Genomic DNA, 57,671 nt, shown 5'->3' with positions numbered 1-57,671 from the left:
CATCCGGTCCTGGCCGGGCTGCTGCTCACCATCCTTGTCGCGCTGGCCTGCCTCCTCCCGGTGACCGTGAGCCTGTTCGCGATCGTGGCCGCGCTCTGCCTCCGGGTGGGGCACTACCTGCTCGGCGACCTGGCCGAGCGCCGGTCGGTACGCGGCAGCAGCGGGGCCGACCCGATCCTCGCCGTGCTGGGCACGCCGTGGGCCCTGATCAAGTCGGTGTTCGCCACGCTGGTCCAGGTGCCGCTCGCGGCGATGTTCGGCATGTGCGTGTGGGGCGCGCTCGTCTACATCGGAAAAATGGGCACCGATCCGGCCGCCGCCTACGCGGCGGGCGCGTTCGTGGCGGGGCTGTTCGTCCTGCCTGGCGGCGGAGCGCCGCGCAAGGCGGTCGCCCGCACGCTCACGGGCGCGATCCGCAGTCCGGGCGCGGGCATGGTCGTCGCGCTCGTCGTCGGCACGGTGGCGTTCTTCGCGGTGATGACGGCGCTCTCCGCGGACCCGTCCTGGGCTCCGTGGCGGCCGCCGTCCGTGGCCATCGACGACATCGTGGGGAGCCTGAAGGCGAAGGGCGAGGACACCGTCGTCAACCTGATCGGCGGTCTGATCGGAGACATCACGAAGAGGATCGGTCAGGCAGTTCTCCCTTTCTAGTCCTAACCAGTCCTTAGAGAGTCCTTTGGTACTGGCGGGGCACCATGGAGTGGGGGGCGAAGGGAGCGGGATGGGGTCGCCGAACGGTGGACAGCTCGGGCCGTATCGCCTGCTATCGCAGCTCGGGGCGGGCGGCTTCGGCGAGGTTCACCTGGCGCTCGACACCGAGGGAAGGACCGTCGCCGTCAAGGTCCTCCACCCGCACGTCGCGGCGGACTCGCTCGCGCTCACCCGCCTGGCCCGCGAGGTCGAGACCATGCGCCGGGTGCGCGGCCCGCACATCGCCGAGGTCCTCGACGCCTCGCTCAACGGGCAGCACCCGTACATCGTCACCCGGTACGTCCAGGGCCGCCCGCTGAGCTCGGTGCTGGTCACCGAGGGGCCGGTCGGGGGTGAGGACCTGCTGCGGCTCGCGCGCGGCCTCGCCGAGGCGCTGGAGTCGATCCATCGGGCGGGCGTCGTCCATCGCGATCTCAAGCCGGCCAACGTGATCCTCGCCGACCACGAACCCTTCGTGATCGACTTCGGCATCGCCTGCGCCCAGGACGTGGCCTCGGTGACCGCGTCGGGTGCGGTGGTCGGCACTCCCGGCTACCTGTCGCCCGAGGTCCTGGAAGGCGCGGAGGCGGGGCCGGAGGCGGATGTGTTCGCCTGGGCCGCGACACTCGCCTTCGCCGCCTCGGGGCGGCAGCCGTACGGGAGCGGACCGCCCGCGGCCGTCGCCTACCGGGTGGTGCACCACGAGCCGGACCTGTCCGGGGTGCCCGCCTGGCTCAGCCCGCTGCTGCGGGAGTGCCTGCAGGACGATCCCGGAATCCGGCCGGTCGCCGCCGAGCTCGTGGCGCGGCTCGACTCGGTCGCGCCCTCGATCGCGGACGACGCCCCGGCGGGACCGTCCCCCCTGCTGGCCGCACCCGTACGGCGCGGCAGGGACGTGGTGCCGACCGCGATGACGGAGCTCTCGGGCGAGGCCACCAGGGAGTGGAAGCCCCGGCGGGTGAACAGGCAGCGGTCGGTGGAGGAGGCGCGAGCACGGCACCGGGAGCGGATCCGCAGGCGCTGGGTGATCGGGACGGGCGTCTTCGCCGGCCTGGTGGCCGCCGCCGCCAGCCAGTACCTTCCGGAGGTCTCCCTCCTGATCCTCGTCCTGTACGGCGTCGGCGTGCTGATCGACGCGGGGTTCGGGCTCCTGGCGAAGTCGCGGACGAGGGTGCTCGTCGATCTCGCGGGCGGGGCCGGGGTCATCGCCCTCTGGGCGGTGCTGAGCAGTGTCTTCAGCACGCTCACCCTGCTGCTGGCGGTGGGTGGTGTCCTCTTCCTCCTGACGATCATCGCCCTCGCCAGCTGAGCGACTCCGAGCGAGGAGGGCACGAGTCGTCTCAAGGGCGCCCTGAGCCCGCCGTGCCGGAGGCGCGGCAATCAGGCACTGAGGGGCGCGGCGAAAGGCGCGGTGTGAGGCTAGCCGTACCCCGCCAGAGGGCGTGGAACAAAGTTCGGTAAGGTGGAAGAGCGGGCCTCCGGTAAGCGAAAGTACACCGGACGGAGCGCGCATCCTTAGGGTTTGCAGCGAAACTACCCGTGGGTAACATGTGGAAGCACCGGGCAATCCGCTCTGGCCCGAGGCACCCGCTGTCATCACGCCCATGGGTACCTGGCAGTCTGAGCGGGGCATGCGCATACCCCATGCGCGGCCAGCGAGAGCCGTACGGAAACGGGAGGTCGGCCACCGGCCATGAACATCGTCGTCTGCGTGAAGCAGGTCCCCGACACTGCGACCGAGCGCAAGTTGCGGTCCGATGACAAGACGCTCGACCGGGACGCCGTCGACGGCGTCGTGAACGAGCTCGACGAGTACGCGGTCGAGGAGGCGCTGCGGCTCAAGGAGGCTCACGGTGGTGAGGTCACCGTTCTCACCATGGGCCCCGCCAAGGCGACCGAGACCATCCGCAAGGCGCTCGCCATGGGCGCCGACAAGGCCGTCCACCTGAGCGATGACGCGCTGCACGGATCGGACGCCCTGTCCACGTCGTACGCCATGGCGCAGGCGCTGAAGAAGATCGGGTTCGACCTGGTCATCCTCGGCTCGGAGTCCACCGACGCCCGCACTGGAGTGCTCGCGGCGATGCTCGCCGAGCGGCTGGGCACCCCGCAGCTCACCCTGGCGCGCAAGGTCGAGGTGAACGGGTCGGCCATCGCGATCGAGCGGATCACCGACTACGGCTTCGACAAGGTCGAGGCCACGCTCCCCGCCGTCGTCTCGGTGGTCGAGAAGATCAACGAGCCGCGGTACCCGTCGTTCAAGGGCATCATGGCCGCCAAGAAGAAGCCGGTCGAGACGCTCGGCATCGCGGACGCCTCCGTCGACGGCTCCGCCGTCGGCCTGGCCGCGGCCTACAGCGAGGTGGCGGAGTTCGCCGCGGCCCCGCCGCGCGCCGCGGGCACGGTTGTCAAGGACGAGGGCGACGGTGGTGTGAAGGCCGCCGACTTCCTCGCGTCGAAGAAGTTCATCTGAGGGGCCCCGAGATGAGTGAGATCCTGGTTCTCGTCGAGCACGTCGACGGAGAGGTCAAGAAGGTCACCCTCGAACTGCTGACGCTGGCCCGCACGCTGGGCGAGGCGTCGGCGGTGTGGGCGGGCCCCGGCTACTCGGAGGCCGCCAAGGCCAAGCTGGCGGAATACGGCGCCGACAAGGTCTATGTCGCCGACAGCGACGAGATCGTGAACTACGTGGTGGCGCCGAAGGCGGAGCTGCTCGCCAAGCTGGTGGGGGACAAGTCGCCCGCCGCCGTCCTCGTCGCCGCGACCACTGAGGGCAAGGAGGTCGCCGGACGGCTCGCCGTCAAGACGGACTCCGGTGTGATCACCGACGCGGTCGGGCTCGGCGAGGGCTTCGTCGCCGACCAGTCGATCTTCGGCGGTGGCGTCAACGTCCGGAGCCGGGTGACCAAGGGCACCCCGATCGTGGCCGTGCGTCCCAACTCCACCGCTCCCGTGGCCGCCGCCGGCGCGGGTGCCGAGGAGAAGGTCGAGGTGACCCCGTCCGACGCCGCCCGCGCCGCGAAGATCGTGGAGCGGGTCAAGGAGGAGAAGGGCGCGCGTCCGGAGCTCACCGAGGCCGCGATCGTGGTCTCCGGTGGCCGTGGCGTCGGCTCCGCCGAGAACTTCGCCATCATCGAGAAGCTCGCCGATTCCATCGGTGCGGCGGTCGGCGCCTCGCGTGCCGCCACCGACGCCAAGTGGTACCCGCACCAGTTCCAGGTCGGCCAGACCGGCAAGACCGTGTCGCCGCAGCTCTACATCGCGGCCGGCATCTCCGGTGCCATCCAGCACCGGGCCGGTATGCAGACCTCGAAGACGATCATCGTGATCAACAAGGACCCCGAGGCTCCGATTTTCGAGATCGCCGACTTCGGTGTCGTGGGCGACCTGTTCCAGGTCGTCCCGCAGCTCACCGAAGAGATCGAGAAGCGCAAGTAGCAGGCTCGAAGGAACGGCGCCGCACGCATCGTGCGGCGCCGTTTCCGTGTTTCCGGGTAGTGCGGCGCCGTTTCCGTGTTCCCGTGTTCCCGTGTTCCCGTGTTCCCGGGTTCGCGCGTTCGCGTGTCCCTGGGTTCCCGTGTTCCCGGCCGAGCCCCGGCCCGGTACGGTGCCCGCCCCTGACGGAGGTCAGCGGGCGGAACGCGGGGCCGGGCGCGTGGTGGCCGCGAGAGCCGCTGCCACGACCAGGCCGCCGAGAAGCGCCGGGCCGTGCAGATCGGACAGCGCCGACAGGACGCCGCCCAGGACCAGGACGATCGCGGGGAACGCCCAGCGCGGCAGCCGGGCGCGATGAACGACCAGCTGCGCCCCGGCCGCGCCGAGGAGCATCGTGGCGACGATCACGGCCGTCGTCCCCCCGAAGAGGCCACCGGCCAGGAACACGGCGTAGCAGGCCGCCGCGGCCCCGGCGAGCCGGTCGGCCCGCCCGAGTACGAAGGCCACGGTCAGCCCGCCGGCGAGGCCGCACACGCCGATCGAGTTGCCCGCGTCCACCAGGTCGAGCGACATTCCCGCCGCCTGTCCCGCGGCCGCGCCTCCCAGATAGCAGGCCGCCCACCGGGCGGGCCCCAGAGCGCGTTCGGCGAGGGCGCCGAGCACCAGGAGCGACCCGAGGTTGAAGGCCGTGCCGACCAGCCCACCACCCTGGACCACGAGCGAGGTCCCGAGCCGCCACCATTCGCCGTCCGCGACCCGGGCGGGATCACGCCGCAACGCGATCTCCAGCGCGGGGAAGACGAACTGCAGCAGGCTCGGGATCGCGGTGAGGGCGAACACGGTCACGGTGATGACGGGGGGCCTCTTCACAGGAGAAAGCCTGTCAGATCCCCTGTGAGATCAGCAGGGGGAGATGTCGTGCCTTCCCCGGGACAATTGTCACTCAGGGCCTGCCGCTCAGGCCGTGCTCAGGCCGTGCTCTGGCCATGCTCAGGCCGTGACCGTCACTCAGGCCGTGACCGTCACCCAGGCCGTGACCGTCACCCAGGCCGTGACCGTCACTCAGGCCGCGACGGGCAGCCTCTCGGGCTCCACGGTGATCTCGGCGTGAGCCGTACGGGCCCTGGACAGGAAGCGGGTCGCGACGGCGATGAGCACGCCAAGGACGACCGCGGTCACCATCGCCACGCGCAGGGAGGTCGCGCCGGACAGGAAGCCGACCACCACGGGGCCGAGCAGCAGCCCGGCGTATCCCATGGCCCCCGCCTGCGCGATCGCCGGACCGGGGGTGTCCGTGGCGGTCCCGGCCAGCGACAGCGCCAGCGGGGAGATCGTCGCCACCGCGATCCCGACGAAGAGCATCGCGGACAGCGCGACGATCGCCGACGGCGCCACGACGACGACGGCGAACGTGGCGGCCGTGGCCAGGCCGGAGAATCCCATCAGGCCGGGTGCGCCGAACCGCGTCCTGAGCCGGTCGCCGGAAAGCCGGCCGAGCAGCATGCCCGCCTCGAAGATCGGGTAACCGAGCGCGGCCAGGGACTCGGGCGCCATGAGCGTGTCGCGGAGGAACAGGCCGTTCCAGTCGGCGACGACGCCCTCGACCATGAACGCGCCGAACGTGATCGCGCCGAGCAGGTAGACCACTCCGGGCAGCCTGCGGCGCGGCCCCTTCGCCTCTCCCGTGACCCGGTCGGCCAGGTACGTACGGCTCAGCACCACGGACGCGGGCAGCGACAGCACGGCGACGATCGCCATGTGCGCGGTCAGGGACAGGCCCGCGGCGATGGCCGCCGTGCCGATCAGCCCGGCCGAGATCGCACCCACGCACCAGCCCGCGTGCATGCCGCTCATCAGCGGCCTGCCGTACGCGCGCTCGACGGTCGAGCCCTGGGCGTTCATGGCGACGTCGACGGCGCCGAAGGTCATCCCGAACACCAGTGCGGCCCCGACCAGCAGGGGGAAGGACGGCGCGAGCCCGACGAGCAGCAGCGTCGCCGCGCAGAGGGGGGCGGCGACGCGCAGCACGCCCTTGCTGCCCGCTCTGGCCATGATCCCGCGCATGGACTGCATGGACAGCAGCGCACCGAGCCCCCACGCGAGCAGCGCGAGGCCGACCGATGACTCGGGGATGCCGAGCTTGTCGGTCAGGGCGGGAATACGCACGGTGAACGTTCCGCACAGCAGGCCGCCGAGCACGAAGGTGAGGATCGCCCCCCAGCGGGCCGTCCTCAAGGCGCGGGTCATCACGGGCTCCTTTTCAAGGGTGTTGAAATCGGTTCAGAAGTTTCGGCGCGAGGCCGGATGGGCAATCAGAAGCAGGTCGCCCTGTCAGCGTTCGAGCGCCGGGGCGACCACCACCCGCCCCGGATCGAGGCGGGCGGGTTCGGGGTGATGTCTAGAGAAGGTCGAGCAGGCGGCGGCGCAGCTCGGCGTAGTCGAGCAGCTCGGGCACGTGCGTGGCGACGTCCCAGACGCCCTCGCACGCGAGCCGTACGATCCTGGACGTCATCGGGTCGGGCTCGCGATCGAGATCCTGGCTGTGCCAGCGGGCCATCGCCTCGCGAAGCGGCACGAGCAGCGTGGGGTCGCCGGCCGCGCCGGTCACCACGGCCCAGCGTCTCAGTCGGCCGCTTTCGACGGCTTGGAAGGTCGCCTTCAGGTAAGCCCGGGTGTAGTCGCTTTCGCCCTGTGCCTCGACGAGCGCGTCGAACTCGGCGATCAGCCGCTCGATCAGGCCCTTGATCAGCGCTTCCTTGGTGCCGAAGTGATAGAGGAGGCCGCCTTTGCTGACGCCGGCGCGCTCTGCGACCGCGGCCAGGGTCAGGCCCTGGGCCCCCTGGTCGCAGAGCAGGCTCTCCGCCGCGTCAAGCAAGTCGTCTCTTCTCACTCTGGTTACTGTACCGTCTGGACGGTTTAGTTGCCAAGCCGGGGGTTGGCCCACCTTTAGGCGCGGTTAGGCTTAGTTGGCTGAGGACAGATCGGGAGGGGTCGTGGGAACCGCGTATCTTGACCATGCCGCCACCACGCCGATGCTTCCCGAGGCAGTGGAGGCCATGACGGCGCAGCTCGGCCAGGTCGGCAACGCCTCGTCGTTGCACGCGGCGGGCCGGCGCACCCGCAGGGTCGTGGAGGAGTCCAGGGAGACCATCGCCTACGCGGTGGGCGCCCGGCCCAGCGAGGTCGTCTTCACGGCCGGGGGCACCGAGGCGGACAATCTGGCGATCAAGGGCCTGTTCTGGGCGAGGAAGCGACGCCGCATCCTGATCAGTGCCGTCGAGCATCATGCCGCGCTCGACCCGGCCCGGTGGCTGGCCGACCGGGACGGCGCGACGGTGGAACTGCTGGAGGTCGACGAGCAGGGCCGGGTCCATCCCGAAACGCTGCGCGCGGCGATTGACCGCGACCCAGAGGACGTCGCGCTGGTCAGCGTGATGTGGGCCAACAACGAGGTCGGGACGGTCCAGCCGGTCCAGGTCCTGGCGGCCATCGCACACGACCACGGCATCCCGTTCCACACCGACGCCGTTCAGGCGCTCGGCCAGCTCCCGGTCTCGTTCGCCGAGTCCGGCGTGGACGCCATGACGATCTCCGGCCACAAGGTGGGCGGCCCCATGGGCGTCGGCGCCCTGCTGCTGGCCCGCGGCGTCGATCCCGAGCCCGTGCTGCATGGCGGCGGCCAGGAGCGCGACGTGCGATCAGGAACGCTCGACGCGCCCGCTATCGCCGGGTTCGCGGCGGCCGTGGAGACCGCGGTGACGCACCGTCACGCGACCGCCGAGCGGCTGTCCGTCCTGCGCGACGACCTGATCGACCGCGTACGGCAGGCCGTACCGGACGTCATCCTCAACGGCGATCCCGTCGACAGGCTGCCCGGCAACGCGCACTTCTCGTTCCCCGGATGCGAGGGCGACGCGCTGCTCATGCTGCTGGACGCCAAGGGCGTGGAGTGCTCGACCGGCTCCGCCTGCTCGGCGGGAGTCGCCCAGCCGTCCCACGTCCTGCTCGCGATGGGACAGGACGGCGCCCGCGCCCGCGGGTCGCTGCGCTTCTCGCTCGGTCACACCTCGACCCAGGCGGACGTGGACCGCCTGGCCGAGGTGATCGGCAACGTCGTCGAGCGGGCCCGCCGAGCCGGGCTCACCTGACCCGCGGCTCACCGGGCGACGCCACTCGGGCGGCACCCGGCCGAGCGCGGACGCGCAGGTCACCCTGATCGGCGCGGGCGCGAGCCGCCTCAGCGGCGTCCGAACTCGCCGAACGCCGCAAGGCGAGTGACCCACGGCCGGCCCCGGGATGACCGCGGGTCAGGTCAGGAAGTGGGCGACGGCGCTCCACGACGGGTCACTCTCCGCGTCGATCCACGCCTGGCCCTCGTCCCAACCGGCGACGAGCTCCTCGATCTCCCGTACCGCGTCGCTCGTGGGATCGGCGTACACGTGGAGCACGCGGGTGCCCTCGGCGCTCAGATGCGCCGCGAGAACAGCCGAGCCGGTCCTGCCGAACAGCCCGGCCAGCCGCTTCTCGAAGTCCCGCAACGCGTCCAGCGAGGTGCCGGCGGGCAGGCCGTCCTCGTCCGCGTCCCGGTACGTCAGCGTGACGCCGATGTGCTGGTCGAAGAGCGGATGGTCGACCGGACGCAGGGGATACAGCGCGGCGGCGGTCAGGCGGCCGCCGCTCGCGGTCTGACCTTCGAGCAGCGCCCACTGCTCGTCCCGGAAGCCCTGGGCGACGTCGGCGACCACGGCGGGGAGGTGGATCGCGGGGATCGCGTCGATGGGCTCGAACTCGGCCGCCACGATGTCGCCGATCCAGCGGGCCACCTCGTCCTCGCCGAGCAGGCGGTCGAGGGCGAGGAGGGTGGCCTCCATCCGCGTCTCATCGTCCACATCGGGAAATATCGGGTGGAAGGCGGAAACGTCCACGCGGGGCGTCCCCGGCGGGACCCGCAGGCCGAGCACCATCCGATCGATGCCGAACGGCCGGCCCGCGACCTCCGTCGTGAGCTCCGCAGCGCGGGGGTCGGCCTGGCGCGAAGGATGGAACTCCCACTGGACGTCCATCGGCGCCGCCAGTGCCCATCTGTGCACGAAGGACCGCAACTCGGGATCCCCCGACGCGCTGACCACCAGAGCACGCGGTGCGGTACCGCCCGAGACGATCTCCCAGACCAGTGACGGGTGCAGCGCGGTCACCGCGCCGCCGATCAACCCGTCGAGATGGGCGACGTCCCCCGCCTCGACCCCCGCGTCGATCTCGGGGCGGGTGTCCCGCCACCACGTCCAGAACTCGGCTATGGCCTCCGCCGGATCCACCGGCTCGCTCTTGCGCCCGAACAGTCGCATGACCGCCGATCCTTCCAGGTCCCCACGCCGGGTGCCAACGCGGGTGATGGTGGCGCAGGCACAGGTCTCCCCAATGCTCAGAGAGCTCCGCAACTCAGCGATCAGGGCACCTGTGTCCTTCCCATCTGCCGGCCTTCGCCCACCGCCTTCCCACGCGATCGGGGACTCCTATCAGGCCGGGTACGGGGTCGCGTCGCGTGCCGCGCTCAGGGCGGCGGCCCACCAGGCGAGCTGGTCCAGCATTGTCTTGGCGTACCCGGACACCTCGGGGTCCAGCGGCTGCCCGTCCTGCCATGCCGTGAAATATTTCGGGAACGCCAGACCGTCGCGGATGGTCACCGCGTGCAATTCGGTGAAAACGTTCTCCAGGTGGAGGACGGCGTGACGACCTCCGGCTGCGCCGCCGTAGCTGACGAAGGCCACGGGCTTGGCCGTCCACTGGGTGAAGTGCCAGTCGATCGCGGCCTTCAGGGAAGCGGGGTAGCTGTGGTTGTACTCGGGCGTGACCAGGATGAAGGCGTCCGCCTCCTCCAGGCGGGACGTCAGGGACGCCATGGCTTCGGGGCGCGGGTAGGAGTCGCCTGCGAACTTCGGCGACACCGCCGGCAACGTCAACGGGATCTCGACGTCGGCGAGGTCGACGACCTCGACATCGAACCCGCCGTGTACGCGCGCCTGCTCGGCGACCCAGGAGGCGACGACGGGGCCGAACCGGCCTTCGCGGACGCTGCCGACGATGATGACCAACCTGTGCTTCTCGCTCATGTGCTCCACCGTCCACTGTCGCGAGAGCGGCAACCAGACCGGCCGCAGGCTGGCCCCCACAGGGCCACCTTGCGGCATCTGAGCGGATCACCGCCGTCACTAGACTCCGGCTATGAGCACGCCACTCGGCGACTTCGTCCGCGCCAAGCGCGACAGCATCCAGCCCGAGTCGTTCGGGCTTCCTGACCACGGTCGCCGACGCTCCCCGGGGCTGCGACGCTCAGACCTGGCCACGCGGGCCGGGATCAGCGTCGAGTACCTCACCCGCATCGAGCAGGGGCGGGACCGCAACCCGTCCCCCGCCGTGGTCCACGCCCTCGCCGACGCCCTGAGCCTGGACGCCGCGGAACGAGAGCATCTGCGTTACCTCACCAAGATCACCGGCGGAGCATGCGTCGAGCATCGGCGGCCGGCGCCGCCAAGCCGCGACGTCCGCCCCACTGTGTTGGCGACACTCCGACTTCTTGAGCCTGGCGTCGCGTTCGTGACCAACCGCCTGGGTGACGTACTCGCGCACACCAGCGCGTTCGAGTTGGTGATGCGCGGGAGCGGGCTGCTGGAGACCGAGGCACCGAACCTGACCCGCTATGTGTTCACCGATCCGCGGGCCCGGACGTTCTTCGCCGACTGGGACCAGGTGGCCGACCAACAAGCCTTCGACCTGTGGCTCGGACCGTCCGTGGAGACCTCCGAGTGGTTCAAGGCCGACCTCGCCCCCCTCGCCGGGCAGGAGTTCACCCGGCGGCTCAACCGCCATCTGCCTCCACCACAGGTCCCGCTTCGGCTCAACCACCCCACTGCGCACGAGCTGCGCTGGCAGCGAGAACGGCTGGAGCTGTCGCGCACCGACGCGCAGGAACTGGTCGTCCTCCTGCCCGCTGACGAGACGACGTCGCAGGCCATGGAGCGCCTACGCCGCGAACCCGGCGGCACTCTGCGCGCGATCAGTTGAGGCGACCGACCCCGCGTTGAACGGTCTCGCTCCGCTCGGCGGGCTCGGGGCGCGGCGGTGGTTTTCTGTGGCGGGTAGCCTTGAGGTCTATGGCTCTTCGTGTGCTGGCCGCCATGTCCGGCGGCGTCGACTCCGCGGTGGCCGCCGCCCGCATCGCCGAGGCCGGTCACGACGTGACAGGCGTCCATCTCGCTCTGTCGTCCAATCCGCAGTCCTATCGGACCGGCGCGCGAGGATGCTGCACGATCGAGGACTCCAGGGACGCGCGGCGCGCGGCCGACGTGATCGGCATCCCGTTCTATATCTGGGACATGGCCGAGCGGTTCCAGCGCGACGTCGTCGAGGACTTCGTCAGCGAGTACGCCGCAGGTCGCACGCCCAACCCGTGCCTGCGCTGCAACGAGAAGATCAAGTTCGAGGCGGTGCTCGACCGGGCCCTCGCGCTCGGGTTCGACGCGGTCGCCACCGGTCACCACGCCCGGCTGGTCGACGGCGTGCTGAGCAGGTCGGTCGATCCGGCCAAGGACCAGTCGTACGTCCTCGGCGTGCTCACCCGTGAGCAGCTGTCACACGCGATCTTCCCGCTGGGCGACTCCACCAAGGCGCAGGTGCGCGAGGAGGCCGCCCGCAGGGGCCTCACCGTGGCCGACAAGCCGGACAGCCACGACATCTGCTTCATCGCCGACGGCAACACACGGGCGTTCCTCGCCGACCGCCTCGGAGCCGCCGAGGGGCCCATCGTGGACGCGCTCTCCGGCGAGGTCGTCGGGACCCACGCGGGCGCCTACGGCTACACCATCGGCCAGCGCAAGGGCCTGCACATCGACCAGCCCGCCCCGGACGGGCGGCCGCGCTATGTGCTGTCGATCGAGCCGGTGTCCAACACCGTGACCGTCGGCCCGCGCGCCTCTCTCCAGGTCACCTCGATCGTCGCCACCCGTCCCGTCTGGAACGGGCCGGTGGCCGAGCCGCGCGAGCAGATCGCCTGCAAGGTGCAACTGCGCGCCCACGGCGAGGTGTACGGCTGCCGCGCCCAACTCTCCGGCGACGACCTGCACATTGAGCTCGACGCCCCGGCGGCGGGCGTCGCGGCCGGCCAGGGCGCCGTGCTGTACGACGGCGACACCGTGATCGGCTCCGCCACGATCGCCGCCGCGTCCTGAGCTTTCCCGCTGAGGTCTTAACCGGCTCACCTGGCTCACCCGACTTACCTCGGTTACCCGGCTCACCCGGATTCGCCGGTTCGGTGTTCCTGGTTCGGTGTTCCTGGTTCGGTGTTCCTGGGTGTTGCCGGTTCGGTGTTCCCCGGTCACCGCGTTGCGGACGTGACCGGGGCGCACGCGGCGGGTGCGACCCGGTCACCATCCCTTCGCCATGACCCGTGACCGATGGGCCCTGTCCGATGGGCCCTGTCCGATGGGCGCGGATCACGGGGCCACGGTCACCACGGCATGGCTACGGCACGTCCACCGAGTCGCCCACCGGGATGCGGCGTATGTCCGCCTTCTGCTTATCGGCCTCCATGCCGAGCCAGTTGTCGACCAGCTTCTGGCCGATCTCGTTCAGCAGGCCGTCATGCGTCGAGTACGCGCGGGCGGGCCGCACCTCGCGGAGATACCCGACCATCTCACTCGCCTTCATCCAGGGAGCGTTGGTGGGAACGAGCAGCGTGGGGATCTCGATTCCCGGAGGGGTCAGCGCGTCGCCGGGGTAGAACACCTCCTCGTCCACCAGGAAGCCGACATTCTGGACGACGGGTACGTCCGGGTGATTGAGCGCGTGCCATTCGCCGATCACCTTCACGCCGAATCCGGCCGTGGTGAACGTGTCGCCGTTCCGCACCGCCTGGACCTTGGCCGGGATATCGCCGATCTGGTCGATCACCGCCTGGGGAGCCCAGATCTCCAGGTCGGGACTCGTGGTCTTCAACAGCTCGGTGTCGATGTGGTCGAAGTGCTCGTGCGTGATGAGCACGGCGTTCGCCCCGTCGAGCAGCGAGTCGCCGCTGAAGGTGCCCGGGTCGATGACCAGGGTGGTGCCGTCCTTCTCCAACCGCCAGCACGCGTGCCCGAGTTTCGTCAGTCTCATGGTCCCTAAGCTAGTGGGGTGCACGAATTCCCATGGGCTGAGGCCACCGCCACCGGCATCGGGTCGCATCCCGGCGAGGACCACGTCGAGGCGCTCCGCGTGGTCTTCGGTGAACTGCCGGTGCCGTACCTTCCCGAACTGCCGGGCAGAGGCGTCGGCGCGGACATGATCGGCCGGACGGCGTCGCTGCTGGTCGAACTGCCCGTCGAGGTCCAGCCCTCCGGATGGCGGTTCACCGACCGGCCCGGACGCGACTTCAAGCGCGCCCGTGACCATCTCTCGCGTGATCTCGACGCGTTGGAGGAGGTCGCCCAGGGATACGCGGGCCCGTTGAAGATCCAGGTATGCGGCCCGTGGACCCTGGCGGGTGCGGTCGAGCTGCGGCACGGCGACAAGACGCTCGCCGACCCGGGAGCCGTACGCGATCTGGTGGAGTCGCTCGCCGAGGGCGTGGCGACGCACGTGGCCGAGGTGCGCAAGCGTGTGCCCGGGGCGGAGGTCATCCTCCAGCTCGACGAGCCCGGCCTGCCCGGTGTGCTCGCGGGAACGGTGCGGACGGCGTCCGGATTCGGGCGACTGCCCGCCGTCGAGCCGATGCCGGCGGCCGAGCGCCTCAGGACGGTGCTCCGCGCGGCAGAGCCCGCACGCACCCCGAGGAAGGGAGCCGGCCAGGGAAGCGACGGCGAAAGCAGTGAGGGAAAGGGGTCCGGTCCCTTCACGATCGTGCACTGCTGCGCTCCGGACGTCCCCTTCCAGGTCCTCCGTACGGCGGGCGCTCAGGGGATCTCCCTTGACGCCGCGCTGCTGCGCCGCCGGGACGAGGACCACATCGGCGAGGCGATCGAGGCGGGCATGGCGTTCCTGCTCGGCGTCGTCCCCGGGACCGACTCGCGGCTGCCGGACATCGGCGTGGTTGCCAGGCCCGCGACCGAGCTGTGGCGACGGCTCGGGTTCGCCCCGGCGCGGCTCGCCCGGCAGGTCGTGCTCACTCCCGCGTGCGGGCTGGCGGGAGCGTCCCCGGCCTACGCGCGCGTGGCGCTCGCCACCTGCGCGAAGGCGGCCCGCGTGCTGCGCGAGGATCCGGGAGAATAGCCGTCTTCAAGTCGCGTGCAAGAACGCTCGCCTATCTCTTGGTGTGCACATCCGTCGCATATTCGGGAGAAAGTCATGCGCAGCGGTCTTCGCGTTCTGCTGGGGCTCACCGCCACCGTCACTCTGGGCGCGGGCATCGTCGTTCCGGCCTTCACGGCGTCGGCGTCGGCGTCAAGTACCTACGCGGCGGAAACCTGGCACTGGGGCCCGACGGCCTCGACCGACTACAAGGGGTGGGCGACCGGAAAGATCCGGTCCACGAGTTCGGGGCTACGCGTGTCCGGCGATCTGTACGACGCGGGCGGCGCCCGTACCTGCTCGTGGGTGAAGATCAAGTGGTTGACGGACCACGGGAGGTATCGCACGGCCACGTTCAAGAACTGCTCGCAGTCGACGCCGCGCGCGTTCAGCGTGAACACCGGGTACATGCTCTCGGCCGAGGCCAAGGTCTGCCGTGGCACGTCCACCCGGATCACCGGCAGATGCTCCGGCTGGGAGGGCGTCTGGAGTCAGGGCGGATGAGCCGAGCGTTCCCTCGCTCGGCTCGCCCTCACCGCGTGCGTCCCCTCGCCCGGCCCGCTGCCTGGGACGCCGTACCCCTCGTCCCGCGCCTCCCCGTGGCGTGCGTCCCCATGCCGTGCGAGCCCCGCTGACCGGCGAAAATGTCGGTGGCCGGTGGCACTCTATGAGGGACGACGCCCCCGGAAGAGCGCCCTCGGGGGAGGCGCGGGCACTCCCCACCTCCCGTAGCGTTCTTCCCAGGGGCCGGTGATGAGGGGAGTTCGCATGGACGCCGAGGTCGAGGGCGCGCCGGCGGCGGCGCGGGAGCGGCACGCGGAGCTGGCCGAGCTGGCCGAGGAGGCCAACTGGCGTTACCACGTGCTCGACTCGCCGACGGTCAGCGACGCTCAGTACGACGGGTGGATGCGGGAGCTCAGGGAGCTGGAGCAGGAGCATCCTGATCTGCGTACGCCCGACTCGCCCACGCAGAAGGTCGGGGCGCCGATATCGACCGAGTTCGCCGCCGTCGAACACCTTCAGCGCATGGAGAGCCTGGACAACGCGTTCGACGACGACGAGCTCACCGCCTGGCAGGCCCGGGCCGAGCGGCTGGCCGAGACCGATCCCGCGCCGTACCTGTGCGAGCTCAAGATCGACGGCCTCGCGGTCGCGCTGCTGTACGAGAAGGGACGCCTGGTCCGGGCCGCCACCCGGGGAGACGGCCGCACCGGCGAGGACGTGACGCCCAACGTGCGCACCGTGCGGGGCGTGCCGCACCGGCTGACCGGCGATGACGTGCCCGATCTGGTCGAGGTGCGCGGCGAGGTGTTCCTGCCGGTCGAGGGGTTCCGCCGGCTCAACGAGCAGCTCATGGACGCGGGGAAAGCGCCGTTCGCCAACCCGCGCAACTCCGCCGCGGGCTCGCTGCGGCAGAAGGACCCCCGGGTCACCGCCCAGCGCCCGTTGCGGATGATCGTTCACGGCGTCGGCAAGTGGGAGGGCGCCGAGCCGCCGGTCACCCAGTCCAATATGTACGACCGGCTGAAGAGCCTCGGGCTCCCGGTCAGCGACCGATACCGGGTGGTCCACGGCCTCGACGAGATCCGCGAGTTCGTCAAGTACTACGAGGAGCACCGGCACGACCCCGAGTACGAGATCGACGGCGTGGTGGTCAAGGTCGATCGGGTCGCGGTGCAGCGGGAGCTCGGCTCCACCAGCAAGTCGCCTCGGTGGGCGATCGCGTTCAAGTACCCGCCGGAGGAGGTGACCACCAAGCTCCGCGACATCCAGGTGGGCGTCGGGCGCACCGGTCGCGTGACGCCGTACGGCGTGATGGAGCCCGTGGTGGTCGCCGGGTCCACGGTCGAGCGGGCCACCCTGCACAACGCGTCCGAGGTGGCCCGCAAGGGAGTCCTCATCGGGGACACCGTGGTGTTGCGCAAGGCGGGCGACGTCATCCCGGAGATCGTCGGTCCGGTGGTGGATCTGCGCGGCGGCGGTGAGCGCGCGTTCGTCATGCCGACGCACTGCCCGGAGTGCGATACCGAGCTCGCCTACGAGCGGGAGGGCGACGCCGACCTGCGCTGCCCCAACGCCCGCACCTGCCCGGCCCAGCTCCGTGAGCGGATCTTCTTCGCCGCCGGGCGCAACGCGTTCGACATCGAGGGGCTGGGATACGTCGCGGCCACCGCGCTCACCCAGCCGATCCCTCCGCAGGAACCCCCGGTGCGCACCGAGGCCGACCTGTTCGATCTCACCGTGGAGCGGCTGCTGCCGATCAAGTCGGTGGTCCGCGATCCCGACACGGGGCTGCCCAAGGTCGATCCGGAGACCGGAGAGCCCAAGGAGGTCTCCTTCTTCGCCACGGTGTCCGGTGCGCCGAGCAAGAACGCCGAGAAGATGCTGGAGGAGCTGGAGCGGGCCAAGGAGCAGCCGCTCTGGCGGGTTCTCGTCGCGCTCTCCATCCGCCACATCGGCCCGCCGACCGCGCGTGCCCTCGCGGATGAGTTCCGGTCGCTGGAGGCCATCGCGAGCGCATCGGAGGAGGAACTCGCCGCCGTCGAGGGCATCGGCCCCCGAGTCGCCGCGGCGATCAAGGACTGGTTCGCGGTCGACTGGCATCGCGAGATCGTCGACAGGTGGAAGGCCGCGGGGGTGCGGATGGCCGACGAGCCTCCGGCCGACCAGGGGCCACAGACGCTCGAGGGCCTGGCGTTCGTGGTGACGGGCACGCTCGCCGGGTTCACCCGCGACGAGGCGGGCGAGGCCATCACCAGCCGGGGCGGGAAGGTCACCGCATCGGTCTCCAAGAAGACCAGTTTCGTGGTGGTGGGCGAGAATCCCGGCTCCAAGTACGACAAGGCGGTGAAGCTCGGCGTGCCGATCCTCGACGATCAGGGCTTCCAGGTTTTGCTGGAGCAGGGCCCCGATGCCGCCGAGGCCGTGGCCGCGCGCGGCGAGGGATGACCGTTCGTCCGTGAGATGGGGGAGGACGGGATGCGTACGGCTCGCGCCTGGGGTGCGGCCGGGGCGCGAGCCGTACGGGTCGGTGAGGCGGCGGGTCAGCTCGCGGTGCAGGTGACCGAGGGGACGCCGTTGGTGCCGGACCAGTTGCCGGTGAAGCCGAAGGTCGTCGCGGCGTTCGCGGCGAGAGCGCCGTTCCAGTTCAGGTTCATCACGGTGATGTTCGAGCCGCTGTAGGACGGCGAGCCGTTCCACAGCTGGCTGATCGACTGGCCGTTGGCGTACGTCCAGGTGACCTTCCACCCGCTGATCGCCGCGAGGCCGGTGTTCTTCACCGCGACCTCGCCCTGGAAGCCGCCCTGCCACTGGTTGGTCACCGTGTACGTCGCCGTGCACGACGCGCCGCTGGGCGGGGTGCTCGGGCTCGCGCTCGGGCTGGGCGAGGAGCTGGGTGAGGCGCTGGGCGACGCACTCGGGCTGGGTGAGGCGCTGGGTGAGGCGCTGGGTGAGGCGCTCGGCGAGCCGCTCGGGCCCGTCGTGGGAGGCGGCGCGGCGACGGCGAGGTCGTACGCCCGCTGCGGCACGAACTGGCCCGCGGAGGCGATGCACCCGTCCGCCTCACCCGGGGGCTTGACCCAGAGGTAGGCGGCGACCGCCGAGTCACCGGTGTTGGTCGTGCTCCACGTGCCGGTGGCCCGTCCGCCCGGGTCGCACCACTCGCTGCCGCTGGGGCCGTTGCCGTTGCGGCTGGTGTCGATGACCGCCTTCAGGCCGGACACGCCGGTCGCCGCGATGACGCTCTTGGCGTAGCTCACCAGTCCCGGGCTCGACCGGTAGTTGGAGACGTTGAGCGCGATGCCGTCCGCGCTGCTGCCGACCTCCGCGCCGTTCAGGCGGGACGCGAGCTCCGAGGCGGAGAGCCAGGCGTCGTGCCCGCCGTCGAAGTACACCTTGACCTGGGAGGACGTCGCCTTGAACTTCTTTCCGGCGTACGCCATGGACGCCTTGACCTCGGCCTGCTGCGAGCCGCTCATGCAGTTGGACATGATCGCGAGCGCGTCCGGCTCCAGGATGATGGTCGCGGGGCGGCCGCCGAGTCCGGCCGCGATCTGGTCGATCCACGCGCGGTACGCCGTGTGGTCGGGGGCGCCGCCGGCGCTCGCCCCGCCGCAGTCGCGGTTGGGCATGTCGTACACGACCATGATCGGGATCTTCCCGGCCGTCGCGGCGGCGCCGACGTAGCCGTCCACCTCGGCGCGTACGGTCGACGGGTTGTACGAGGCGAACCAGCGGCCCTGAGGGACGGCCGCGACCCGGTCCCTGATCACCGCCGTACGGCTGTCGCCGGGATTGGCCGCCACCCACTTGGCCGCGCTGGTCTGCGGGTCCACGTAGAACGCGGAGTCGGCGGCCTGGGCGGCGGACGAGGTGAAGACGGCGGCCCCCACCCCGATGGTCGCGGCCGCGGCGAGCACGGCCGCCATCACGGGTCTTTTACGAGACATGACTACTCCATCCCAGATTGTGGGAGCGCTCCCATAAGTCTTGCGGATCGTAAGCGCGGGACGGGGCGGCAGCGGAAGCCCTCATGCGATTAGGCGGGATTCCCAACATGAAAGGGCCAGGCAGTCGGGCACCCTTGCTCGTAAGTGACGTGAAACATTCACCCGCAAGCCGGTACATCTCCTGGTTGACGTGACGCCAGGCGACGAAATGCTAGAAATCCGAAGTAACGGAACGTGCCCAATCGGTTTCGCGAAGTGGCCCAGAGGTCGTACCCTCCCATAGTGGCCTCTTGGGGGGTTTGTTACCGATGACTGCAGCTTCCCGCAATCGCGTGCCGGCTTCCGCGATGCCGTCTTCTCGCATCCGCGTCCCGGTCGGCATGTCGTCGCCCGTGAACTCCCCGTCCGGGGGTCGTGGTCCGGCGCCGGCGTCCGCCTACCCGGCCGACACCCGCGACACCGGTCCCCGCCCGGGTTCGCCGCTGTGGAGCTATCTCGCCGGCGTCATCGCCGTCGGCTGCACCGCGCTGGTCGTGGCCCAGGTACGGCTCGGCATGGACGAGCTGGGCCAGATCGGGCGCACACCGCTGTTCTGGATGCTGGCCGTCCTGGTGGTGCTCGGAGAGTTGCGGCCCGTCATGGTGAGCTCGTCGGCACTGGTCGGGGGCACCCCCACGTCCACGATGTTCACCTTCGCCGTCCTCATGCACCACGGGTTGCCGATGGCGGCGCTGCTCCAGGCGGTCGCGGTGATAGTGAGCGGGCTGGTCAACCGCAGGGCCTGGCACCGGGTGGCGTTCAACATCGCCCAGGTGACCCTCGCGTGCACGGCCGCGGCGGTGATGCTGGGCCTGTTCGGCGTCCATCCGACTCCCCTTGTGCCCTGGACTCCGCGGGGCGAGGACATCCCCGCGATCGTCCTTTCCGGCCTCGCCTACTTCGCGGTGCGCGGCTTCCTCGTCTCCGCCGCCGTCGCCCTGCACGAGCGGCGGCCCGTGCTCCGGGTGATCCGGGCGTCCATCGGGCCGCAGGCCCTCGTGTACGGCGCCCTTCTCGGACTGGCGCCGCTGGTCGTGGTGGTCATGGCCCACTCTCCGGCGCTGGTGCCGCTGTTCGTGGCGCCCCTGGCCGCGGTCTACTTCACCGCCACACTGTCGATGCGCCGCGACCATCAGGCCATGCACGACGGCCTGACCGGGCTGCCCAACCGCAAGATGCTGATCCTGCGGACCGAGGAGGCGCTGGCCGAGGCCCGCGGGCAGGAGCGGGTCGGCCTGCTGCTGCTCGACCTCGACCGCTTCAAGGAGGTCAACGACACGCTCGGTCATCCCGTGGGCGACCGTCTGCTGCAGATCGTGGCGCACCGGCTCACGCACAGCGTCCGCCCGGGTGACGTCGTCGCCCGGCTCGGCGGTGACGAGTTCGCCGTGCTGCTGCCGTCCATCCGGGACGCCCACGCGGCCAAGGAGGTCGCCTCACGGCTGCGCGTGGCGCTCACCGAGCCCGTACGCCTCGAAGGCATGACCTTCGACCTGGACGCCTCGATCGGCATCGCGCTCTTCCCCGACGACGCGCCGGACTTCGAGCTGCTGCTCCAGCGCTCCGACGTCGCCATGTACCTCGCCAAGGAGGGCCGTACCGGCGTCGAGTTCTACCTCGCCGACAAGGACCGCAACTCGCCGGAACGGCTGAGCCTGCTCGGCGACCTCCGGCGGGCGATCGACACCGGCGGGCTGGAGCTGCACTACCAGCCCAAGGTCAGCCTCGACGACGGCCGGGTCGAGGGGGTGGAGGCGCTGCTGCGCTGGTGGCATCCGGTGCGCGGCCCGATCTCTCCCGGGGAGTTCGTCCCGCTGGCCGAGCAGTCCTATCTCATGCGCGAGCTCACCAGGCACGTCATCGATCAGGCGCTCGGACAGGCGGCCGAGTGGTGGCACGCCGGTGTGGACGTCCCGATCTCGGTAAACGTTTCCGCGCGGGATCTGCTCGACTCGGGGCTCCCCGACCAGCTCGAGGCGGGGCTGGAGAGACTCGACCTTCCCGCGGAGGCGATCAGCCTGGAGGTCACGGAACGCATCCTGATGACCGATCAGGCGTACACCGCCGACACGATCCGCACGCTCGCGGGGCTGGGCGTGCAGCTCGCCCTCGACGATTTCGGCACCGGCTATTCATCCCTGGTCCGGCTCCAGCGCCTGCCCGTGTCCGAGGTCAAGATCGACGGGTCCTTCGTGCGGAGGCTGGGGGAGTCGGCCGACGACGAGCGGATCGTGCGTTCGATCATCGACCTGGTCCGCTCGCTCGGGCTCAGGTCGGTCGCGGAGGGCGTCGAGTCCGGTGACATCGCCTCGCGGCTGCGCGACATGGGGTGTCACGCCGGTCAGGGCTGGTGGCTCGCCGAGCCCATGCCCGCCGACGAGGCGACGACGTGGCTCCGCGCCCGGCTCAGTCCCGCGTTCACCGCCCGTCCCAAGGACGTCGTACGGCTGGCGCCCGGCGGCTGACCAACCGCGGGTAAAGGGGCCGTCGGCGCGGCGGCGGGGGCGACGTCCCGAGGGGACGACGGCTCGCGCCCGGCGGTGGATAACGTCGGGCACGCTTGGTGACGAGCCCTAGGATGGCAGTGTCCACTCTCCATCCAGAAACGGGTTCGACGACTCATGTCCGCCATAACCCGCGACGAGGTCGCTCACCTCGCACGGCTGTCCAGGCTGGCGCTGGCCGACGAGGAGCTCGACCACTTCGCCGCCCAACTCGACCAGATCGTCGGCGCGGTGGCCCGCGTCGCCGAGGTCGCCGCCGACGACATCCCCGCGTCCTCGCACGCGCTCCCGTTGACCAATGTCTTCCGTCCCGACGAGGTACGGCGGAGCCTGACGCCAGAGCAGGCACTTTCCGGCGCGCCCGCCGTGGAGGACGACCGTTTCCGCGTTCCCCGGATCCTGGGGGAGGAGGCATGACAGAGCTGCACCGCAAGACTGCCGCAGAGCTGGGTGAGCTGATCGCCGGACGCGAGGTCTCCGCCGCCGAGGTCGCCCAGGCCCATCTGGACCGCATCGCCGAGGTCGAACCCAAGGTCAACGCGTTCCTGCACGTGAACGCGGAGACCGTGCTCGCGCAGGCGCGCGCGGTGGACGAGCGGATCGCCCGTGGCGAGAAGCTCGGCCCTCTCGCGGGTGTGCCGGTCGCGCACAAGGACGTCTTCACCACCAAGGACATGCCCACCACGGCCGGCTCCAAGATCCTCGAAGGCTGGATCCCGCCGTACGACGCGACGGTGACGAGCCGCCTGCGCGAGGCCGGGCTGGTGATCCTGGGCAAGACCAACCTCGACGAGTTCGCCATGGGGTCCTCCACGGAGAACTCCGCGTACGGGCCGACGCACAACCCCTGGGACCTCTCCCGGATCCCCGGTGGGTCGTCGGGCGGCGCTTCCGCCGCGGTCGCCGCGTACGAGGCGCCCCTGTCGACCGGCACGGACACCGGCGGCTCGATCCGCCAGCCGGCGGCGGTCACCGGCATCGTGGGCATGAAGCCGACCTACGGCGGCTCGTCCCGTTACGGCGTGATCGCGTTCGCGTCGTCCCTGGACACACCCGGCCCCTTCGCGCGCAACGTGCTGGACGCGGCGCTGCTCCACGAGGCGTTCTCCGGTCACGACGTGATGGACTCGACCTCCATCCACGCCGAGGTGCCGGCCGTCGTGGAGGCCGCCAGGCAGGCCGACATCGCGGGCCTGCGCGTCGGCGTGGTCAAGGAGTTCGGCGGCGAGGGCTACCAGCCGGGCGTGCTCGCCCGGTTCCGCGAGGCGGTCGACCTGCTCGAGTCCCTCGGCGCCAAGGTCGTCGAGGTCTCCTGCCCGTCGTTCGCCTACGCGCTTCCGGCGTACTACCTGATCGCGCCGTCGGAGTGCTCGTCCAACCTGGCCCGCTTCGACGCCATGCGGTACGGCCTGCGCGTCGGCGACGACGGCACCCGCAGTGCCGAGGAGGTCATGGCGCTGACCCGGGCGGCCGGGTTCGGGCCCGAGGTCAAGCGGCGCATCATGCTGGGCACCTACGCCCTGTCGTCGGGCTACTACGACGCCTACTACGGGCAGGCGCAGAAGGTCCGCACCCTGATCTCGCGGGACTTCGACGCGGCCTTCCACCAGGTGGACGTGCTGGTCTCGCCGACGACGCCGACCACGGCGTTCCCGATCGGCGAGCGGGCCGACGACCCGGTGGCGATGTACCTCGCCGACCTGTGCACGATCCCGACCAACCTCGCCGGCAACGCGGCGATCTCCGTGCCCTGCGGTCTCGCCGACGAGGACGGCCTGCCGGTCGGCCTGCAGATCATGGCTCCGGTGCTCGGGGACGACCGCTGCTACCGGGTCGGCGCCGCGCTGGAGAGGGCGCTGGAGGACCGCTGGGGCGGCCCGCTCCTGGCCAAGGCGCCCGCACTCTAGAGGGCGACCCGCACTCCAGAGGGCAGGGCGCCCGCACATCAGAGAGGAGGAACGGCGGCGTGATCACCCGCATCGAGATCGACGGCTTCAAGTCCTTCGCGGACTGCGCCCTCGACGCGCCGCCGTTCCTCGCTCTCATCGGCACCGACGCCAGCGGCACGTCCAGGCTCTTCGACGCTCTCCCTTCCGTCTCCATGCGGGCCCGTGGCGATCTGTACGACGCGGTAGACGCCGTACGCGGGGACGCCGTGGGGCTTGTCCGCCGGCGTGGGGACGGTTCACGAACCGAGGCTGGTCGAGCCCGCCGGGCCCAACCAGCGCCCGGCTGACGAGTCCGTGCTCGTCACAGAAAGTGAGATCGAGCGCTTCCGCGCCGGCCGGGAGCCGGTCACCTCACGCGTTCGGGGAGTGGACGTCGATGGCGAAGGCTGTGGATCGGCTGGGTTTCCGTTATGGCTGACGGCGTGAAACTGACGGGTGTGTATCCCGTTGTGCTGACATTCGCGGATATATGAAAAGTGGTGAGACACCTGTGAGCACTGAGACGCTCATGCCGTACGACGAGGCGCTGGAGCGCTTCGAGCCGGTGCTGGGGCTGGAGACGCACGTCGAGCTCGGCACCGCGTCGAAGATGTTCTGCGGCTGCCCGACCGAGTTCGGTGCGGCGCCGAACACGCAGGTCTGCCCGGTCTGCCTGGCGCTGCCCGGTTCGCTGCCGGTCGCCAACGCCGAGGCGATCGAGTCGACGATCCGGATCGGTCTCGCGCTGAACTGCTCGATCGCCGAGTGGTGCAGGTTCGCCCGGAAGAACTACTTCTATCCGGACATGCCGAAGAACTACCAGATCAGCCAGTACGACGAGCCGCTGTGCACCGACGGTTACCTCGACGTCGTGGTCGACGGGCGGACCGTGCGGATCGAGATCGAGCGGGTCCACCTGGAGGAGGACACCGGTAAGTCGACCCACGTCGGCGGTGCCACCGGTCGCATTCACGGCGCCGACTACTCGATCGTCGACTACAACCGGGCCGGCATCCCGCTGGTGGAGATCGTCACCAAGCCGATCGCCGGGACCGACGCGATGGCCCCCGAGGTCGCCCGCGCGTACGCGACGGAGCTGCGGGAGGTCATGCGCTCGCTCGGCGTGTCGGACGTCCGCATGGAGGAGGGCTCCATGCGGTGCGACGTCAACGTCTCGCTGATGCCGCGCGGCTCCGCCGAGTGGGGCACCCGGACCGAGACCAAGAACGTCAACTCGCTGCGCAGCGTCGAGCGCGCGGTCCGGGGCGAGATCGAGCGCCAGGCGGCGATCCTCGCCGACGGCGGCCGGATCATCCAGGAGACCCGGCACTTCCACGAGGACACGGGGCGGACCACGTCCGGCCGGTCCAAGGAGGAGGCGCAGGACTACCGCTACTTCCCGGAGCCCGACCTGCTGCCGATCGCTCCCGACCTCGACTGGGTCGCCTCGCTCAAGGCTGCCCTGCCCGAGCTGCCGTCCGTGCGGCGGGCCCGGCTCAAGCAGGAGTGGGGCGTGTCCGACCTGGACATGGAGGCGATGCACAACGCCGACGCGATCGACCTGGTCGAGGCGACGGTCGCGGCCGGGGCTCCCGCCGCCGACGCCCGCAAGTGGTGGATGGGTGAGCTGGCCCGCAGGGCCAACGAGGCAGGTACGGCTCTCGCCGAGCTGTCCATCACGCCCGGCGACGTGGCGCGAGTGACCGAGTTGGTCGCGTCGGGCGCGTTGAACGACAAGCTGGCCCGGCAGGTGCTCGAAGGCGTGCTCGCCGGCGAGGGCACCCCGGACGACGTCGTCGAGAAGCGCGGTCTCCAGATCGTCAACGACGAGGGCGAGCTGTCGGCGATCATCGACAAGGTCCTCGCGGACAACTCCGACGCGGCGGACAAGGTCCGTTCCGGCAAGGTCGCCGCGGTGGGCGCCCTGGTCGGTGGGGTCATGAAGGCCAGCCGTGGCAAGGCCGACGCCGCCCGCGCGCGCGAGCTCATCCTGGAGAAGCTCGGCGTCTCCTGACCCCCATGGTCTCCCCGCCGCGGCCCGCTCGGGACGCGGCGGGGAAGTAACCGACGAGGGACGCGACGCGACGTGCTCAGCCGGTGCGCGCGGGGCACGGCGGTGGTCTGACGAGGAACGAGCGGGCGAGGCACGAGTCCCGGGCGACGAGGAAGATCACCGCCTCAGGGGCACCCCGAGCCGCCGAGCTCTGCAAAGCCAAAAGCCTTGTGTCGCCTGATTTCCGGCATATCCAGAAGGGGGTGCTTTAGGGTTAACTGAGCGGAGATGCCCCTGAGCCGGAGGAGACTTAGGCGTGCGGAACGCGGAAGCGTCCATCGACCCGCCGACGGATGCGTTCGCGGCGGGATCTCCGCCTGATTCGCCCAGGAAGCATCCCGTACGGCCCGCTTCGGGGGCATTGCCCCCGGGAGTCTCCGCCGACATTCTCGGCGCCGGGCACCTGGCGTCTCCCGCCTCCACGGGGCAGGGACCGAACGTGCTGCCGCCCGCCGCGCCTCCGGCGGTCGAACCCTGGCCGGTGGCCGATCGCCAAGCCCGCCAGGAACCGCCACCTGTCATCGAGCCGGAGCCGGAGCCGCGCGGACGACTCCTCAGGTTCGGCCTGCCGGTGCTGCTCGTGCTGGCGCTGCTCGCCTATCTGGTGCCCGCCGCGGTCATGGCGGGCCGGGTCCTGCCCGGCACCACGGTGCTGGGCGTCGACATCGGGGGCCAGACGGAGGCGGAGGCCGTACGGACCCTGCAGAAGAGGCTGTCCGGCCTGGCGCGCACTCCGGTGATCGTGAAGCAGGGCATGGAGCGTGCCTCGGTGAACCCCGAACAGGCCGGTCTCTCCCTCGACGCGGAGGCGACGGTCCGGCAGGTGTCGGAGGGGTTCCCGGGTCCCACCGCGGTCTGGAAGGCCCTGACGAGCGGCCACGAGATCCCCCCGAAGGTCACGGTCGACAAGGCGAGGCTGGAGGTCGCCGTGGCCAGGAACGTGACGGCGGTCTTCGCCACTTCCGCCCAGGAGGGCGACGTCGACTTCCGTGGGCTGACGCCGGTCCCGACCTATCCGCGGGCCGGACGAGCGATCGATCACGCCAAGGTCGCCGCCGACATCCAGCGGGCGTATCTCAGTCCCGACGCGATGGTGGAGGTCACCACGCGGACCGACGAACCGCTGGTGAGCCGGGCGGAGGTGCGGCGCGCGCTCGCGTGGGCCAAACGCGCCGTCGCCGGACCGATCACCGTGACGAGCGGGACGGGTTCGGTGCGGATCTCGCCGGAGCTCCTCGCGGCGAATCTCACGTTCACCGCGGACGGGCAGCACGACCTGCGGCCCGTCTTCGACGCGGCGGAGGCACTGGCCGGCCTTGAGGACCGGCTCATGGACCCCCGGCAGCTGCCCCGCGACGCCACGTTCACGGTCACCGGAGGCAAGCCCACCCTCGTGCGAGCGAAGGCCGGTCACGTGCTGGACACCGAGCGCCTGTCGGAGGACGTCGTCAAGGCGATCACCTCGGGAAGCCGTACGGCCCGGGTCCACCTGACCGCCGGGCGGCCGGCCGTGACCGATGACGAGGCACAGCGGATGGGCATCACCGAGGAGGTGGGCCGATTCACCACCGAGTTCGCGTGCTGCCTGCCGCGCGTCACCAACATCAAGACTGTGGCGCGTGCACTCGACGGCCATCTGGTCGCGCCGGGGGAGACGTTCTCGCTCAACCAGTTCATCGGGCGCAGGGAGCCGTCCGCGGGATACGTCGGCGGAGCGGCCTCCACGCTGATCCGCGGAAAGGCCGGAGCCGACGTGGCGGGCATCTCGCAGTTCGCGACCACGATGTTCAACGCCGCCATGCGCGCCGGCATGGAGGACGTGGAGCACACTCCGTACGACCACTACATCCGGCAGTACCCCCTGGGCATGGAGGCGGCGATCTCCTATCCCGGCCCGGATCTGCAGTGGAAGAACGACTCGCCCTACGGGGTGCTGGTGCGGACCTCCGCCGGCGACACCGCGGTGACCGTCGAGCTCTGGAGCACCAAGCGGTTCGAGGTCGAGCTCACCGATCCGGTGCGTACCCGGCAGGTCAACCCCACGGTCCGTACGGCGAGCGGTCCGGGGTGCGTGCCCGTGATCGGCCAGGCGGGCTTCACGGTCGAGGTCACCCGGACGTTGCGCCAGGGTGACAAGGTGGCGAGCCGCCAGACGTTCACGACCACCTACGAGCCCGAGGCGTCGGTCATCTGCGCCTCGAATGACTGAGACGCGTTCGACGCTCGGCTGGAGAACCCCAGCCGAAGCCCTCGACGATCACCTACCACCGCTCCGACGAGGCAGCGTTGCGACGACCCCTTGAACCCAAGCTCTGTGCCTCGGGTTCTGTGCCTCTGACGGGCTGAGACGCGTCTCAGCGGACCGGCACCACCAGGACGCGGTCGTCACCGGGACGCGGAGAGCCGCGACCGTCCCTGTTGCTGGTGCCCATCCACAGGCTCCCGCCGGGCGCCGTGGTGATCGCCCTCAGCCTGCCGTACTCCCTGGTGAAGCGGGCGACCGGCCGGCGGACGGCGCCGTCCTCGGAGAGGGGGATCTGCCACAGCCGCTGCCCGCGCAGCGCCACCGCCCACAACGAGCCGCCCGCGTACGCGAGGCCGGACGGTGACGCCTCTGCGGGGCGCCAGGTGAGCAGCGGGTCGGTGAACCGGCCCTTGCCGCCGAAGCCCTCGACCACCGGCCAGCCGTAGTTGTGGCCCTTCTCGATCAGGTTGAGCTCGTCCCAGGTGTCCTGGCCGAACTCGGTGGCGTACATGCGTCCCCGGGGGTCCCAGGCCATGCCCTGGACGTTGCGGTGGCCGTAGGTCCACACGAGCGTCCCGAACGGGTTTCCGGGCGCGGGCCGGCCATCGGCGGTCATGCGCAGGATCTTGCCGCCGAGAGAGTCCTTGTCCTGGGCGAGCCCTTCCTGGCCGGTCTCACCGGTGGAGGCGTACAGGTAGCCGTCGGGGCCGAACTCCAGCCGCCCGCCGTTGTGGATGCCCCCCTTCGGGATGCCGGTCACGATCGGGGTGGGGGCGGAGAGGCCGCCGTCGTAGCGATACCGGACCACCCGGTTGTCGTCGTTCGCCGTGAAATAGACGAAGACGAAATGATCGGTGGAGTACGCCGGGGAGACGGCCACGCCGAGCAGGCCGCCCTCGCCCTGGGCGGACACTCCGTCGATCACGCCCACCTCGCTGCTTCGCCCCTGGGGCGTGACCCTGAGCAGTCGGGCCGAATCCCGCTCGGTGATCAGCGCGTCCCCTCCGGGCAGGAACGCGATCGCCCACGGCACCGCCAGCCCCTCGACCAGCGTCCGCGGCGTGCCCGGCGGTCGTGTCGGCGTCGTCCCCACCGGAGGCTCCGGGGCGGGCCCGCCTCCAGCCACGCCTCCAGCCACGCCTCCCGCCCCGCCTGCTGACCCGTCTCTCGTCTCCGTCGCCGGAGCGCATCCCAACAGCGCGGCGGCCAGCAGCACCGCCAGTCCCGTACGGCCCATCATCGCGACCTCCTCCGTACCCATAGTGGTGCCCGGAACGACGGGTTCCTTTAGGTTGGTCCCGTGAAGATCTGGGTCGCGACGGAGGACATCGCCGACGGGCTGGCCGGCCTGCCGGGACTGGAGTGCGTGGTTTACGACGGCACCGGACCGTTGCCCGCCGGGATCGACGAGGTGGAGGTCTGGGTCCCACCACTCGTGCCGGCGGCGGACACCCCCGGCCTGATGGCGAGGATGTCCGCGCTCCGCCTGATCCAGACCGTGACCGCCGGCGTGGACCCGTACCGGCCGTACCTGGCCGACCACGTGACCCTGTGCAACGCCCGGGGCGTCCACGACGCGGGGACCGCCGAATGGGCCGTGGGCGCGATGATCGCGGTGCTGCGGGACTTCCCCGAGTTCGCCGCCGCCCAGGCCCGCGGCACCTGGGCGCGTCACTACACCGGGGTACTGGCCGACGCGACCGTCCTCATCGTCGGGTACGGCTCGATCGGCGAGGCACTGGAACGCCGCCTGTCCGGATTCGAGGTGGAGATCGTCCGGGTCGCCAGGACCGCGCGAGGCGACGTGCACGGCCAGGACGAGCTGCCCGACCTGCTGCCGGACGCGGACGTCGTCGTGCTGCTCGTTCCGGCCACGGCCGACACGGCGGGCATGGTCGACGCCCGGTTCCTCGCCCGCATGAAGGACGGCGCGGTGTTGGTGAACGCCGCGCGCGGCTCCGTCGTGGACACCGACGCGCTCCTCGCCGAACTGCAGAAGGAGCGGCTGCGTGCCGCACTCGACGTCACCGCCCCGGAACCGCTCCCTCGGGACCACCCGCTGTGGACCGCGCCCGGCGTCTTCATCACCCCGCATGTGGCGGGTAGCACCCCCGCGTCCGTACGCCGGACCCGGAAGCTGATCCATGACCAGATCGCGCGGTACATGTCCGGCGAACCCCTTAAAAACGTCATCACAGGGCTCTACTGACCCGCGAAGGATTCCGGAAAGTGGCTGCCCCGTGACCTGTGGTCCGTACGGTGAGCACATCGCGCAGCTGGTTATCGGATCGGTGACGACTCGGCGGTTGTCGTCGCGCCGATCGAATGTCCTGCGCAAACTGGCCTCGTGACAGGGAGAGCTAAGCCGAGTCGATGGCGGGAGGGACTGCGTGATCCGCAGGCGTGACCCCAGGGTCCCGCTCGCCGCCGCGTCCGGGCTCGGCGCGGCGGCGATCGCGGGCGTCCTCATCGCCGGAGGCGCGTCCTCGGTGGTGGTCGCGGTGGCGGGGGTCGTCACCGGGCTGTTCGCCGTGATCTCGCTCGTGCTGGCCGCCACGCGGGTCGCGCCGGGACAGCGGCGGCGGGCCGCGGCCTGGCGCTGGCTGGAGGCGGGTTCCGTGACCTGGCTGGTCGGCATCGGGCTGCGACCGGTCGCCGACGGCACGCCCTACGTGCTGACCTTCGCCGACCTGCTGCTCCTCGTCAGCTCGTTACTTCTGATGATCGGGTGTGGTTTCACGGCCAAACCCCCTCCGTACAGCAGGGGTGTGGTCAGACAGGCCACGGACGCCTTCCTCGCCGCCGCGTCGATCTTCACGGTGGCCTGGGTGTGGTTCCTCGGGCCGATCTTCCTCGAAGTGGACGGCGCCACCACGATCCTCTCCACGCTGGCGCTGCCCGTCGTCTGCCTGCTGACCGCCTGCGCCGTGGCACCCGCCGTCATCGCGTCCAGGTCCGCCGACCGGTCGGTCGGCCTGGCGGGGGTCGGCGTGCTCGGCGCGATCACGGTCGCGGAGTTCGCGACGGCCGTCGCCAGGCTGGACGGCGACACGCCGCCGCTGGCCGTGACCCTGGTGGCCCCCGCCGCGTTCCTGATCCTCGCCGCCGCTCCATGGGTGGAGGCGCGTCCGCGACGGCGGCCGCTGCCCGCCGTCGTGACGGCCGTCATCCCTCTCCTCCTCGTCGCCGTCGCCACGGTGGCCGTGGCGTTCCACGCGTACACCGGCGGCCGGGACCAGGTCCTTCCCGGCCTCTGCGTCGCCATCGTCCTCGTGCTCATCGGACGGCTGCTCCTGCTCCTGATCGAGGCGGCGGGGATGCGCCGTCTGGTGGACGTCGGAGAGCGGCAACTGCGCCGGCTCGCCGAGAACACCGGGGACGTCGTGCTGCTGTGTGACCACGACGGCGAGATGCGCGAGATCGGCTCCAGCGTCCAGACGACGTTCGGCTACCGTCCCGCCGACCTCGTCGGCCGTCCCCTGGTCGACTACCTCCACCCCGAGGACGTGCCCGGCGTCCAGGCGCTGCTCCGGCGGCTCGACAACGACGGCGACGCCCTGGAACGCCACGAGACCTGCCGGGTCGCCTGCCGGGTCCGCGCGTCGGACGGCACCTGGCGGCCCACCGAGTCGGTCGCCACCCGGCACCTGCGTAAAGAGGACCTCGTCCTGGTCACGGTCCGCGACGTCAGCGACCAGGTGGCCCTGCGCAACCAGGTGACCCACCTCACCTTCCACGACGGGATCACCGGGCTGCCCAACCGGGCGTACTTCGAGGAGCGTGCCCGGGAGGTCCTCGCCCGGCCGAACGGCGGCCGCACCGCCGTGATCTTCCTGGACCTCGACGGGTTCACCGGGGTCAACGACTCCGTCGGCCATGCCAGCGGCGACTACCTTCTCGGCCAGGCGGCCCGCCGGTTGCGCGCCGCCGTACGCGCCGACGACACGCTGGCCCGATGGGGCGGCGACGAGTTCGCCGTGCTGGTCGGGGGCGGCGCCTCCAGCAGCACGGACGCCCAGACCGCGATCGACCTGGCCGAGCGGCTCGTCCGCGCGGTCTCCTCCGAGCCGTTCCGCGTCGCCGACCGGGACATGCCGCTGACCGCCAGCGTCGGCGTCGCCTTCGCCGAGGACGGCGTGCCCGCCGGAGACCTCCTGCGGAACGCCGACGTCGCGATGTCCCGGGCCAAGGAACTGGGCGGGCGGCGAGTCGAGGTCTTCGCCGCGCACATGCACGCCGACGTCGTACGCCGCCTCGAACTCGCGGCCGATCTGCAGCGCGCCCTCCAGGAGAAGCAGTTCGCCGTCGAGTACCAGCCCGTCGTCGACCTCGCGACCTCGCGGGTCACCGCCGTCGAGGCGCTCGTCCGGTGGTGGCGCGGCAGCACGTTCGTACCGCCCGAGCAGTTCCTCGGCCCCGCCGAGGACACCGGGCTGATCGTGCCGCTGAGCGAGTGGATACTCAAAGAGGCCTGCCGCGAGGTGGCCGGCTGGCGCGAGTCCTCCTGGGACATCGGCCTCTCCCTCAACCTGTCGGCGCGGCAGATCACCGCACCGCGGTTCGTGGAGACGGTCTCCGAGGCGCTGGCCGAGAGCGGGCTGCCCGCCAGCGCGCTCACGCTCGAGGTCATCGAGGAGATGCTCGTCGAAGACGCCGAGGACACTGTGGCCAAGCTGTCGGAGCTGCGCGCTCTCGGGGTACGGCTCGCGATCGACGACTTCGGCACCGGCTACGCCTCGCTGGCCTTCCTCCGCCAACTCCCGGTAGACATGATCAAAATCGATCCGTCGTTCGTCTCAGGGCTCGGACGTGACGAGACTCTCACCCTCCTCACCCGCACCATCGTGCGACTCGGCCACGACCTCGGTCTGATCGTCGTCGCCGAGGGCATCGAACGCCCGGAGCAGCTCGAACTGCTGCGTGAGATGGGCTGCACGCGAGGCCAGGGATACCTCGTCGCACGGCCCATGGCCGCACGTGGAGTCGACCACCTGATGCGCACCACCCTCCAGAACACCGCGTAGTCCGGCCTCGCCGTGCTTGATTGCCGCGCCTCCGGCGCGGCGGGCCCGGGGTACGGGCAGCCGGTACGGAGCGGGGAAGTTGATCTCATATAGTGAGACCGGTGTCCGAGATAATTTGACGAGGGGCGCGTGGATCGGACATCGTGTAGCCATGCATCGCAGTGGGATCCTCGTAGTACTTCGCAGGCGCGCGGCCTGACGAAGCACTAGGTCCTGCGCGCGCCCCAGATCCGCATCGGCGGACGGGGCATTTTTTATGCCAGCAGACAGACAGCTCAGCCACAAGGAACGAGCCGATGACCGAACAGATGACAGGTGCCCAGGCCCTCGTGAGGGCGCTGGAGCACGTCGGGGTCGACACGGTGTTCGGGATCCCGGGCGGTGCCATCCTCCCGGCCTATGATCCCCTCTACGACTCGACCAAGGTCCGGCACGTGCTTGTACGGCACGAGCAGGGCGCCGGCCACGCGGCCGAGGGATACGCCCAGGCCACCGGCAAGGTGGGGGTCTGCATGGCGACCAGTGGTCCGGGTGCGACGAACCTGGTCACCGCCATCGCGGACGCGTACATGGACTCGGTGCCGATCGTCGCGATCACCGGGCAGGTGGCGACGCCTCTGATCGGCACGGACGCCTTCCAGGAAGCGGACATCTCCGGCATCACGATGCCGATCACGAAGCACAACTTCCTGGTCACCGAGGCCGCCGACATTCCCCGGACGATCGCGGAGGCGTTCCACATCGCCTCGACGGGGCGGCCCGGCCCGGTCCTGGTCGACATCGCCAAGGACGCGATGCAGGACACCATGACGTTCTCGTGGCCGCCGGTCCTGCAGCTGCCCGGATACCGTCCGGTCACCCGTCCGCACTCGAAGCAGATCCGCGAGGCGGCCCGGCTGATCGTGGAGTCCAAGCGACCCGTCCTCTACGTCGGCGGCGGCGTGCACAAGGCGGGCGCGGCCCCCGAACTGCTGCGGCTGGCCGAGCTGACCGGCATCCCGGTCGTCACGACGCTGATGGCACGCGGCACCTTCCCCGACAGCCACCGCCAGCACATGGGCATGCCCGGCATGCACGGCAGCGTGTCGGCCGTCGGAGCGCTTCAGCGGTCCGACCTGCTCATCGCGCTCGGCACCCGCTTCGACGACCGCGTGACCGGCGATCTGTCCAGCTTCGCGCCGCACGCCAAGGTCGTCCACGCCGACATCGACCCGGCGGAGATCTCCAAGAACCGCCACGCGGACGTGCCGATCGTGGGCGACTGCCGCGAGGTCATCAGCGACCTGATCGCGGCGATCGAGCATGAGCACGCCGACGGTCGCAAGGGCGACTTCGACGAGTGGTGGACCCTGCTCGACGGCTACCGGCGGACCTACCCCCTGGGTTACGAGGAGTTCGCCGACGGCTCCCTCGCTCCGCAGTACGTCATCGAGCGGCTGAGCGCCATCGTCGGCCCCGACGCGTACTACACGGCGGGCGTCGGCCAGCACCAGATGTGGGCGGCGCAGTTCGTCGGGTACGAGAACCCGGGGACGTTCATCAACTCCGGCGGCGCGGGCACGATGGGGTTCGCGGTCCCGGCCGCGATGGGCGCCAAGATGGGGCGGCCCGAGTCCACCGTGTGGGCGATCGACGGCGACGGCTGCTTCCAGATGACCAACCAGGAGCTGGCCACCTGCGCGATCGAGGGTGTGCCGATCAAGGTGGCCGTCATCAACAACGGTAATCTCGGCATGGTTCGCCAGTGGCAGACGCTGTTCTACAACCAGCGGTACTCCAACACGAACCTGCAGACGGTCCGGAGGATCCCGGACTTCGTCAAGCTGGCCGAGGCGTACGGTTGTGTTGGTCTGCGCTGCGAACGACCGGAGGACGTCGACGCCACGATCCGCAAGGCCATGGAGATCAACGATGTTCCCGTGGTGGTCGACTTCGTCGTCCACCAGGACGCGATGGTCTGGCCGATGGTCGCCGCCGGCACCAGCAACGACGACATCAAGTACGCCCGAGACATGGCGCCGAAGTGGGAGAACGAGGACTGATGAGCAGGCACACGCTGTCGGTGCTGGTCGAGAACAAGCCCGGTGTGCTGGCCAGGGTCGCCAGCCTGTTCTCCCGGCGAGGCTTCAACATCGACTCGCTGGCCGTCGGGCCCACAGAGCACGACGACATCTCCCGGATGACCATCGTGGTCAGCGTGGAAGAACTCCCGCTGGAGCAGGTCACCAAGCAGCTCAACAAGCTGGTGAACGTCCTCAAGATCGTGGAGCTGGACACCGCCCAGTCGGTGCAGCGCGAGCTGATGCTGATCAAGGTGAGGGCGGACGCGGACAGCAGGTCGCACGTCCTCGAACTGGTCAACCTGTTCCGCGCGCGGTGTGTCGACGTGGCGCCGGACGCGGTGACCATCGAGGTCACCGGCACGGTGGACAAGCTGGAGGCGTTCGTGCGGGTTCTGGAGCCCCACGGCATCAAGGAGCTCGTGCAGTCCGGCATGGTGGCCATCGGCCGCGGTGCCCGCTCCATCACCGATCGCTCGCTTCGTGCGCTGGACCGCACCGCGTAGCCGAATAAATCACTGAAAGGCAAGCAAGTGACTGAGATCTTCTACGATGACGACGCCGACCTGTCGATCATCCAGGGACGGCACGTGGCCGTGCTCGGCTACGGCAGCCAGGGCCACGCCCACGCGCTGAGCCTACGCGACTCCGGTGTGGACGTGCGCGTCGGTCTGCCCGAGGGCTCCAAGAGCCGGGAGAAGGCCGAGGCCGACGGGCTGCGCGTGCTCTCGCCGTCGGAGGCCGTCGAAGAGGCCGATCTCACCATGATCCTGGCGCCGGACCACATCCAGCGTCACCTCTACGCCGAGCACGTGGCGCCGAACCTCGTCGAGGGTGACGCCCTGTTCTTCGGCCACGGTCTCAACATCCGGTACGGCCTCATCGAGGCCCCGGAGGGTGTGGACGTCGCCATGGTCGCCCCGAAGGGTCCGGGTCACCTGGTCCGCCGCCAGTTCTCGGCCGGCCGCGGCGTGCCCTGTCTCGTCGCCGTCGAGAAGGACGCGACCGGCAACGCCTGGCCGCTCGTCCTGTCGTACGCCAAGGGCATCGGCGGCACCCGCGCCGGCGCGCTGAAGACGACCTTCACCGAGGAGACCGAGACCGACCTGTTCGGCGAGCAGGCCGTCCTCTGCGGTGGCGTCTCCGAGCTGATCAAGGCGGGCTTCGAGACCCTGATCGAGGCGGGCTACCAGCCCGAGGTCGCGTACTTCGAGTGCCTGCACGAGATGAAGCTGATCGTCGACCTCATGTACGAGGGCGGCATCTCCAAGATGTACTGGTCGGTGTCCGACACCGCCGAGTACGGCGGCTACAGCCGCGGCCCGCGCGTCGTCAACGCGGAGACCAAGAAGGAGATGCGCCGCATCCTGGACGAGATCCAGGACGGCCGCTTCGCCCGCGAGCTGGTCGAGGAGTTCGACTCGGGCCAGGGCAACTTCAACAAGTACCGCGAGGAGCTCGCCGGCCACCCGATCGAGCAGACCGGTGCCAAGCTCCGTCCGATGATGAGCTGGCTCAAGTCCCAGTAGTTCGGATCACACGAATCGGCGCCGCCCCCGTCGACGGGGACGGCGCCGATTCGCGTTCTCGTACGGCCGGGCCGGCCTTCAGCCTCCCGCGCGGCTCAGCGGCGCTGTCCGCGTCTCATCGGGCCGGGCGAGGCCGTACGCGTCCCGAGTGGTTCAGCACTGCACCGGCTTGCGCCAGGAGCATTCGAGGTCGTCGCCCTGCGGTATCTCGGCCGGTGTCTCGGCCGGTGTCTCGGCACGGAGCGTCCCGGCCGCCGCGTCCACCGGGGCGGATCGGGTGAACTGGGCGAGCCTGACCGCGATCCGGTCCTCCAGATCCCTGGGGGCTCCGGAGAGGTAGCCGTTGGTCAGGATCGAGAAGACCAGTGGTTCGCCGTCCGCGCTCGTCACGTAGCCCGACAGCGCGGTGACGCTGGTCAGCGAACCGGTCTTGGCGTGCACGTTCCCGGCGGCCGGGGTGCCGCGCATGCGGCTGCGCAGGGTGCCGCCGACGAGCCGGTCCGCCTGCCCGGCGATGGGCAGCGAGTCGTACCAGGCCGGGAACCACGGCTTGCCCTTCGCGGCGATGAGCAGTGACGTGATGCCCGACGGCGTGAGCCCGTCCACCCTGGACAGGCCGGAGCCGTCACGGAGTCTCAGCGTCTCCACGCCGTTCGCCCTGGCGAAGGCCGTGGTCACCGCGAGCCCGGCGGACCAGGTGCCCTCGCCGGAGACCTTTCGGCCCATCGCCTTGGTGAGGATCTCGGCGTGCATGTTGTTGCTCAGCTTCATGAACGGGGTCAGCAGCTGGCTGAGCGGCATGGACTCGCGGGTGGCCAGCGTCTTCGCCCCGGAGGGGGTGGCCTCGCGGACGGTCGAGCCGATGACGCGTACGCCGTGGGCGGCCAGCCCCTTACGGAAGAGGGAGGCCGCGTAGAGGGACGGGTCCCACACCGCCACCCACTCGTCGTACTGGTCGGCCACGGTCCCGGTGATCACGACGGTGTTCCCGCCGTGCTGCCGCTCGACCAGCACGTCGGTGTCGTCTCCGGTCACCGCCTTGTTGACGATCTTCACGTAGTCGGTGTCGGGGGTCGTCGTCACCTTGGCCGGCTTGCCCGGCCCGTCGCCGGGCGCGACCGACACGACGACCGAGCCCGCGTCGTAGTCGGTGTCGGGCGAGGCCGTCAGCGCGGAGATCTGGCCCGCGTAGTAGTACGGCTCGTCGTCCCACGTCCAGTCAGTGCCGAGCCGTACGTCGTCGAACCAGGTGTCGTCGACGGCCAGCCGCCCGGTGACGACCTTGACGCCGGACGCGGCCACCTTGGCGGCGAGCGCGTCGTAGTCGGCGGCGAGCATGGTCGGGTCGCCGGTGCCCCTGAGGTAGAGGTCCCTTCCCTTGGAGAGCACCTCCGTGCTGAACCGGTAGTCCGCGCCCAGCGTCTCCATCGCGGCGGCGGAGGTGAGCAGCTTGGTGTTGGAGGCGGGGGCGAACAGCTTGCCCGAGTCGAGGGTGTACAGCTCCTCGCCGGTGGTGGCGTTGCGCACGACCACGCCCGCACGCGCCATCGTGAGCCGGGAGTCGCTGAGGATCTGGTCGATGTCGTGGATCAGGTCGCTGACGCCGGGGGCGGGGTCGAGCGCGTGGGCGGGGATTCCCGAGCCCGCGACCCCGGTGATCAGCACCGCGGAGGCCAGCATGATCGAGGTTCGTCGTGATAAGCGCACAGTCGCTCCAGCATGAATGGGCTTTCCGCGATCATGAGGAACCATCGCACTGGCATCAATACGGAAATATGCGTATATGGAGGCTGCCGGGCGGACGCACGCGTCCCAGACGTTCGTCGGACCTGTGGGTCCCGCTGAGCGTCGGGCGGGCGTCAGGCGGGGCTGGTCACCAGGAACACGCAGTCGCCGAAGGCGATCTCGTCACCCGGACGCACCCGCGCCGATCCGACCAGCCGCCAGCCGTTCAGCCGGGTGCCGTTCAGCGACCCCAGATCGACCAGGAGCCACGACTCCTGCTCGCGGCGCAGCTCGGCGTGCACGCGGGAGACCGTCACGTCCGACAACACCAGGTCGCAGGCGGAGCCACGGCCGACGACGTAACGAATCCGGCTGTCGGCGGGGAGGGCCAGCCGGGGCAGCCGGGGACGGCGCCAGGCGGCCTCGATCCTGGTGGTGAGGTCCGACACCGAGGAGACGGCCTCGGTGATGCGCCGGCGCCAGCGCCCGCGATGCGGCAGGTCGGAGATGAGATCGTCGAGCTCGCCCGTGCTGCGCGCGCGCAGCGCCATGTCGACGCGCCCGACGAAGGTCTCCATGGAGAGCCGCCCCTCGGCGGCGCGGTCGCGGAGCTCGCTGAGCGCGCGCTCGCGGTCCCCGTCGGATGCGCGAACCGGAGGGTGCGTCGAGCTCATGTCAGGAGTATCCGCCGGGGAAACATGGGGTGTCCAGCCGACCGGCACATTCCTCGCTGTTTGGGATTACTCGAACCTGTCAGCCCTTGGCGAAGTCCTGGGTCCAGTACGGCCCGCCCGCCGCGGCGTGGCCGACGCCGATGTGCGTGTAGGCGCAGTTCAGCATGTTCTGCCGGTGTCCGGGGCTGTCCATCCACCCCTGCACCACGGCCGCCGCGGTCGGATAGCCCTTGGCGATGTTCTCCGCCGCGGCGGTGAAGGAGAACCCGGTCGCCTTGATGCGGTCGCTGAAGCTGCGACCGTCCTGGGAGGTGTGGCTGAAGTATCCCTTGGCGGACATGTCGGCCGAGTGTCCGACGGCCGCGGCGCGCAGCTTGGCGTCATGCGTGAGCGCGCCGCAGCCCGCCTTCGCCCGCTCGGCGTTGGTCAACCGTACGACCTCGTTCTCGAGCTCGGTGCCCACGCTCGAACCGCCGGAGCTCGAACCGCCGGAGCTCGAACCGCCGGAGCTCGAACCGCCGGAGCTCGAACCGCCGGAGCCCGAACCGCTGGAACCGGTGCCGCCGGAACCGTCCGGGGCGGTGGTCTCGCAGGTCAGGCGGACCTTCGTGGATTTTGAGATGTGCCCGTGGGTGTCCGCGACGATGGTGAAGAACGTGCCCGGAACGCAGGTGAGGCTCGTGGCGATCCTGCCGTTGCGCACGATGGTGGAGCCGCTCTTCACGATCCGGTCCGGTCCGGGCAGCACCCTGACGATCCGGACGCGGACGCGGGCCCGCTCGGCGCAGCCGGTCCGCGTCGCCACCGCGCGAATCTGCCTGCTCTGCGTGACCTGCGGCTTCGCCGCGACGACGCGACACCTGGCCTGCGTGGCGGTCTGAGCGGCGGCCTGCGTGGTCGCTGCGTTCGCGGGAACGGCGGGCATGACGATCGCCGCCGCGCTTCCGAGACCAAGGATGGTCAGAGCGGTTGTGCGCACGAATCCTCCAGTGTTGGGGGTAACGAGCTGGATGGATTCAGCATTATGGACGCCCTTGAAGGCGCTATGCCCAGGAAACGGATGTTTTCTTTGGTATTTGACCTAGCGCGAAGCTAGTCGCTTTGGTCCGATTTTCGCTGGTCACGGCGATGTGGATCGGTCCCGTTCTGCGGCCGGAAAATCGAAGTTGCCGAGGGCATACTGAGTATGCATACTCAGTATTCATGACGATCCGGCACGGCCTGCTGGCATTGCTCACCCAGGGCCCTCGGTACGGGTACCAGCTACGCGCGGAGTTCGAAGCGTCCACAGGGGCGACCTGGCCGCTCAACATCGGCCAGGTCTACACGACGCTGTCGCGCATGGAACGGGACGGGCTGGTCGCCCCCGGTGAGCAGGACGAACAGGGCCGCATGGTCTACGCCATCACCGAGAAGGGGCGGGCCGAGCTCGAACGGTGGTTCGCCACACCGGTGGCCCAGGCCGACCGGCCCCGTGACGAGCTGGTCATCAAGCTCGCCATGGCCATCACCGCCCCGGGCGTCGACGTGGCGCGGGTCGTGCAGGCCCAGCGTTCCGCGACCATGCGGACCCTGCAGGAGCTCACGCGGGCCAAGCGCGGCGCGGGCGCCGCCCAGCGGCTCGTCCTCGATTCCATGATCTTCCAGGCCGAGGCGGAGCAACGCTGGCTCGCGCACTGCGAAGCCGTCCTCGCCGCATCCCCCAAGGAGGGCATGTGACAACACGCGATCCAGATCCCGATCCGGGCACGGCCGCCGCCCCCGTGGCGCGGCTCGTCGAGGTGACCCGCCTGCACGGCGACGGCGCCGGCGCCGTGCACGCGCTGAAAGGGGTGAGCCTCGACGTCGCCGCCGGAGAGCTGGTCGCGGTGATGGGACCGTCCGGATCGGGCAAATCCACCCTCCTCAACCTCGCCGGCGGCCTCGACCGGCCGTCATCGGGACACGTCCAGGTCGAAGGCGTCGAGCTCGGAGGGTTGTCGGCCGCCGGGCTGGCCGCGTTGCGCAGGCGGAACGTGGGCTACGTGTTCCAGGACCTCAACCTCATCCCGTCGCTGACCGCCGCGGAGAACGTCATGCTTCCCCGCGAGCTGGACGGAGTCCGTACGGCGAGGGCGCGCGAGGAGGCCCTGGCCGTGCTCGGCGAGGTCGGCGCGGGCGATGTGGCGGACCGTTTCCCGGACGAGATGTCCGGCGGCCAGCGCCAGCGGGTGGCCATCGCCCGGGCGCTCGTGGGGGAGCGGCGGCTGCTCCTCGCCGACGAGCCGACCGGCGCGGTCGACACCTTCGTGGGGGACGAGATCCTGCGGCTTCTCCGCGCGAAGGCGGACGCCGGCGCGGCCGTCCTCGTCGTCACCCACGAGCCCAGGTACGCCGCCTGGGCCGACCGGGTGGTGTTCCTGAAGGACGGAGAGATCGTCGACTCCGCGGCTGCGGGGCTGGTGAGCGCCCGATGAGCTCGCTTCGCGCCGCGTTACGCATCGCTCGCCGCGACGCCTGGCGGGCGAAAGGCCGCAGCCTGCTCATCATGATCATGATCGGCCTCCCCGTGCTCGCCTTCACCGTCGCCAGTACCTACACGGCGACGCAGGATCTCGATCCGCTTGAGCGGAGCGGCTGGGATCTGGGCTCCGCCGCCGCGTTGGTGACCGACACCGGGATGGCCGGTCCCATCAGGCAGTACCCCATGCAATCCTCATGGTTCACCGGGCCCAACTTCACCGGGCCCGGCCTCGCCGGGCCCGATGAACGGCCTCCGATGACGGAAGCCGAGATCGAGGCCGTGCTCGGCCCGGGTGCCCGCGTGATCCCGTCCCGCCAGGTGAGCGAGGAGTACCAGGAGCGCGACGGCTACAGGGCCGCGGTGGTCCGCGAGGTGGACGCGCGCGATCCCATCACGCGGGGCATGTTCCACCTGCTCGTCGGCAGGTTTCCGCAGGCGGGCGACGAAGTGGCGGTGAGCGACCGGATCGGAGCGGCGGTGGGGAGCACGCTGCGCGTCACCAGGAACGGCGTCGCGAAACGCGTGGTCGGTGTCGTGGCTGACCCTCCGGCCTCGGTCGGGCATGGCGTCCGCCAGATCATCGCCCTTCCCGGGACGGTTCCGGTCCGCAGGAATCCTGATCTCGAACGCGGCTGGCTCGTCGAGTCACGGGAGCCCTTCACCTGGGACCGAGTGCTCCAGATGAACCAGAAGGGGCTCAGCGTGCTGTCCAGAGCCGTTCTCGACGATCCGCCGCCGATCGGTGACGGGCTGGATGGCGCGATCGTGGATCCCAGCGTCAGGTGGAACGCCGTGCAGACGGTGACGCTGGTCACGGCGATCCTGGTGATCGAAGTCGTCCTGCTCGCCGGTCCGGCCTTCGCGGTGGGGCTCCGGCGGCGACGCAGGGAGCTGGCCCTGATCGCCGCCCAGGGTGGTTCGACCCGCCAGCTGAAGCTCATCGTGATCTCTGACGGCCTGGTCCTGGGGACGGGCGCCTCCGTGGTCGGCGCGGTCCTGGGTGTGGGCGTCGCCCGCGCCGTCGTCACCGTTCTCGGCCAGTGGCCCGATGGAGAGCTGGGGCCGTTCGAGGTGCCGCTCGGCCAGATCGCCCTGGTCGTCGCGCTCGGCACGCTGAGCGGGCTGGCCGCCGCCGTCGTGCCCGCCGTACAGGCGGCTCGCTGGGACGTGGCCACGGCCCTGGCCGACCGGCGCGACACGCGTCGTGACCGTGCCGGGCGGCCCCTGCTGGGGGCGATCCTCGTCGTGGCGGGCCTCGCCGCCCTTACGTACGGCGTCTGGAACGCGGAGAACGCCATCCTCGCCGGGGCGCTGCTCGGCCAACTCGGCCTCGTGCTCGTCACGCCCTGGGTGATCAGCCGGATCGGTCCCCTGGCACGGCGTCTTCCGCTGCCGCTCCGGCTGGCCGTCCGTGACGGTGCCCGCAACCGGGGACGTACGGCTCCCGCCGTCGTGGCGGTCATGGCCGCCACCGCCGCGTTCAGCATGGTCTCCGTCGTGATGGCCAGTGACGTCGTCCGGTGGGAGCAGACCTATCGATACTCGTTCGCACCGGGCACGACCGCCGTCTACGGCGCCGATGTCACCGAGGAGTCGTGGCGCGCGATTCGGCCCATCGTGGCGAAGACGCTGCCGGGGGTGCCGCTGGTCGAGGCCCTCCGTCCCGTCGACGAGAAGGGGGAATCGTTGTCCGTGCAGCTGACGGACCAGGGGTGTCACGAATGCCATGTGTCGAAGGGCTCGTTGGATGAGCTGCCATCGGGCGGCCCGGACCTGTTGCGCTACGTCCTGGGTCGTACGGACCCGGCGGCGGAGGCGGCCCTGGCCGCGGGCCGGGCCGTCGTGTTCAACCCCGCGGCGGTCCGGAACGACGAGGTCCGGCTCCACCTGTTCTCCAGGAACATGAGCCCGGACGCGGGATCGGTCCGGATGTCCCTGCCCGCGACGATCGTGAAGGTCGACGGTCCCACGGAGGTCGCGGGGGTGGCTCCGGCATCCGCGTTCACGTCGCGCGGGTACGCGGTGAAGCTCTCCCATCTCCTCGTCGATCCCCGGATCAAGCGGCTCAGCCCGGCGGAGGAGCAACGACTGAGCGCTCCCGTGCGGGCGGTGACGTCGAGGGTGGCGGTCACGGTGGAGCGTGGCCCGCGCGTGGAGATCGGCCGGCGACTGCTGGTGTTCGTGATCGCGACGGCAGTGATCGTGTTCGGTGCGACCTTCACCGCGACGGCTCTCGCCGCCGCGGACTCGCGTAGGGACCTGGACACGCTTTCCGCGACGGGGGCGCCGCCCCGGACCCGCCGGGCGGTGGTCGCGGGGCAGGCGGCCCTCATCGCCGGTCTCGGCGTGCCGGTGGGCCTGCTCGCCGGCCTGCCGCCCGGTGCCGCTCTCGCCATGCGGACCGTCATCCAGTTCCATGACCTGCCTCCCGACACGGCGCTCAACGGGTATCGCCTGCCGTCCCCGGAGATCGCGATCGCCATCCCCTGGCTGACGCTCGTGGCTGGGGCGGTGGGGCTGCCACTGGTGGCCGCCCTCGTGGCCGGGCTGTTCACCCGTACCCGGGTAAGGCTTTCGCGCCGGGTGGCATAAGTCCTGGCATGTCGCGACTTGCCCGCCAACCACCGGGGAACGTGGGGGACATATGGCCACGGTTGGGGGGCAAGTGGACATCTGGGCCGGTGTGTTCGCTCTGGTCATCGTGATGACAGGCGCGGTGGGTGGCATGTACGCCCTCGCGCCGATCACCCGCATGCCCGGCACCGTGGAGGCGGGGCCGTTCCTGTCCGGCGCGCGGCCGAGGGAGCACGCGGTGTCGCGGTACCACGTCCGGTGGTACCCGGTGACCCTGCTCTTTCTCGCCTTCGACATGGAGATGATCTTCATGTACCCGTGGGCGGTCGTGGTCGCGCAGGTCGGCGCGGTCGCGCTGGCGGAGATGTTCGCCTTCCTGATCCTGCTCATGGTGGGCGTCGGCTACGCCTGGCGTGAGGGGGCGTTCCGGTGGACCTGAGCAGAGTGCTCCTGCGGTTCGCGGCGGGTCGCCCCCGCCCGCTCGTGGTCACCGCGCCGCATGGCACCGCCGTACGGCTGCTGGTGGAGGCCGAGCTCGCGCTCAGGGGTTGGCGTACCGCCGACGCTCCGGCCGGGGCGTGCCTGCTCGTCGTCTGCGGGACGCCGGAGAACGCGCTCGCGCGGGCGGTGCGTACGGTCTGGTCCGGGATGGCCGCGCCGAAGGCGCTGGTCGAGTTGCCCGCCGACGGTGCGGGGGAACGGGTGGCCGCCGAACTCGACGCGGCGGTCTCCCGGCTGGCCGACGTCCGCGCCCAGCACGAGGAAGCCGCACGCGGGCACGAGTACGGCGCACGCGGGCACGGGCGCAAGGGGCCCGGCGAGGACGAGCAAGGGCATGGGCATGACGGGGGCGGCGGGCGCGAGGACCACGACGGGAGCGGTCATGAGCACCACGACGGGGGCGGTCATGAGCACCACATGGGCCTCCCCGGCGGCGTCCGGATGGCCGAGCGCGGTCCCGACCGCGACGGGCTCACCCTCGACCGGTTGCACGTGCCGCTCGGCCCCGTCCTGCCGTACTGGCCGGCCGGGCTCGTCGTGGAGACGACGTTGCAGGGAGATGTGATCCAGGAGGCCGCAGTCCGGGTCGCCGGAGGAGCGGGCGGGGATCGATTCTGGGACGAGCCGTGGCTGGCGGCCCTCGCGGGGCGGCGGGTGACACGCGGTGAGGCCGCGCGGCGCACGGCGGGCGCGCATCTCGACAGCCTCGGTCGGCTGCTCGCGACGGCGGGTTGGGCGGGGGCGGCGGTCGAGGCGAGGCGGCTGCGTGACCAGGTCCTCGGTGAGCGGCCGCGCGAGGAGATCACCCGGCGTTATGACAGGTTCGCCCGCCGGGTCGGGCGCTCACGCCCGCTGCGCTGGATGCTGCGCGACCTCGGCCGGATCGACCCGCGAACGCCCTCCCCGGTGGGGGACCCGCGCGGCCCAGGACGTTCGGACGGCCCTCATACGCACGGGGAAGCCCCGTCTGGTCTCACGGCCGGGGACATGCCGGGGTGGGCTCGGGGCGACGTGCTGGCCCGGACGCGCGGATGGCTGGCCGGGACGGGCGCCGCGCTCGACGCCATGGACGACACCGCCGCGCTGGACGACGACGAGGGGCCACGGGGACCGGTCGGCGACCACCCGTCGGAAGGGGTGCTCGCCCTGCTCCCCGGCCTGCTGGCCGGAGCGGAACTGGCTGCCGCGCGCCTGATCGTCGCGAGTCTCGACCCGGACATCGACCAGGTACGGCCCGAGCGTGTGACAGCCCATGGGTGAGGCGGCGGCCGCCGGCCACACGCTGGGGGCGGCGGTCGTCCTGCTCGCGGTCCTCGCCGTTCTGGCGGCGGGCGCGGCCGCCTTCGACGCGAGCCTCGCGGTCGGTCGGCCTGCCATCGGGGACCCGTTCCGGGAGGCGGTGCGGTTCATGGTGCGGCAGCGGCGGCGCACCCTGCTGCCTGACACGCTGCTCCTGCGGATCGGGGTCTGCGGGCTCCTCCTCGTCGCCGTGCTCGCCGGGGTGGTGCTGCCCCTGGGGGAACACGCGGTGGCGGATCTGCCGGTCGGCGTCGTGTGGTTCAACGGAATGGAGGTCTGCGTCTGGGGCGCTCTCTGGCTGACCGGGTGGAGCGTCAACTCGGTCTATCCGCTGGCCGGCGGCTACCGCTTCCTGGCCCAAGGCCTGGCGTACGAACTGCCGCACATGTTCGCGCTGATGACGGCGGCGCTCGGGGCGGGGTCGCTGCGCGTGAGCGAGGTGGTCGCGGCGCAGCGCGGGCTGTGGTTCGCGGTGTGGATGCCGGTGGCCTTCGGCGTCTACCTGCTCTCGGCCGTCGCCATGGCGTTCTGGGGCCCGATGAACCAGGCGGTCGGACCGGACCTCGCGGGGGGAGTGCGCGCGGAGCTGTCCGGCCCCGATCGGCTGACCTTCGAGATGGGACGTTACGTGCTGCTGGTGGTGGCGGCCGGGGCGGCGGTCCCTCTCTTCCTCGGAGGCGGCGCGGGGCCGGGGCTGCCGCCGTGGGCGTGGACGGCGACCAAGACGGTCGCGGTGCTCGCGCTGCTGGTCTGGGCCGGGCACCGGCTGCCGACGATCAGGATGGACCGTTTCATGGAGCCGGCCTGGCTGATCCTCATCCCCGCCATGCTGCTCCAGATCCTCGTCGTCGGGATCGTGGTGCTGTGATGGCGCAGGCCGTGGCGTTCTGGGTGCTCGCCGTCGTCGCCGTGGCGAGCGGCGTCGCGGTGTTCGTCACCGGCTCGATGGCACGGGCGACGTTCGCGCTGCTGGCGTCGCTGCTCGCGGTGGGCCTGACCTTCCTGCTGATCGATCTGCGGTACCTGAGCTTCCTGATCATCGTCATGATGGTCATGGAGATGCTGATCATGGTGGTTTACATGGTCATGTACATGATGAACCCCGCCGGGCTCATGCCGATGACGATGGTCCACAACGAGCGCGGCGCCGTCGTCATCGCGTCCGCCGTCTTCGTCCTCCTCGCGACCGGGATCCTCCTGACGCCGTGGCCGTCCCGGCGGGGTACGCCTCCGGCCGACCCGACCCGGCAGCTCGGTTTGTCGATCATGGGGCCGCGGATGCTCGTGATGATCGTCATCGGGCTGGCCATCCTCGCCACGATGGTCGCCGCGATCGTGCTGGCGACCGACCGGGGCAGGTACGACCACGCCGGACGGGGGCGCTGAGGTGAACCTGCAGACGTTCCTGCTCCTCGCCGCCGCCCTCTTCTCCGTCGGCGTGTACGGCGTGTTGTCCCAGCAGTCCGTCGTCATGGTGATGATGGGCCTGGAACTCATGATCAACGGCTTGATCGTCGCGGGCGGCGCCTTCTGGTACCACGTCGCCCCGGCGAACGCCGACGGCCAAGTTCTGGTCCTGGTCGCGATAACCGTCATGGCGCTGGAGATGGCCATGGGCTTCGCCGTCACCACGGCGCTCTTCCGGGCGCGCGACGTCGACATGACCGACGGGGCCGGGGACCTGAAGGGGTGAGCGCGCCCCTCTTCCTCCTGCCAGGACTGCCTGGACTGCCCGGCGTGGTCGGGGCGTTGATGGCGGTCGGGGGCAGGGGGACCCAGCGGTTCGCGCCGACGGTGGCGGTGATGGTCGCCACGGCCACGCTCGTCCTGGCGGTGCTCACCGCCGTGACCCGGCCGACGACGTCCGTGCCCCTGTTCGCCGGGCTGCGCTCGGGGGCGCGGGTCGACGGCCTGTCCGCCGTGATGGTGGTGACCGTGTCCGCCGTCGCACTGGCCGTCCTCGTCTTCGCCACCGGAGAGATGCGGGCGGAGGAGTCGTGCGGCCGGTTCTTCGGGCTGATGCTGCTGTTCACCGGTGCCATGCTGGTCACGGTCACGGCCGCGGACCTCGCCATCCTGCTGATGGCGTGGGAGGTCATGGGCGCGATGTCGTACGCGCTGATCGGCTTCTGGTGGCGTGCGCCCGACCGGGTCAGATCGGCGGACATCGCGTTCGTCACGACGCGGGCGGGGGATCTCGGCCTCTACCTCTCCACGGGCGCCGCCCTCGCCGCGACGGGGTCGGTCGGCCTGGCCGGGCTCGGGGAGAGCGCCCGCCCGTGGCGCGACATCATCGCGGCGGGGATCGTGCTCGCCGCCCTCGGCAAGTCGGCCCAGCTGCCGTTCTCATTCTGGCTGTCCCGCGCCATGGCCGGGCCGAGCGCGGTGTCGGCGCTGCTCCACTCGGCCACCATGGTCGCCGCCGGGGCGTACCTGCTGCTCCGGACGCAGCCGCTGCTCACCGCCACGGGCTGGGCCGCCACACTGGTCGCCTGGGCGGGAGCGCTGACGGCGCTGGCGCTCGGCGCGGTCGCCGTGGCGCAGCGCGATCTCAAACAGCTTCTCGCGGCCTCGACCTGCGCGCAGATCGCCTTCATGGTGCTCGGCGCGGGCGTCGCCGCCGTGGCCGGGGGAACGGCGCAGCTCGTCGCGCACGCGGCGGTCAAGAGCCTGCTCTTCCTCGGCGCGGGCGCCTGGCTGGCCGCGCTCGGCACCAAGGACATGGGCGAGCTGCACGGCGCGGCCCGGGAGTATCCGCTGGTCGGGATCACGTTCGCGGTCGGCGGCCTGGCGCTGGCGGGGTTGCCGCCGCTGTCGCTCTGGGTGAGCAAGGACGCCGTCCTGACCGTGGCCGCGGACCAGTCCACGCCCCTGTATCTCGTCTCGCTGGCCGCGGCGCTGCTGGCCGCCGCGTACGCCATGAAGGCCGTCATCGCGGTCTGGCTCCCGGCCGACGCGGAAACGCGACGCGACACCGAGCGGCGAGGCACCCGCCGCGTCGGCCTCCCCGAACGTGTCCCCCTTCCCGCGCTCGCCCTGGTGGCCGTGCTTTTCGGCGTGGCCGGGATCCCCGCGGTCTTCGACGGCTGGCGCCGCCTGGTGGGCGCTCCCGCCGAGCCCGGTCCCGCTTTCGCCGAACTGCTCCTGTCCGGGGCGCTGGCGGTCGCGGTCGCGCTGGTCGCGCTCGCCGCACGGCGAGCGCGCGTGGCGGCGCCCGGGTTCCTCCGCGAGTGGCTGTTCCTGGAGCGTGGGGTGATCGCCGTGGTGTGGCGCCCGCTGGTCGCGCTGGCGCGGGCGCTGGCCCGCTTCGACGACCGGGTGATCGACGGGTTCGTGGGCGGCGTCTCCCGCACCGGGATGGGCCTGGCCGCACTGATGCGAAGGACGTTCGAGAAAGGCGTCGACGACGTCGTCCGGGGTGTCGCCACCGGGGCAGCCAGGTTGGGCGCGCTCGCCCGGCGCCCGCAGACGGGTCAGGTGCACACCTACTTCGCGCAGGCCGCGGTGGCGCTTCTCGTGCTCGCGGTCGTCGTGGCGCTGGTGGTGTGACGTGCTCTCTCTGGTGATCTTCCTTCCCTTGGCCGTCGCCGCCGCCGTCCTGGGCGTACCGGCGCTGCGCGACAAGGCGGTGGTCTGGCTGTGGATCGCCGCCTCGGCCGCCGATCTGGTCCTGGTCGCCGTCATGTGGCTCGGGTACGGGGGCGGGGTCGGCTACGAGACGAGGCTGCGCTGGATCCCGACGCTGAACGCCGGATACCACGTGGGCGTCGACGGCCTGTCGTTGCCGCTCATCGCGTTGACCGCGGTGCTGTTCCTGATGTGCGCGATCTTCTCGTTGCGTGACACCGCGCGGATCCGCGCCTATGCCGCGCTCTTCCTCTTCCTGGAGACCGTCTCCCTCGGCCTGTTCTCCGCGCAGGACCTGCTGCTGTTCTTCGTCTTCTTCGATCTGTCGATCGTCGGGATGTACTTCGTGATCGCCGGATGGGGGCACGGCGACCGCGCGCGGTCGGCGCTGAAGTTCTTCCTCTACACCTTCCTCGGATCGCTCGCGCTGCTCCTCGGCTTCATCGGGCTGTATCTGGGCAGCGAGCCGCACACCTTCGACCTGGTGGACCTGACCCGCGAACCGCCCTTCGCCACGGCTCCGGGAGGCGCCGCGCTCGTGCTGCTCGCGGTCGCCGTGGGGCTGGCCGTCAAGACGCCGACCTTCCCCGTGCACACCTGGTTGCCCCCGGCGCACACCGACGCCCCGGCCGCCGGGTCGGCGATCCTCGCCGGGATCCTGCTCAAGATGGGCACGTACGGCTTCGCCCGCATCGCGATGCCGGTGCTCCCCGGCGCCTGGCAGCGGCACGCCTGGGTCGTCGTGGCGATCGGCCTGATCAGCGTCCTGTACGGAGCACTGGTAGCGCTGGCCCAGGACAACATCAAGCGACTGATCGCTTACACGTCGATCAACCACATGGGGTACATCGTGCTCGCCCTCGGCGCCGCCGGGCTCGCGGGCGGCGCGACCGCCGCCAGGGAACTGGCCGTGACAGGGGCGGTCACCCAGATGGTCAGCCACGGGCTCGTCACCGGGGCACTCTTCCTGCTCGCCGGGATCTTCTGGGACCGGGCGGGAGACTACGACCTCGACCGGTACGGAGGCATCGCGGAACACGCCCCGGTCTTCGCGCGGCTGACGGCGGTGGCGGCGTTCGCCTCGCTCGGCCTCCCTGGGCTGTCCGGATTCATCGCGGAGTTCCAGATCTTCGCCGGGGTCATCGGCACCGGCCTGGTGGGCGCCGTGGTCGCGGGCGCGCTCGCCGTCGTCGGCATCCTGATCACCGCGGCCCTGTTCCTGCGGGTGCTCCACCGGGCGTTCCTCGGCCGTCCAGGTGAGCTGACCCCGCGGATCACCGACGTACACGGCCACGAACTGGGCGCGATCATGCCGCTTCTCGTGTTGTCCGTGCTCATCGGTGTCATGCCGTACCCGCTGCTCCGGCTGATCGAGCCGTTTTCGGCCTCGATCGAGTCGCTGATGGGCCGCTGACCCCGATGGGCGCGAACCCCCTCGGTCTCCTTCCCGAGATCCTGCTCCTCGCGGGGGCGGTCGCGGGTCTCGCCGCCGGCACCTTCGCGCCGCGCGAGCGGCAGGGGATCGTCGCCTGGATCTGCGGGGCGGCGCTCGTGGCCGCGCTGGGAGCCACGGCGGCCGCCGCCGGAGGGCCGAGCGGAATGTCCTTCGCCGTCTACGCCTCGGACGCGCTCACCGACGTCACCCGCGGCACCGTGAGCGCGACCACGCTGCTTGTGATCGTGTTGGCCCGCGGCTGGGTCCGGAACGACCGGCGGGAGACCGAGGTCTACGTCCTGATCCTGCTGGCGGCCCTCGGCACGATCATCCTCGCCGGAGCGGGCGATCTCCTCGTCTTCGTCGCCGCGTACACCCTGGCGAGCGTCCCCGCGTACGCGCTGGCCGGGTTCGGCAAGGACGCGCATGGGACTGAGGCGGCGCTCAAGTACTACCTGATGGGAGCGTTCCTCGGCGTCCTGATGCTCGCCGGGGTGACGCTGCTGTATGGCCTCTCCGGTGCGACCGACTACCTGCCCATGGGCGAGCGGCTGGCGTATGTCCCGGGCGCCGCCGTCACCTGCGCCGCCGTACTGCTGCTCGCGGGAGTGCTGTTCAAGGCCGGTGCTGTGCCCGCGCACTTCTGGATCCCGGACGTGGCCCAGGGCGCGTCACCGGTGATCGCCGCGTTCGTCACGACCGTTCCCAAGATCGGCGCCTTCGTGGCGCTGTACCGCATGGCCGCCGAGATCTTCGCCGGAGTCGGATCCCACTGGAGTGCGATCATCGTGATCCTTGCCACGGCCACGATGACGCTGGGCAACCTCGCCGCCTTCCACCAGGACAACGTCCGGCGCCTGCTCGCGTACTCGACCGTCAGCCAGGCGGGTTACCTGCTCGTTCCCGTCGCCGTCGCGGGTCACGGCGGCCTCGCCCGTACGGCGGTGTTGTTCTACGTGGCGGGCTACGCCATCACGAACCTCGGCGCCTTCGCCGTGGTCGTCGCCACGCGACGGGACACGCTGGCCGACTACTCCGGGCTCGCCCGCCGCTCGCCGGGGCTGGCCCTCGCCCTCGTCGTCTGCCTCCTCGGCCTGGTCGGGACCCCGCCGACCGCCGTGTTCATCGGCAAGGTCCTGGTCCTCACGGCGGCCTGGGACGCCGGGTACGGCTGGCTCGCGGTGGTGGTCGTCGTCAACACCGTGGCCAGCGTCTTCTACTACCTGCGGTGGATCGTGCCGGTGTTCACCCGGGCGGACGTGGAGCGTCCCGCGGGCGGCGAGGAGGCCGGTGAGGCGGCGCCCACCGGCATCGCCTGCCTCGCCGCCGTGATCTCGGTGCTCCTCGGTTGCGCGAGCGGGATCGTGTTCGCCCTCGGGTGACCATCCGGCCGTGCCCCGCCCCGCCTCGCCCCGCCCCGACCGGCGTCCACCGGCGCCGACGGGCTCAGTGCGTACGCGATCAGGCGTGGCCGTTCCGGCCGGGCAGCGTGACGCGGATCTTGGACTGCTTGGGAGGAAGCCGCTCCCAGTCCTCCATGAAGGTCGCGACGAGCCCGTGCCTTCCGGCCAGGTCGATCAGCGTCTCGGTGTGGTAGTAGAAGTCCTCGCGGAGCACCTGGTGCTCCTTGCCCTCCGTGCGGTCGAAGGTGAAGTCGAACCAGCCGTCGGGCGCCAGGACGCGGCCCACGTGGGCGAAGCACTCCTCGATCACGTGCAGGGGTGAGTGGGAGAACACGCTGTGCGCGTGCACCACGTCGAAGTGCCGGTCCGGCAGGAAGGCGAACTTCAGGTCCCTGACCGGCGTGAGATTGGGCAACTTCTCCCGCAGGCCGTACTCGATGATCGTGTTCTGCGCCGCGATGAGGATGTCGGGCGAGATGTCGACGCCGAAGTAGTGGCCCGTGTCCAGATAGTCGATGAGCAACCGGCCGGCGCGCAGGTTGCCGCAGCCGATCTCCAGGATGCGGTGCTCGGGCCGCAGACCGTGCTTGAGCAGGTAGTCGAACTGCGTCCGCCCCATCTTGATCCAGCGCTCGCGCGACTTGCTGCCCACCGCCGAGTACGGACTGCGCGCGGTGTCCGACCGCATCACGGCCCGGTAGTAGCTCATGTGGTCGGGACTGCGCAGGCGCAGCCAGGCGTCCCTCGCCAGCCGGCGGACATGGCGCGGGACCCTGCCCGGGTGCTGGATGGCGTAGACGGCCTGACGGACGAGATTTGAACGATCCTTGTTGTGCACCGTGGTTTCCGTATGGCTCGGCGTTACTGGTCACGTTGGTCCCGTAGAGGATGCCAGTAATCGACACGTCACGCACGGTCACCGGACGGGATGGATCGGACGATCTCGGTGCCGAACCTGGTCGCCGGTCGCCGGGATCAGGTGGTCGCGGGGGCGGTCGCGTCCGCCATGCGCTCCGCGGTCAGGTCGTACTTGAGCGTCATCAGCACGCCGGCCAGGGCGATCAGCGCCGGGACGATCGTCAGGCCCACGATGACCGCGGTGTACGCGCTGTCCGGCTGGGTGACCGGGTTCGCCGGATCGGAGGAGAGGAAGCCGCCGACGGTGAGCACCGCGCCGTAGATCGTCACGCCGAACGCCTGCACCGCGCTCTCGACCGCCGTCCACAACCCGGTGAAGACGCCGCCACGGCGCTTGCCGCTGACCGCGCCGTCGTAGGCGATGACGTCGGCGAGCATGGAGAACCCCAGGAGCTGGAGCCCCGCGTAGCCCACGCCGACGACCACCACGCACAGGTGCGCGTACAGCGAGCCCAGCCAGGGAGTGGCGACGGCGAGCAGGGCGCCGACGGTGAAGAGCGTGCCGGAGAGGATCATGGCGCCGCGCTTGTCCAGCCTGCGGGCCAGCCACACCCACAGCGGCATCGTGACCAGCATCGGCCCGACGAGCGCGGCGAACAGCGTGCTGGTGGCGCCGGTGTCACCCAGCGTGTACGCGGCGAAGTAGGGGGCGCCCGCGAGCATCACGCCCGCGCCGAGGGTCTGCGCGCTGCAGAGGGCGAGCAGCCACAGGAACGGCTTCGACGTGCGCGCGGCGGCGAGCTGGCCGCGCAGCGTCCCCTCGGCCTCCTGCGGCCCGGTGAACGGGGCGCGCGCGGTGCCGAAGAAGGAGCCGAACATGGAGACCAGCAGGACGACCGCGAAGATCAGGCCCATCAGCCGGTACCCCTCGATCGACTTCCCCGCGAGGGCGGGCGCGAGGATCCCGCTCATCGCGATCGCGATCGCGACGAAGACCATCCGCCACTGCAGCAGCGACGTCCGCTCGTGGTAGTCGGTGGTCATCTCGGCCGGCATCGCCTTGTACGGCACCTCGTACAGCGCGTATCCGGTGGCGGCCACCAGGAACGTCACCCCCACGAAGATCGCGGCGGAGGTGCCCGTCAGCGGCGGCCCGATGAACATCAGCCCGAAGGACAGGGGCAGGATGATCGACCCGGCCAGCATCCACGGCCGGCGCGGACCCCAGCGCGACACCGTACGGTCCGACCACTGGCCGACGAGGGTGTTGATGACCAGGTCCCAGGCCTTGGGCAGGAAGACGATGACGCCCGCGAGCAGCGGGGGGACCGCCAGCACGTCGGTCATGTAGATCAGCAGCAGCAGGCCGGGGATCGCGGAGAAGTTGGCGGTGCAGAACGACCCGACGGCATAGCCGAGCCGAACGCCACGGGGCACGGTCAGGGGGGAGGGCGTCGCCGCCGGGGAGACCATGGGCGACATTCAAGCCGAGCAAGCGCCTGGCCGGAAGACACGAGCCGGACACGATGACGCCTCAGGTGAGGCCCATTCGGTAAACGATCTCGTCAACCGCGAGAACGCGCCCGCGCCACCGGACACCGGCGACGCGCGGCGAATTCACAGCGAATTCACAGAGAACGCGTACCGGGCGCACCACGGCGAACGTCACAGGCCGTACTCCTCCAGGAGATAGAGCCAGATCTCGCTCACGGTCGGGAACGCCGGAACGGCGTGCCACAGCTGGTCGAGGGGGACCTCGGAGGTCACCGCGACGGTGGCCCCGTGGAGCAGATCGACCACCGCGGGGCCGGCGAAGGTGACGCCGAGCAGCACGCGGCGGTCCTCGTCGACGACCGCCTTCGCCCGGCCGGTGTAGCCGTCGGCCTGGAGGAACGCGCCGGCGACCGCGCCCATGTCGTACTCCACGGCGCGTACCGCGAAACCGTCGGCGCGGGCCTGGGACTCCGTGCGCCCGACCACGCAGACCTGCGGGTCGGTGAAGATGACCTGAGGGGCGCCCCGGTCGTCGGCGGTGTCGCGGAGCGCCGGCAGGTCGTCGGGGAGGCCCTTGGCGCGGGCGGCGATCACGTCGCCGCACACCCGGGCCTGGTACTTACCCATGTGGGTGAGCAGGTTGCGCCCGTTGACGTCGCCGACGGCGTAGAGCCAGCCGTCGGGGACGCTCGTCGCCCGCATGCTCGCGTCCACCTCGATCGGCCCGTGCGCCTGCAGGCCGACCGTCTCCAGGCCGATGTCGCCGACGGCCGCCCGGCGGCCGGTGCCGACGAGGATCTCGTCGGCCTCGATCCGTGTGCCGTCGTCGATGTGGACGGTCACCGGGCCGCCCGGGATCGGGCGCTCGACACGTACGGGCGAGCGGCCGAAGCGCACGTCGATGCCCGACTGCTGGAACGACTTCGCCAGCAGCTCGCTGGCGAACGGCTCGGTCCGGGCGAGCAGGCGGTCGCCGCGTACGAGCATGGTCGTCTCCTGGGCGCCGAGGGCGTGCAGCGCCTGGGACATCTCACAGGCGACGGGCCCGGCGCCGATCACGACGAGTCGCTTCGGCACCTGCTGGACGCTGGTCGCCTCCCGGTTCGTCCACGGGCGTGCCTCCCGCAGCCCGGGCACGTCGGGAATCGCGGGATCGCTGCCTGTCGCGATGACGACGGCGTGCCGGGCCCGCAGCGTCCGGGTGCCGCCGTCCGGTGTCGTCACTTCGGCCCGCAGAGGCCCGGCCAGGCGTCCCCGGCCCCGGACGAACGTCGCCGGGACGTTCTCGATCCAGCTCACCTGGCCGCCGTCGTCGAGGTGGGACACGGTCTCGTCGCGGCGAGCCAGCACCGCGGCGGCGTCGATCGGGCCGCGCAGCTCCAGCCCCGGCATCCGGCTCACCTCGGCCGCCAGATCCACGGGCCGCAGGAGCGCCTTGCTCGGGATGCACGCGTAGTAGGCGCACTCACCGCCCGCCAAGCGCTCCTCGACGACGGCCGCCGTCAGACCACCCCGTACGGCGCGACTGGCGACGGTCTCCCCGACCGGTCCGGCACCTATCACGATCACGTCGAAGACGTCGTTACCGTCCGCCATGGCACCCCCCGTTGGCGCAGGTCGCCCTGCCACGCGACCAGCGTGCCTCGCGTCAGTCTTTCATCGCGTCGGGCGAGGCCACGGAAAGTCACGGGCAAGGACGCATGCTTTGGCGCCGGTTGTCCGTCCGTAGCCGCCGGCTCGGGCACCGTGCTGTCGGGCCGGGTCCAGGCGGTGCGGGCCGAGGTCCGTCGACATCGGGGGTGCGGTGCCGCCATCTGCACGGCAAGGAGGCGGGCCACGTCCTTCGCCGTCCGCTCGGCCTGGGCGGCGCGGTGTCTCCGCTTCGGCGGCGTCGAGCTTGTCACGTGGACCGGCCGCCTCAGCGGTCGCTGCGGCGTGGCCGTCGCGGATCACCCTGTAGCGGTGATCGAGGGCGGTTCGGCCGGTTGGTGCGGCAGGACGGAAACGGCGCCTTTGGCTTCGAAGATGGCGAGGTGGATGCCTGCCGTGCTGTGGTGTCCGTGTTGGCGCAGCACGGCGTCGAGGTCGGCTTCGGTGAGCCCGCAACGGCGCAGGTTCCCCTGGTTGACGTGTCCGTCGCGGATGAGGATCCGCAGTGGTGGGTCGACGAGCCGACGGATGACCGGGAGAAACCGCAGCCTGGTGATGACCGCGTGGCCGGCGAGGATGGCCAGCAGCGCCGCGGTGCCGGTCAGCCACGAGGCATCGGACGCGGTGGCGGTACGTCCCACGAGGGCGCCGACCGCGACGGCGGCGACCCAGTCGAACGGGGCGAACTCCGCGATGGTGCGGCGCTCGGTGAGCCGGAAGGCCACCGCAGCGGTCAGGAACAACGCCAGCCCTTTGACCGCGGCGTAGGCGGCATGGTGCCAGTCACCGATCAGGGCGTCGCCGAAGCTGTCCATGGCCGGCCGCCGTCAGCCGGGATCCACAACGATGATCTTCAACGCCAGCGGCAGGGACAGAGCCGCCAAGATGAACCCCCATATCGATGACAGTGCGGCGCCGTTTCACCGCCACTGTGGCGTCGGCGGCCACCTGCCCGCCTTCAACGACCGGCCGCAAGCTCCTGATGGCCTCGCAGGGTGGGCATTTTCCCGTGCCGTGGGCGGATGAAACATGCCTGGTGGGCCCGTTCAGTCTGCGGGCAACCTCGGCAGCCGACGCCATCGATCCGCGGGCACGACGACATGGCACTGACGGCGACCGCCTGCGCGGCGGCCGTCATGCCCCTTCGGGATCCCGGGCGAGGACCGATCGCCCACCGTCGACCGGCCCGCACCTCATCGCTAGGACACAGCGCCTGCCGGACCCGTCGGAAGCGGGACCGGCTAGCCGGTGAAGGTCGCGTGACAGGCCACTAACCGCGGACGTCCGCGCAGACCACGTGCGCGCCGATCTCGATCATCCGGCGTTCCGTGTGGGCGTCGGCCACCCGCGCCATGAGGACCGGCGCCTCGCTGGCCGCGAGCTGCGGCAGCCGGGCGCGGACCCCACGGTGGATGTCCCGCACGATGTCCTCGGCCGCCGACGTGTGCACCTTGACGTGCAGCATGATGCCGGACGAGCCGGAGACCGTCCGGGCCTCCGAGATCCACACGTGGTGGACGAGCGGCAGGTCGCGCAGGATCTCCGCGATCGCGACCCGCAACGCGGGCAGGATCGGGTGATGTGTCCTGCGGTACCCGGGATCGACCACCTGCATCGCGCCGGACAGATGCTGCCGCGGCGCCGGAATCCAGGACGGTGAGAGAGGGCCGGGAGAGGGAGTGGGGGGCGGGGAGGGAGTACGCACCGGTG

The 57,671-nt window shown here is 70.8% G+C and carries 47 protein-coding genes and 2 pseudogenes (1 of these 49 running past the window's edge); 33 read left to right on the top strand and 16 right to left on the bottom strand.

The window, feature by feature from the left end; genetic code table 11:
- The 4 genes from IMZ11_RS19375 to IMZ11_RS19360 all read left to right on the top strand — a co-directional run.
- On the top strand, positions 1-651 hold the final stretch of the coding sequence (locus tag IMZ11_RS19375) for a serine/threonine-protein kinase (RefSeq protein WP_228643412.1). It extends 1,314 nt beyond the left edge of the window; only the last 651 of its 1,965 coding nucleotides appear in the window; its start codon lies beyond the left edge, outside the window; it ends in the stop codon at positions 649-651.
- Between the two features lie 70 nt (positions 652-721).
- Entirely contained in the window at positions 722-1,999 is a 1,278-nt protein-coding gene (locus IMZ11_RS19370) for a serine/threonine-protein kinase (RefSeq protein ID WP_228643410.1), read from the top strand.
- A 384-nt stretch (positions 2,000-2,383) separates the two neighbouring features.
- Positions 2,384-3,163: an electron transfer flavoprotein subunit beta/FixA family protein gene (locus tag IMZ11_RS19365; RefSeq protein ID WP_061255096.1), complete on the top strand. Its 780-nt coding sequence runs from the start codon at positions 2,384-2,386 to the stop codon at positions 3,161-3,163.
- Between the two features lie 11 nt (positions 3,164-3,174).
- Positions 3,175-4,128 carry an electron transfer flavoprotein subunit alpha/FixB family protein gene (locus IMZ11_RS19360; protein WP_228643408.1) on the top strand — a complete coding sequence of 318 codons (954 nt, stop codon included), beginning with the start codon at positions 3,175-3,177 and terminating at the stop codon, positions 4,126-4,128.
- Between the two features lie 189 nt (positions 4,129-4,317).
- Here IMZ11_RS19360 and IMZ11_RS19355 read toward each other — a convergent pair whose 3' ends face one another.
- The 3 genes from IMZ11_RS19355 to IMZ11_RS19345 form a co-directional block, all read right to left on the bottom strand.
- On the bottom strand, positions 4,318-4,995 hold the full coding sequence (locus IMZ11_RS19355; protein ID WP_228643406.1) for a hypothetical protein: 678 nt from the start codon (positions 4,993-4,995) through the stop codon (positions 4,318-4,320).
- Positions 4,996-5,187: 192 nt separating this feature from the next.
- Positions 5,188-6,372 (bottom strand): MFS transporter, encoded by a 1,185-nt coding sequence (locus tag IMZ11_RS19350; protein WP_228643404.1) that lies wholly within the window; start codon positions 6,370-6,372, stop codon positions 5,188-5,190.
- A gap of 151 nt (positions 6,373-6,523) precedes the next feature.
- Positions 6,524-7,015 (bottom strand): TetR/AcrR family transcriptional regulator, encoded by a 492-nt coding sequence (locus IMZ11_RS19345; protein WP_061255092.1) that lies wholly within the window; start codon positions 7,013-7,015, stop codon positions 6,524-6,526.
- A 103-nt stretch (positions 7,016-7,118) separates the two neighbouring features.
- On the opposite strand from IMZ11_RS19345, the gene IMZ11_RS19340 reads away from it, so the two are divergent.
- Positions 7,119-8,273 carry a cysteine desulfurase family protein gene (locus IMZ11_RS19340; protein ID WP_228643402.1) on the top strand — a complete coding sequence of 385 codons (1,155 nt, stop codon included), beginning with the start codon at positions 7,119-7,121 and terminating at the stop codon, positions 8,271-8,273.
- 159 nt (positions 8,274-8,432) lie between these two features.
- Here IMZ11_RS19340 and IMZ11_RS19335 read toward each other — a convergent pair whose 3' ends face one another.
- Together IMZ11_RS19335 and IMZ11_RS19330 are read right to left on the bottom strand one after the other, a co-directional pair.
- A complete protein-coding gene (locus tag IMZ11_RS19335; protein ID WP_228643400.1) occupies positions 8,433-9,470 on the bottom strand; it encodes a DUF695 domain-containing protein in 1,038 nt (345 codons plus the stop codon).
- Between the two features lie 171 nt (positions 9,471-9,641).
- Positions 9,642-10,295, bottom strand: coding sequence for an NADPH-dependent FMN reductase (locus tag IMZ11_RS19330; RefSeq protein ID WP_228643397.1), 654 nt, complete (start codon positions 10,293-10,295; stop codon positions 9,642-9,644).
- Between the two features lie 52 nt (positions 10,296-10,347).
- Between IMZ11_RS19330 and IMZ11_RS19325 the strand changes: the two genes are divergently transcribed.
- Positions 10,348-11,187, top strand: coding sequence for a helix-turn-helix domain-containing protein (locus tag IMZ11_RS19325; protein WP_228643395.1), 840 nt, complete (start codon positions 10,348-10,350; stop codon positions 11,185-11,187).
- 89 nt (positions 11,188-11,276) lie between these two features.
- The gene (gene mnmA / locus IMZ11_RS19320) at positions 11,277-12,350 is read left to right on the top strand and encodes a tRNA 2-thiouridine(34) synthase MnmA (protein WP_228643393.1); all 1,074 of its coding nucleotides are present in this window, start codon (positions 11,277-11,279) and stop codon (positions 12,348-12,350) included.
- A gap of 292 nt (positions 12,351-12,642) precedes the next feature.
- On the opposite strand, the gene IMZ11_RS19315 is transcribed toward mnmA, so the two are convergent.
- Positions 12,643-13,275, bottom strand: a complete 633-nt coding sequence (locus tag IMZ11_RS19315; protein ID WP_228643391.1) for an MBL fold metallo-hydrolase — start codon at positions 13,273-13,275, stop codon at positions 12,643-12,645.
- Between the two features lie 18 nt (positions 13,276-13,293).
- On the opposite strand from IMZ11_RS19315, the gene IMZ11_RS19310 reads away from it, so the two are divergent.
- The 3 genes from IMZ11_RS19310 (at position 13,294) to ligA (ending at position 17,334) form a co-directional block, all read left to right on the top strand.
- On the top strand, positions 13,294-14,367 hold the full coding sequence (locus IMZ11_RS19310; RefSeq protein WP_228643389.1) for a methionine synthase: 1,074 nt from the start codon (positions 13,294-13,296) through the stop codon (positions 14,365-14,367).
- A gap of 75 nt (positions 14,368-14,442) precedes the next feature.
- Positions 14,443-14,889 carry a hypothetical protein gene (locus IMZ11_RS19305; RefSeq protein ID WP_228643387.1) on the top strand — a complete coding sequence of 149 codons (447 nt, stop codon included), beginning with the start codon at positions 14,443-14,445 and terminating at the stop codon, positions 14,887-14,889.
- 264 nt (positions 14,890-15,153) lie between these two features.
- The gene (gene ligA, locus IMZ11_RS19300) at positions 15,154-17,334 is read left to right on the top strand and encodes an NAD-dependent DNA ligase LigA (RefSeq protein ID WP_228643385.1); all 2,181 of its coding nucleotides are present in this window, start codon (positions 15,154-15,156) and stop codon (positions 17,332-17,334) included.
- A 95-nt stretch (positions 17,335-17,429) separates the two neighbouring features.
- Here ligA and IMZ11_RS19295 read toward each other — a convergent pair whose 3' ends face one another.
- Positions 17,430-18,836, bottom strand: a complete 1,407-nt coding sequence (locus IMZ11_RS19295; RefSeq protein WP_228643383.1) for a glycoside hydrolase family 6 protein — start codon at positions 18,834-18,836, stop codon at positions 17,430-17,432.
- Between the two features lie 380 nt (positions 18,837-19,216).
- Between IMZ11_RS19295 and IMZ11_RS19290 the strand changes: the two genes are divergently transcribed.
- The 6 genes from IMZ11_RS19290 (at position 19,217) to IMZ11_RS46260 (ending at position 27,569) form a co-directional block, all read left to right on the top strand.
- Positions 19,217-21,340, top strand: a complete 2,124-nt coding sequence (locus IMZ11_RS19290) for a bifunctional diguanylate cyclase/phosphodiesterase (RefSeq protein ID WP_228643479.1) — start codon at positions 19,217-19,219, stop codon at positions 21,338-21,340.
- 156 nt (positions 21,341-21,496) lie between these two features.
- Complete coding sequence (gatC, locus tag IMZ11_RS19285) at positions 21,497-21,796, top strand: Asp-tRNA(Asn)/Glu-tRNA(Gln) amidotransferase subunit GatC (protein ID WP_228643381.1); 300 nt, start codon at positions 21,497-21,499, stop codon at positions 21,794-21,796.
- Positions 21,793-23,286, top strand: a complete 1,494-nt coding sequence (gatA, locus tag IMZ11_RS19280) for an Asp-tRNA(Asn)/Glu-tRNA(Gln) amidotransferase subunit GatA (RefSeq protein WP_228643379.1) — start codon at positions 21,793-21,795, stop codon at positions 23,284-23,286. The genes gatC and gatA overlap by 4 nt, the downstream gene beginning before the upstream one ends.
- A gap of 59 nt (positions 23,287-23,345) precedes the next feature.
- Positions 23,346-23,615: a hypothetical protein gene (locus tag IMZ11_RS19275; protein ID WP_228643377.1), complete on the top strand. Its 270-nt coding sequence runs from the start codon at positions 23,346-23,348 to the stop codon at positions 23,613-23,615.
- Positions 23,616-23,797: 182 nt separating this feature from the next.
- The gene (gatB, locus tag IMZ11_RS19270; RefSeq protein ID WP_228643375.1) at positions 23,798-25,321 is read left to right on the top strand and encodes an Asp-tRNA(Asn)/Glu-tRNA(Gln) amidotransferase subunit GatB; all 1,524 of its coding nucleotides are present in this window, start codon (positions 23,798-23,800) and stop codon (positions 25,319-25,321) included.
- A gap of 295 nt (positions 25,322-25,616) precedes the next feature.
- On the top strand, positions 25,617-27,569 hold the full coding sequence (locus tag IMZ11_RS46260; protein ID WP_228643372.1) for a VanW family protein: 1,953 nt from the start codon (positions 25,617-25,619) through the stop codon (positions 27,567-27,569).
- Positions 27,570-27,714: 145 nt separating this feature from the next.
- On the opposite strand, the gene IMZ11_RS19260 is transcribed toward IMZ11_RS46260, so the two are convergent.
- The gene (locus IMZ11_RS19260; RefSeq protein ID WP_374462376.1) at positions 27,715-28,842 is read right to left on the bottom strand and encodes a sorbosone dehydrogenase family protein; all 1,128 of its coding nucleotides are present in this window, start codon (positions 28,840-28,842) and stop codon (positions 27,715-27,717) included.
- Positions 28,843-28,905: 63 nt separating this feature from the next.
- Here IMZ11_RS19260 and IMZ11_RS19255 point away from each other — a divergent pair, with 63 nt between their 5' ends.
- The 5 genes and pseudogenes from IMZ11_RS19255 (at position 28,906) to ilvC (ending at position 36,218) form a co-directional block, all read left to right on the top strand.
- Complete coding sequence (locus IMZ11_RS19255; RefSeq protein WP_228643368.1) at positions 28,906-29,814, top strand: 2-hydroxyacid dehydrogenase; 909 nt, start codon at positions 28,906-28,908, stop codon at positions 29,812-29,814.
- Between the two features lie 181 nt (positions 29,815-29,995).
- Positions 29,996-32,629, top strand: a complete 2,634-nt coding sequence (locus IMZ11_RS19250; RefSeq protein WP_228643366.1) for a bifunctional diguanylate cyclase/phosphodiesterase — start codon at positions 29,996-29,998, stop codon at positions 32,627-32,629.
- A 275-nt stretch (positions 32,630-32,904) separates the two neighbouring features.
- Positions 32,905-34,671 (top strand): annotated as a pseudogene (locus IMZ11_RS19245) (acetolactate synthase large subunit); the annotation flags it as partial.
- Complete coding sequence (ilvN, locus tag IMZ11_RS19240; protein WP_228643362.1) at positions 34,671-35,195, top strand: acetolactate synthase small subunit; 525 nt, start codon at positions 34,671-34,673, stop codon at positions 35,193-35,195. The pseudogene IMZ11_RS19245 and the gene ilvN, both read left to right, overlap by 1 nt.
- A gap of 36 nt (positions 35,196-35,231) precedes the next feature.
- Positions 35,232-36,218, top strand: coding sequence for a ketol-acid reductoisomerase (gene ilvC / locus IMZ11_RS19235; RefSeq protein ID WP_228643477.1), 987 nt, complete (start codon positions 35,232-35,234; stop codon positions 36,216-36,218).
- Positions 36,219-36,371: 153 nt separating this feature from the next.
- Here ilvC and dacB read toward each other — a convergent pair whose 3' ends face one another.
- The 3 genes from dacB to IMZ11_RS19220 all read right to left on the bottom strand — a co-directional run bounded on the left by dacB (position 36,372) and on the right by IMZ11_RS19220 (position 39,596).
- Complete coding sequence (gene dacB / locus IMZ11_RS19230; protein WP_228643360.1) at positions 36,372-37,898, bottom strand: D-alanyl-D-alanine carboxypeptidase/D-alanyl-D-alanine-endopeptidase; 1,527 nt, start codon at positions 37,896-37,898, stop codon at positions 36,372-36,374.
- 179 nt (positions 37,899-38,077) lie between these two features.
- Complete coding sequence (locus tag IMZ11_RS19225; RefSeq protein WP_228643358.1) at positions 38,078-38,617, bottom strand: DUF1707 and FHA domain-containing protein; 540 nt, start codon at positions 38,615-38,617, stop codon at positions 38,078-38,080.
- Between the two features lie 79 nt (positions 38,618-38,696).
- Complete coding sequence (locus IMZ11_RS19220; RefSeq protein WP_228643356.1) at positions 38,697-39,596, bottom strand: CAP domain-containing protein; 900 nt, start codon at positions 39,594-39,596, stop codon at positions 38,697-38,699.
- A 224-nt stretch (positions 39,597-39,820) separates the two neighbouring features.
- Between IMZ11_RS19220 and IMZ11_RS19215 the strand changes: the two genes are divergently transcribed.
- From IMZ11_RS19215 to IMZ11_RS19165, 11 genes are read left to right on the top strand one after another with little or no spacing between them, the layout of a single operon-like run.
- On the top strand, positions 39,821-40,336 hold the full coding sequence (locus tag IMZ11_RS19215) for a PadR family transcriptional regulator (protein WP_228643354.1): 516 nt from the start codon (positions 39,821-39,823) through the stop codon (positions 40,334-40,336).
- A complete protein-coding gene (locus IMZ11_RS19210) occupies positions 40,333-41,073 on the top strand; it encodes an ABC transporter ATP-binding protein (protein ID WP_308066820.1) in 741 nt (246 codons plus the stop codon). Before IMZ11_RS19215 ends, IMZ11_RS19210 begins: the two co-directional genes overlap by 4 nt.
- Entirely contained in the window at positions 41,070-43,712 is a 2,643-nt protein-coding gene (locus IMZ11_RS19205) for an FtsX-like permease family protein (RefSeq protein ID WP_228643351.1), read from the top strand. Before IMZ11_RS19210 ends, IMZ11_RS19205 begins: the two co-directional genes overlap by 4 nt.
- Positions 43,713-43,764: 52 nt before the next feature.
- A complete protein-coding gene (locus IMZ11_RS19200; RefSeq protein ID WP_228643349.1) occupies positions 43,765-44,133 on the top strand; it encodes an NADH-quinone oxidoreductase subunit A in 369 nt (122 codons plus the stop codon).
- Positions 44,124-45,455, top strand: coding sequence for a hypothetical protein (locus IMZ11_RS19195; protein WP_228643347.1), 1,332 nt, complete (start codon positions 44,124-44,126; stop codon positions 45,453-45,455). Before IMZ11_RS19200 ends, IMZ11_RS19195 begins: the two co-directional genes overlap by 10 nt.
- Positions 45,448-46,362, top strand: coding sequence for an NADH-quinone oxidoreductase subunit H (locus IMZ11_RS19190; protein ID WP_228643345.1), 915 nt, complete (start codon positions 45,448-45,450; stop codon positions 46,360-46,362). The genes IMZ11_RS19195 and IMZ11_RS19190 overlap by 8 nt, the downstream gene beginning before the upstream one ends.
- Positions 46,362-46,880 carry an NADH-quinone oxidoreductase subunit J gene (locus IMZ11_RS19185; RefSeq protein ID WP_228643343.1) on the top strand — a complete coding sequence of 173 codons (519 nt, stop codon included), beginning with the start codon at positions 46,362-46,364 and terminating at the stop codon, positions 46,878-46,880. Before IMZ11_RS19190 ends, IMZ11_RS19185 begins: the two co-directional genes overlap by 1 nt.
- 1 nt (position 46,881) lies before the next feature.
- Positions 46,882-47,187, top strand: a complete 306-nt coding sequence (gene nuoK / locus IMZ11_RS19180; protein WP_228643341.1) for an NADH-quinone oxidoreductase subunit NuoK — start codon at positions 46,882-46,884, stop codon at positions 47,185-47,187.
- Positions 47,184-49,043, top strand: coding sequence for a proton-conducting transporter membrane subunit (locus IMZ11_RS19175; protein ID WP_228643339.1), 1,860 nt, complete (start codon positions 47,184-47,186; stop codon positions 49,041-49,043). The genes nuoK and IMZ11_RS19175 overlap by 4 nt, the downstream gene beginning before the upstream one ends.
- Position 49,044: 1 nt before the next feature.
- Entirely contained in the window at positions 49,045-50,535 is a 1,491-nt protein-coding gene (locus tag IMZ11_RS19170) for a NuoM family protein (protein WP_228643337.1), read from the top strand.
- A gap of 5 nt (positions 50,536-50,540) precedes the next feature.
- Complete coding sequence (locus IMZ11_RS19165) at positions 50,541-51,938, top strand: NADH-quinone oxidoreductase subunit N (RefSeq protein ID WP_228643335.1); 1,398 nt, start codon at positions 50,541-50,543, stop codon at positions 51,936-51,938.
- 79 nt (positions 51,939-52,017) lie between these two features.
- Here the strand turns inward: IMZ11_RS19165 and IMZ11_RS19160 are convergent, their stop codons facing one another.
- The 4 genes from IMZ11_RS19160 to IMZ11_RS19145 form a co-directional block, all read right to left on the bottom strand.
- Entirely contained in the window at positions 52,018-52,797 is a 780-nt protein-coding gene (locus IMZ11_RS19160; RefSeq protein ID WP_228643333.1) for a class I SAM-dependent methyltransferase, read from the bottom strand.
- Positions 52,798-52,934: 137 nt separating this feature from the next.
- Complete coding sequence (locus tag IMZ11_RS19155; RefSeq protein WP_228643331.1) at positions 52,935-54,290, bottom strand: MFS transporter; 1,356 nt, start codon at positions 54,288-54,290, stop codon at positions 52,935-52,937.
- A 192-nt stretch (positions 54,291-54,482) separates the two neighbouring features.
- Positions 54,483-55,907 (bottom strand): NAD(P)/FAD-dependent oxidoreductase, encoded by a 1,425-nt coding sequence (locus IMZ11_RS19150; protein ID WP_228643329.1) that lies wholly within the window; start codon positions 55,905-55,907, stop codon positions 54,483-54,485.
- A gap of 353 nt (positions 55,908-56,260) precedes the next feature.
- A complete protein-coding gene (locus IMZ11_RS19145) occupies positions 56,261-56,776 on the bottom strand; it encodes a DUF421 domain-containing protein (RefSeq protein ID WP_228643327.1) in 516 nt (171 codons plus the stop codon).
- 31 nt (positions 56,777-56,807) lie between these two features.
- On the opposite strand from IMZ11_RS19145, the gene IMZ11_RS19140 reads away from it, so the two are divergent.
- The gene (locus IMZ11_RS19140; RefSeq protein ID WP_228643325.1) at positions 56,808-56,987 is read left to right on the top strand and encodes a hypothetical protein; all 180 of its coding nucleotides are present in this window, start codon (positions 56,808-56,810) and stop codon (positions 56,985-56,987) included.
- Between the two features lie 244 nt (positions 56,988-57,231).
- Here the strand turns inward: IMZ11_RS19140 and IMZ11_RS19135 are convergent.
- Positions 57,232-57,671: pseudogene (locus IMZ11_RS19135) on the bottom strand (hypothetical protein); the annotation flags it as partial.

It is taken from the genome of Microtetraspora sp. AC03309 (assembly GCF_020826795.1).
Taxonomy (GTDB): domain Bacteria; phylum Actinomycetota; class Actinomycetes; order Streptosporangiales; family Streptosporangiaceae; genus Microtetraspora; species Microtetraspora glauca.
This window is presented reverse-complemented; position numbering and strand designations above follow the sequence as displayed.

Bases quoted from the DNA above. Each gene is read 5' to 3' on its own strand.
- IMZ11_RS19370 (WP_228643410.1), top strand. From the start codon at position 722: ATGGGGTCGCCGAACGGTGGACAGCTCGGGCCGTATCGCCTGCTATCG.
- IMZ11_RS19365 (WP_061255096.1), top strand. From the start codon at position 2,384: ATGAACATCGTCGTCTGCGTGAAGCAGGTCCCCGACACTGCGACCGAG.
- IMZ11_RS19360 (WP_228643408.1), top strand. From the start codon at position 3,175: ATGAGTGAGATCCTGGTTCTCGTCGAGCACGTCGACGGAGAGGTCAAG.
- IMZ11_RS19350 (WP_228643404.1), bottom strand. From the start codon at position 6,372: ATGACCCGCGCCTTGAGGACGGCCCGCTGGGGGGCGATCCTCACCTTC.
- IMZ11_RS19335 (WP_228643400.1), bottom strand. From the start codon at position 9,470: ATGCGACTGTTCGGGCGCAAGAGCGAGCCGGTGGATCCGGCGGAGGCC.
- IMZ11_RS19325 (WP_228643395.1), top strand. From the start codon at position 10,348: ATGAGCACGCCACTCGGCGACTTCGTCCGCGCCAAGCGCGACAGCATC.
- mnmA (WP_228643393.1), top strand. From the start codon at position 11,277: ATGGCTCTTCGTGTGCTGGCCGCCATGTCCGGCGGCGTCGACTCCGCG.
- IMZ11_RS19315 (WP_228643391.1), bottom strand. From the start codon at position 13,275: ATGAGACTGACGAAACTCGGGCACGCGTGCTGGCGGTTGGAGAAGGAC.
- IMZ11_RS19305 (WP_228643387.1), top strand. From the start codon at position 14,443: ATGCGCAGCGGTCTTCGCGTTCTGCTGGGGCTCACCGCCACCGTCACT.
- ligA (WP_228643385.1), top strand. From the start codon at position 15,154: ATGGACGCCGAGGTCGAGGGCGCGCCGGCGGCGGCGCGGGAGCGGCAC.
- IMZ11_RS19295 (WP_228643383.1), bottom strand. From the start codon at position 18,836: ATGTCTCGTAAAAGACCCGTGATGGCGGCCGTGCTCGCCGCGGCCGCG.
- IMZ11_RS19290 (WP_228643479.1), top strand. From the start codon at position 19,217: ATGTCGTCGCCCGTGAACTCCCCGTCCGGGGGTCGTGGTCCGGCGCCG.
- gatC (WP_228643381.1), top strand. From the start codon at position 21,497: ATGTCCGCCATAACCCGCGACGAGGTCGCTCACCTCGCACGGCTGTCC.
- gatA (WP_228643379.1), top strand. From the start codon at position 21,793: ATGACAGAGCTGCACCGCAAGACTGCCGCAGAGCTGGGTGAGCTGATC.
- gatB (WP_228643375.1), top strand. From the start codon at position 23,798: ATGAAAAGTGGTGAGACACCTGTGAGCACTGAGACGCTCATGCCGTAC.
- IMZ11_RS19260 (WP_374462376.1), bottom strand. From the start codon at position 28,842: ATGGGCCGTACGGGACTGGCGGTGCTGCTGGCCGCCGCGCTGTTGGGA.
- ilvN (WP_228643362.1), top strand. From the start codon at position 34,671: ATGAGCAGGCACACGCTGTCGGTGCTGGTCGAGAACAAGCCCGGTGTG.
- dacB (WP_228643360.1), bottom strand. From the start codon at position 37,898: ATGCTGGCCTCCGCGGTGCTGATCACCGGGGTCGCGGGCTCGGGAATC.
- IMZ11_RS19225 (WP_228643358.1), bottom strand. From the start codon at position 38,617: ATGAGCTCGACGCACCCTCCGGTTCGCGCATCCGACGGGGACCGCGAG.
- IMZ11_RS19215 (WP_228643354.1), top strand. From the start codon at position 39,821: ATGACGATCCGGCACGGCCTGCTGGCATTGCTCACCCAGGGCCCTCGG.
- IMZ11_RS19205 (WP_228643351.1), top strand. From the start codon at position 41,070: ATGAGCTCGCTTCGCGCCGCGTTACGCATCGCTCGCCGCGACGCCTGG.
- IMZ11_RS19200 (WP_228643349.1), top strand. From the start codon at position 43,765: ATGGCCACGGTTGGGGGGCAAGTGGACATCTGGGCCGGTGTGTTCGCT.
- IMZ11_RS19190 (WP_228643345.1), top strand. From the start codon at position 45,448: ATGGGTGAGGCGGCGGCCGCCGGCCACACGCTGGGGGCGGCGGTCGTC.
- IMZ11_RS19185 (WP_228643343.1), top strand. From the start codon at position 46,362: ATGGCGCAGGCCGTGGCGTTCTGGGTGCTCGCCGTCGTCGCCGTGGCG.
- IMZ11_RS19165 (WP_228643335.1), top strand. From the start codon at position 50,541: ATGGGCGCGAACCCCCTCGGTCTCCTTCCCGAGATCCTGCTCCTCGCG.
- IMZ11_RS19155 (WP_228643331.1), bottom strand. From the start codon at position 54,290: ATGGTCTCCCCGGCGGCGACGCCCTCCCCCCTGACCGTGCCCCGTGGC.
- IMZ11_RS19150 (WP_228643329.1), bottom strand. From the start codon at position 55,907: ATGGCGGACGGTAACGACGTCTTCGACGTGATCGTGATAGGTGCCGGA.
- IMZ11_RS19145 (WP_228643327.1), bottom strand. From the start codon at position 56,776: ATGGACAGCTTCGGCGACGCCCTGATCGGTGACTGGCACCATGCCGCC.
- IMZ11_RS19140 (WP_228643325.1), top strand. From the start codon at position 56,808: ATGATCTTCAACGCCAGCGGCAGGGACAGAGCCGCCAAGATGAACCCC.